This window comes from Methylobacterium sp. JK268, assembly GCF_054052225.1.
Genome location: NZ_JBSVZN010000030.1, coordinates 1 through 54589, shown reverse-complemented (window position 1 = coordinate 54589; position 54589 = coordinate 1). Strand labels below are relative to the sequence as shown.

Genomic DNA, 54589 nt, shown 5'->3' with positions numbered 1-54589 from the left:
GCCGAGCTGCGCGAGTCCAACGAGGAGATCCAGCGCTACGCCTACATCGTCTCCCACGACCTGCGGGCGCCCCTCGTGAACGTGATGGGGTTCACGAGCGAGCTCGAGGCCGTCCAGGAGGAGATCCGCGCCGCCCTCGGAGACCATCCCAGGGCCGCGCCGATCGACGCGGACATGCGCGAGGCGCTCGGCTTCATCAGGGCGGCGATCACCAAGATGGAGGCGCTGATCGCCGCGATCCTGAAGCTGTCGCGGGAGGGACGGCGCAGCTTCCGGCCCGAGCCCCTGGCCATGACCGCCCTCGTGCAGGGCCTCGCGGACGCGCAGCGCCACCAGGCCGACGCGGCCGGGGCCGTGGTGAGCGTCGCCCCCGATCTCCCGACCATCACCGCCGACCGCCTCGCGGTGGAGCAGATCTTCGCCAATCTCCTCGACAACGCCCTGAAGTACCTGTCCCCGGACCGGCCCGGCCGCATCGACGTCACCGCCGAAGCCGCGCCTGGCCGCCGCGTCCGCTTCGCGGTGCGGGACAACGGCCGCGGCATCGCCCCGCAGGATCACGCCCGGATCTTCGACCTGTTCCGCCGCGCCGGCCCCCAGGACCGGCCCGGGGAGGGGATCGGCCTCGCCCACGTCAAGGCCCTGGTGCGCTCCCTCGGCGGGCGGATCGCCGTGGCCTCGCGCCTCGGCGAGGGCACGACCTTCACGATCACCCTGCCGTCGCGGCCGGTCGAGGGCGCGGAGGATCGGGGCGCCCGCGGCCTCGCCGCCGAGTGACGGTCCGGGGCGGGGCGCGGGCTCCGGACCGGTCGCGGCGGCGTCGTCGCGCCGGGAAGACTGGTGGATCGAGGCTTCTGGCCGCGCGAAACTTGCGGTACGCAACGGACTGCCAAGTCCCGCGGACTCCGGCGACGACCCGGGAGGAGGGCGAATGCACCCCGTCTGCATCGTGATGATCGAGGATGACGAGGGTCACGCCCGGCTCATCGAGCGCAACATTCGCCGGGCCGGCGTGAACAACGAGATCGTTCCGTTCCGGGACGGCACCGCCGCGCTCGCCTACCTGTTCGGGGCCGACGGGTCCGGCGAGGTCAGCGCCGGCCGCCACCTCCTGATCCTTCTCGACCTGAACCTGCCGGACATGACCGGCATCGATATCCTGGAGAAGGTGAAGGCGAACCCGCACACCCGCCGCTCGCCGGTCGTCGTCCTCACCACCACGGACGACAGCCGGGAGGTCCAGCGCTGCTACGACCTCGGCGCCAACGTCTACATCACCAAGCCCGTGAATTACGACGGCTTCGCCAACGCCATCCGGCAGCTCGGCCTGTTCTTCTCGGTGATGCAGGTGCCCGAGAACCCGTGAGCGACGAGACTCCATGAGCGACGACCCGGTGCCGGGGCAGGCCCGCATCCTCTACATCGACGACGACCCCGGTCTCGCGCGGCTGGTGCAGCGGGCGCTCCTGGCGCGGGGCTACGGCGTGGACCTGGCGGCGGATGGCGAGGCGGGCCTCGCGCGGCTGCGCGCGGGCGGCGTCGACGTGGTCGCCCTCGACCACCACATGCCCGGCCGCAGCGGCCTCGACGTGCTGGCCGAGATCCGCGCCCTGCCGGAGGCGCCGCCCGTCATCTACGTGACCGGGTCCGAGGACAGCCGGGTCGCCGTGGCGGCGCTCAAGGCGGGCGCCGTCGACTACGTCTGGAAGGACGTGCAGGGGCATTTCCGCGAACTCCTGGGCGAGGCGGTCGGCACCGCCCTGCGTCAGGAGGCGCTGCGGCGCGACAAGGAGCGGGCCGAGGCCGAGGTGCGGGCCGCCCGCGACCGGGCCGAGATCCTGCTGCGCGAGGTCAACCACCGGGTCGCGAATTCGCTCGCCCTGGTGGCGGCGCTCGCCCGGATGCAGACGAGCGCCGTGGCCGACCCGGCCGCCAAGAGTGCGCTGGAGGAGATGCAGGCGCGCATCTCGGCCATCGCCGGCATCCACCGGCGCCTCTACACCTCGCAGGACGTCGAAGCGGTGGAGGTCGACGCCTACCTCGCGAGCCTCGTGGAGGAGCTGGAGGCGTCCATGAAGGCGTCCGGCCGCGACCACGCCATCCGCCTCGACGCCGCGCCGATCCGGCTCGCCACCGACAAGGCGGTGTCCCTCGGTGTTGTCGTCACGGAACTCGTCACCAACGCCTACAAGTACGCCTACCCGCCGGAGGTCGCCGGCGAGATTCGGGTGGCGATCGTCCGCCGGGGCGACGACGAAGTGACCCTCGTGGTCGAGGATGACGGCGTCGGCTGGTCGGGCGAGGGGACGCCGCTCGGCTCCGGGCTCGGCTCGCGCATCCTGCGGGCGATGGGCACGAACCTGCGCGCGCGGGTCGAGTACGACCCGGCGCATCGCGGCACCCGCGCGACGCTCTCCTTCCAGGGGTGATGCCATCTGCGCTCGATGATGGACGCGCCTCTTCCGGATCTCCGTCCGCTGACGCTGCAACCGTCCGGAAAAGGGAGGAGTGTTCGATGTGAGTCCACGGACGATCGGACCGCCCCGCGAGCCGGTTTCTCTCGAAACCCGAATTGAACCTCCCACGCCCGGTCCCGCGTTGCCCGCCCGTGTTCCACGCGCCCGAGGCAACGACCATGGCCCGCTCCGCTCCCCTGCGCCTGACCCTCCTCCTGACGGCCTGCGCCCTGCCCGTCGCCGCGCTCGCCCAGAGCCCCGGCGCATCTCCGACGGGCGAACTCACCCAGGTGGCCCGCTTTCCCCACCAGGTCACCGGCGTCACCGTGTCGAAGGACGGCCGGATCTTCGTGAATTTCCCGCGCTGGACCGAGGACGCCCCGGTCTCCGTGGCCGAGCTGAAGGACGGGCAGGCGGTGCCCTATCCGGACGCGGAGTGGAACAGCTGGCGCAACGCCCGCAAGGACGAGGTCGCGGCGAAGGACCACTTCGTCTGCGTGCAGAGCGTGGTGGCGGACGGGCAGGACCGGCTCTGGGTGGTGGACGCGGCGGCGCCCGCCATGGCGCAGGTGGTCAAGGACGGGCCGAAGCTCGTCGCCATCGATCTCAAGACCAACCGCGTCGCGCGCACGATCGCCTTCGACCCGAGCATCGCCCCGCAGGGCTCCTACCTCAACGACGTGCGCATCTCGCCCGACGGCAGGACCGCCTACCTGACCGATTCGGGCGCCGAGGGCGCGCTCATCGTCGTGGACATCGAGAGCGGCAGCGCGCGGCGCCTGCTCGCCGGCGACCCCTCCACCATGCCCGACCCGGCCGTGCAGGTGACCTATGACGGCAAGCCCCTGCGCCGGCCCGACGGACGCGGGGTGGAGTTCTCCGCCGACGGCATCGCCCTCGCGCCGGACGGCAAGACGCTCTACTGGCAGGCCATCAAGGGCAGGACGCTCTACAGCCTGCCGACCGACGCGCTCACCGGCTGGATGACCTCGGCGATCGTCCCGGAGGCGCTGACCGACAAGAGCCTGTCGGGCAAGGTCCGGGCGGTCGGCGAGAACGGTCCGGCCGACGGGCTCTGGATCTCCCGCCACGACGGGCGGATGTACGTGACCTCGCCGCAGGACAACGCGGTCAAGGTGCGCGACCTCTCGGGCCGCAGCGGCCTCACGGTCCTGGTGCAGGATCCCCGCCTGCGCTGGCCCGACACCTTCGCGGAGGGGCCGGACGGGACGATCTACGTCACGTCCTCGCACATCCAGGACTCGGCCTTCTTCAAGCCGGACGCGCCGAGCGCGCTGCCGACGGAGCTGTGGGCGATCAAGCCGACCACGGAGGCGACCGGGTCGACGGCGCCCAAGCCGGCCCGCTGAGGGTCCGTCGTCTCAGCGCCGCGCGATCACCGCCACGGGGCCGCCGCCGTCCGGCCCCTGGAACTCCGCCCCGCCGGACACGAACAGGTCGGTGAACCCGACGAGACCGGCCAGGGCCCCGGCCACGAAGGCGCGGGCGTGCCGGGTGGCGCCGATGTCGGAATCGGTCAGCATCGTGTGGCGGCGCCCCCGGATGGTGCCGTCCTGCGACGCCTCCGCCTTGGCGAGCACGGCCACGAGGCGCGACCGGCCCGCCTCGTCCACGAACCCGTCCGGTCCGGTGAGCCCGAGCCGGCGCAGGCAGGCGGCGACCGGGGCGACGTCGATGGCGTCCCTCATCACCGCGTGGTCGATGGCGAGGGCGCCGGTCCAGTCCGGCGACATGCCCATCACCACGATCTCGTGGTCGAGGAGTTCGACCCCCGCCGAGGCGCCGCAGCGGCGGGCGTGGACGACCGGGTCCGTCTCGGCGACGTTCGCGGCGATCGCCGCCTCCGGCACCTCGCCGAGGGCGAGGGCGGCGCCGAGCGCCGCGGCGGCCCGCGACAGGCCCATGGACCGGAGCGTGTCCCGCGTGGCCGGAACCGCGCCGCGGTCGAGCGCCGCGCCGATCCGCTCGAAGGTCAGGAGCGGGCACTTCACCTGGACGTAATGGACCTCGTCCGGCCTCAGGCCCGCCTCGCGCAGGGCGGCGCGCACGCCCTCGGCCACCATCGCGGCCTGAGCGCGCCGGCCCAGATCCTCCGGGGGAAGCGCGGGCGTGCGCGCCTGCCCGACCGCGAGCGCCGGTCCGGGCCCGGCGGCCTCGCCCACCGTGACCACGAGCCAGTGCGGCGAGAGGCCGCCCTCGGTGCCGCCCGACATCACCATGGCGATCCGCCGGAGGCCCGCCTCGCCGACGAGCGGCGCGAACAGCCCTCGCAGGGCCCGGACCGCCAGGGGCCGCGTGAAGTCGTTGACGCAGCCGTTGCCCTCCGTCTTGCCGAAGACCGCCACCACCTCGTGCGGGTTCAGGCGCCCGGTGCCGAATGCCGCGGCCAGGGGCGAGACGTCGTCGGGGGCGCTCATCGGCAGGCGCAGGACGTCGGCGCGGCGGGGCATGGAAACTCTCCTCGGGCGCCCGCCCGGCAGCAACGCCCGTGCCACCGCCGGACCACGGGACCCGGCCGGCCCGGCCACCGGCACCGGGACCGCGCGCCGCAGCCGCGCGCGGCTGTGTCGGCGACCCCTTTGTGCCATAGGCAGAGGGTCAAGTCCCAGCCGCTGCGTGAGGGTGCGGTGCGAGGTGGTGTTCCGACGGGCGGCCGCGGCGGGCCGGGCCGGCGCGCGGAGGCGGGGCGGTGAACCGCCGGCCGATCTCGCTGGCGGTCGGGGCCGCCGCGCTCGGGGCCTGCGCCCTCGCCGGGGCGGCGGGCACCGCCGTGATGCCCTCCTACCTCGCCGCGTGGCTGGTCCTGGTCTCGCTGCCGGCCGGGGCGCTGCCCCTCCTGATGGGCCTCGAACTCGCCGGCTTCGCCGCCGAGCCCATGGCGGCCTCGCTGCGCCGCCTCCTCGGCCTCCTGCCCGTCGCCGCGATCCTCCTGGTGCCGATCCTGCTCAATCTCGGCGGCCTCTACGGCGGCGGGAGGGGGCCGGCGCCCCGCACGGCGCTCGCCGCGATCTGGTTCACCCCGGCCTTCTTCACCCTGCGCAGCCTGCTCTACCTCGCGGTCTGGCTCTGGCTCGCCGAGACCTTCCGGCGCGCGCCGATCGACCTCGGCCTCGAACAGGCGGCCGCGCGGCGGCGGCGGGCCGCCCTCGGGATGGTGCTGCACGCGGTGCTCGGCACCCTGGCGGCGGAGGACTGGGTGCAATCCGTCGATCCGGGCCTCGCCTCGACGGCCTTCGGACTCCTGGTGATGACGATCCAGGCCGGGCTCGCCCTCTCGGCGGCGGCCCTCGTCGCCGCCCGGGCGAGTTCCGGGCGGCCGCTGCGCGACAACCGCATGGCGGCGGCCTTCGCCGACCCGATGCTGGTGCTGCTGGCCTGCTGGGGCTTCGTCCACGTGGTGCAGTACCTCGTGGTCTGGTCCGGGAACCTGCCCGAGGAGGCGCGGTGGTACATCGACCGGGGCGGCGCCCTGGCGCGGGTCGGCGCCGTCGCGGCGCTCGCCACCGTGCTCCTGGCGCTCCTCGTGCTGCTGCCCCGCCGCGTGGTCGGGCGCCCCGCCGCGCTGGTCGGCGTGGCGGTGCTGGTCCTTGCCGTCCACGGGGCCGAGATCTTCTGGCTCGTCACGCCGGGCTTTCGCGGCGCCTTCCGGGTCACCCTGTCCGACATCCTGGCCCTGGTGGGCGTCGTCGGCGTGGCCGTCGGCCTGTCGAGCCGGATCGAGCGGAGCCTGTGGCGGCCCCAGCCCTGACGGGCGCGGGACGAGGGAGCCTCGCCCGCGCGGTGCGTCATCGCGGCGGGTCCGCCGGCTCCGATCCGTGCAGGTCGACCAGCCGGGTGAGCATCCGCATCATCCGGTCCCGGTCCTCCGGCGCGAGCGGCTCCAGCAGCCGCTCCTGAACCCGGCGCACCGCCGGCTCCACCTCCCCGAGCACCCGGGCGCCGGCCGGCGAGAGGCGCACGAGCTTGACCCGCTTGTCGGTCGGGCTCGGGCTGCGGAGGATCCAGCCCTTCGCCTCCATGCGCTCCAGCACGTCGCCGAGCGTCGAGCGGTCGAACGCGATCAGCGTGGACAGCCGCGTGGCGTCGACCTCGGGATTCTCGCGGATCGCCGTCAGCGCGGCGTACTGCACCGAGGTCAGGCCCGCGGCGGCGCATTCCTCGGCGAAGATCGCCGTCGAGATCTGGTGGAGGCGGCGGACCAAGTGGCCGGGCATGGCGTAGATGGCGCTCATGGGGGGCTGTCGTGCGTCTCCGGCCGCGACGGGACGGCCGGCAGCCGGTCGCGCGCGGCGGGTCATATCGCACGTTCGATCGGTGGCGGTCACCCGGGTCGCGCGCGCCGCCCTGACCCGTCGCCGCGGGTACGCACTCCCGGGGACGGCCCGGCGGGGCGGTCGGCGCCGCTGATTGACAGTACACTTATCATCAGTGTACGTTCTTTATTGGAGCGGGAACGCCGCCCGAACCCTCCGCAGGTCCCGCATCGCCCGGGCCGCCGCGCCACTTCGCCGGCCGGCCGCGATGAGAGATGTGATCCGCGGAATTCAAGAATTCGCGTCGTTCAGCGACGAATGCGGGAGGAACATCATGCAGTACTACCTGGACGGATACGTGCCGGGCGATCCCGAGATCCTGCCCGCCGCGCCCGGTGCCGAGGAGCGGCCGGCGGGTCTGCCCGAGACCGTCGACGTCCTGATCGTCGGTGCGGGTCCGGCCGGGATGGTGCTGGCCGCCCAGCTCTCGACCCGCCCGGGCCTCACCACGCGGATCGTCGACCGCCGCGAGGGCCCGCTGCGGATCGGGCAGGCCGACGGCGTGGCCTGCCGCACGGTCGAGATGTTCGAGGCCTTCGGCCTCGGCGAGCGCCTCGTCCGGGAGGCCTACTGGGTCAACGAGACCGTGTTCTGGCGCCCGTCGCCGGAGGACAGGTCGCGGATCGTGCGGACCGGCCGCGTCCAGGACACCGAGGACGGCCTCTCGGAATTCCCGCACCTCATCGTCAACCAGGCCCGCCTGATGCAGCACCTGGCGGATTACATGGCGAGGTCGCCGACGCGGCTGACGCCGGATTACGGCATCGCGTTCGTCGGCCTGACCGTCGCGCCCGAGGGCGACCACCCGGTCACCGTCACCCTGCGCGAGGTCGCCACCGGGGCCGAGCGGGTGATCCGCGCCCGCTACGTCGTCGGCTGCGACGGGGCCCGCAGCGGCGTGCGCGCCGCGATCGGGGCCGAACTGCGCGGCGACTTCGCCAACCACGCCTGGGGCGTGGTCGACATGCTCGCCGTCACCGACTTTCCGGACATCCGCCTCAAGACCGCGATCCAGTCGGCCGAGGCGGGCAACATCCTGCTCATCCCGCGGGAGGGCGGCTACCTCGTCCGCCTCTACGTCGATCTCGGCGAGATCGACCCGAACGACCGCGACGGGTTCCGGCGGCACACGCAGGACTCGGTGATCGCGACCGCGCGGCGCGTGCTGCACCCCTACACGCTCGACGTGCGGGACGTCGCGTGGTTCGCCGTCTACCAGGTCGGGCAGCGCGTCACCGACCGCTTCGACGACGTACCGCCCGAGGAGGCCGGGCGCCGCGACCCGCGGGTCTTCATCGCGGGCGACGCCTGCCACACGCACAGCGCCAAGGCCGGGCAGGGCATGAACGTGTCCATGCAGGACGCGTTCAACCTCGGCTGGAAGCTCGCCGCCGTCCTGGAGGGGCGGTCCGGGCCCGACCTGCTGCGCACCTACTCGGTCGAGCGGCACGCGGTCGCGCGGGCCCTGATCGACTTCGACAAGGAGTGGTCGCGGATCATGGCCTCGCCGCCGCGGGACCCGGCGCGTCCGGACCTCGGCGGGCTCGATCCGGCGGAGCTCCAGGCCGCCTTCGTCCGGTCCGGGCGCTACACCGCGGGCGTGGCGACGCACTACCCGCCCGCCACGGTCCTGACCGCCGAGGCGACCCACCAGGCCCTCGCCCGCGGCTTTCCGATCGGCATGCGGTTCCACTCGGCCCCCGTGGTGCGGGTCGCGGACGCCAAGCCGGTGCAGCTCGGCCACGCCGCCCGGGCCGACGGGGCCTGGCGCCTCTACGCCTTCGCCGACCCGAGCGGGAGGTGGCTCGCCGCCCTCGCGGACTTCCTGGCGGAGCACGAGGCCTCGCCCCTGCGCCGCTTCACCCCGGCCGGGGCCGACATCGACAGCGTGATCGACGTCCGGGCGATCTTCCAGCAGGGGCACCGCGACCTGAGGCTCGACGCGCTGCCGGCGCTGCTGTTTCCGCGCAAGGGGCGGTTCGGCCTGATCGACTACGAGAAGGCCTTCGCGCCGGACCTCCGGGGCGGCCCGGACATCTTCGATGCGCGCGGCATCGACCGCGAGGGCGGGGCGGTCGTGATCGTGCGGCCCGACCAGTACGTGGCCCACGTGCTCCCGCTCGACGCGCACGAGGACCTCGCCGCCTTCTTCGGGCGGTTCATGCGCGCCCCGCGCTGAGGCCGCGCCTCCGGCCGGCGCCCGCGCGACCGGCCGAACCCCAACGAACGAGTGAGGACACGCCCCATGACACGTCCCGCGCCCGCCCCCGGCCCATCGGCGTCCGACCGGGAGGCCAGGCAGATCCGGACCGTCGTCTGGGTCATGAGCCTCGCCCTCGTCGGGCTGGTCTTCGACGGCTACGACCTCGTCGTCTACGGCGCCTGCGTGTCGACCTTCCTGCGCGACCCGGGGCAGCTCGGCGTGGTGACGCCCGCGACCGCCGGTCAGCTGGGAAGCTGCGCGCTCGCCGGGGTCCTGGTCGGCGCGCTGCTCGCCGGCTCGATCGCCGACCTCGTCGGCCGCCGCCGGGTGATGCTGGTCGCCTACGCGTGGTTCTCGGTCGGCATGGGGCTCACGGCGCTCGCCGGAACGGTCGCGGCCTTCGGCGCCCTGCGCTTCGTGACCGGGCTCGGCGTCGGCGCCCTGGTGGCGACCACGGCCGCGCTGGTCGCCGAGTTCGCGCCCGCGGGCCGGAAGAACCTGTGCAACGCCATCGTCTACTCGGGGGTCCCGCTCGGGAGCCTGGTGGCCGCGGCCCTGGCGATCCTCCTCCTCGGCGCGATCGGCTGGCGCGGCCTATTCGTGATCGGCGGCCTGCCGCTCGTCACGCTGCTGCCGCTCGCCTCCTTCCGGATGCCGGAATCGCCGGCCTGGCTCGCCGCCCGGGGGCGCCTGGCGGAGGCGCGGGCCGTCGCGGAGGCGACCGGCATCGCCCTGCCGAGGGACGGCGCGCGGCCGGTCGAGGCGGCGCGGGACCTTGCCGTCGGGAAGGCCGGCTGGGCGGGCCTGTTCACATCCTACCCGATCGCGACCCTGCTGCTCGGGCTGATGAGCGCCACGGGCCTGACGCTGGTCTACGCGCTCAACACCTGGCTGCCCGAGCTGATGCTTCGGGCCGGCTTCGACGCGCGCGGCTCGCTGTCCTTCCTGATGGTGCTCAACGGGGGCGCCGTGCTCGGTGCCGTGCTGGTCTCCGGCGTCGCCGACCGGCTCGGCGCCAAGCGGGTGGTCGCCGCCTGCTTCGGCCTCGGGGCGCTCGCCATCGTGCTGCTGACCACGGGTTTCCCGCTCGGCCTGCTGCTGGCGACCGTCGCCGTCGTCGGCTTGGGGACGAGCGGCACCCAGACGCTGGTCTACGGCCTCGTCGCCAACCACTACCGGACCAACGTCCGCGGCGCGGGCGTCGCGTGGTGCGCCGGGTTCGGCCGCCTCGGCGGCATCGGCGGCCCGCTCCTCGGCGGCTACCTGGCGGGCGGCGGCTTCGCGCTCGACACGATCCTCTACGTCCTGGCCGGCCTCGCAATCCTCGGGGGCGCCCTCACGCTCCTGGTGCCGCCGGCCGGGGAGGGGAGCGCAGATGCGCCCGCTCCGGTCGAGGCCGGTGCCCTCGCCGACCGGGCGTGACCCCGGCGGCGGCGCCGGGACGGCGCGAGCGGGCGGATCAGTGCGCGCCCGCCGCCGGGGCGTAGCGGTCCCCCGGCTCCCGCCCGGCCGCCACGTCGTCGATCAGCCGCAGGTGCCGCGGCAGGCAGATCCGGGCGAGGTCGTAGGCCTCGGCGCTGCGCCGGGCCGCCGCCCGCATCGCCTGGAACGCCGCGGGCTCCGCCAGCCCCCGCACCACCGCCTCGGCGATCGCCTCCGGCGAGAAGAAGTCGACGAGCACGCCGTTCTCCCCGTCCCGGATCACCTCCTCGACGGGCGGCGTGCGCGAGCCGATCACCAGGCATCCCGCCGCCATCGCCTCCAGCATCGACCAGGACAGGACGAACGGGTAGGTCAGGTAGACGTGCGCCGCCGAGACCTGGAGCAGGTTCAGGTAGGTCCCGTAGGGGATCTGCCCGACGAAATGCACCCGCGACAGGTCGAGATCCGCCCTGACCTCGTCGAGGAAGATGTCCTTCCAGGTCCGCCCCTCGGGCGGGCGGGCGCCGTAGCTGACACCGCTGCCGCCCACCAGCACCGCCCGGGCCCGCGGCCGGCGGCGCAGGATCGTCGGCAGGGCGCGCAGGAAGCTGTGGTAGCCGCGATAGGGTTCGAGGTTGCGGTTGACGAAGGTCACCACCTCGTCGCCCGGCGCGCAGGTCAGGCTCCCGCCGAGGGTGATCCGCGCCCCGGGATCCGGGCGGACGCGATGCGTGTCGATCCCGTCGTGGATGACGCTGAGCCGGTCGCCGAAGGCGGCCGGGACCCGGCTCGCCTGCCAGCGCGTCGGCGAGACCATCCAGTCCGAGGCCTCGAAGGCGAGGAACGCGGCGGCGTTGCGCACCCGCACCCCGAACGCGGCCTCGTCTCCGCCCCGGCTCGGGAATTCCGGATCGAAGCCGACATCGGCGCCCCGCGCCGCGTAGGCGAACTCGACGAAGCTGAGGAGCTTGGCCTTCGGCCAGACGTCCTTCAGGAACAGGGTCTCGCCCCAGCCGGGATGGCCGCAGATCACGTCCGGGGCGAAGCCCTCGGCCTTCAGGCGCAGGGCCGCCCGCGCCGCGGCCTCGCCGCGCAGCACCTTGGTCTCGAAATCCCGCGCCAGGGGGTGGAGGCCGGGAGCCGGACGGCCCTCGACCGCGTAGCGCAGGTGCCGCACCCCCGGGAGGGGCGGCGCGGCGCCGATCCCGAGGGCGACCACCCTGTGCCCCGGCCGGGCCGCCAGCGCCGGGGCGACGTGGCGGTACTGGCCGGGGAAGTTCTGGTGGACGAAGAGGACGCGCATCGCGATGCGCGGCCCCTCAGCGCTCGTGGCCGGCGCTCGACGTCGTCTCCCGCACGGGCGACAGCAGGTAGTCGATCACCCGCCGCGAGCCGGTGCGGATCTCCACCGTGGCGGTCATGCCCGGGGTGAGGGGGACGGTCTTGCCGTCCGCCTCGATCGTCGCGCGCTCGAGCTCGATCGTCACCGGGAAGACGAGGTTCTGCGTGCGCGGCGTGCCGCTCACCGGCGCCAGCGCTTGGCCGCGGCTCATCGACACCGCGTCCGTGGACCCGCTCGCGTCCTTGTCGTCGACGGCGTCGCGGGAGACCCGCAGCACCTTGCCGGCGATCGTGCCGTAGCGGGTGAACGGGAAGGCGTCGATTTTCACCACCGCCTCCTGGTCCGGGATGACGAAACCGATGTCCTTGTTCTGGACCAGGGCCTCGACCTCGATCGGGCCCTCGCTGGGCACCACCACCAGGAGCGGCTGGGCCGCCGTCACCACCTGGCCGAGGGTCGTCACGGCGAGCTGCTGCACGGTCCCGTCGATCGGCGCGGTGAGCCGGGTGCGGTCCCGCTTGAGGGTCGCCTTGACCACCTCCTGCTGGGTGGCGTCGCGCTTCTGCGCCGCCTCGGTGAGCGACTGGTGCTGCTTGGCGATGGTCTCGCCCGCGAGCTGCTCGACCCGCCGCTGCAGCGAGAGGGCCGCCGCCTGCGCCTCGACGAGCTGGCCGCGGTCGTAGGCGAGGTCGGCCGCCACCTGCTCGACCTGCTGCACCGCGTCGATCACCGCCGCGCGGGTGCCGGCCGCCTTGGCGACCAGGATCTCGCGCATGTCCGCCCGCTCCTTGAGCACCGCCTGCAGGCGCTCGCGGGCCGCGATGCTGGCCGCGAAGCGCTTCTGGGTCGCGTCCTTCTCGGCGATCTGCGCCACGAGGGCGTCGCGGGAGGTCACGAACTGGCCCATCTCGGCCAGCATCGCGGCGCGCTCGCGGGCCTGGATGGCCGGCGGGATCCAGTCGGGGAACGTCACGTCGGCGGTGGTCTGGTTGGCCTCGACGGCCGCCACCGTGGCGCGCCGCCGCAGAACCTGCGCCTCCAGCGCCGCGAGGTCGCCGCGCCGCGCGGCGAGGTCGGCCTCGGTCTCGGTCGGGTCGATCTCGATCAGGACGTCGCCCGCCTTCACCCGGGCGCCGTTCTCCACGTGGACCGCCTGCACCTTCCCGGTGTCGAAGGGCTGCACGACCTTCGAGCGGCCGCTCGGCTGAATGCGCCCGCTCGCGACCGCGTGGATGTCGAGCTTGGCGAGGAAGCTCCAGGTCAGCGCCGCCGCGAACATCAGGCAGATCGTCCAGGTGAACACCACCGCCTTCGGCGAGGGCGGCGTGTCCAGGATCTCCAGGTGGGCGGGGAGGAATTCCTGGTTCTCGCGGCTGACCGCCATGGCGCGCACGCGGTCGGTCAGGCGCCGGGGCGACAGGCTCCGGGCGGTCGAGGCGGCGGGCAATTGCCCGCGGCCCGCCGGGACCGGCGCGGCCTCGGGGCGGGGTTCCGGGTTCGCGCTCATGCGGCGGCTCCCTGTTCGGAGGATCCGTGGTCGGACTGCATGCGCCACAGGCGACCATACAGGGAGGCCGGCCGCTCCACGAGGTCGCGGTGGGTCCCGTCCTCGACGACGCGGCCGTCCTGGAGGGCGATGATCCGGTCGCAGATCCGCACGGCCGCGAGGCGATGGGCGATGATCACGACGGTGCGGCCGCGCACGATGTGGCGCATGTTCTCCTGGATGATGCGCTCGCTCTCGTAGTCGAGGGCGGAGGTCGCCTCGTCGAGGATCAGGATGCGCGGGTTGGTGGCGAGCGCCCGCGCGATGGCGAGGCGCTGGCGCTGGCCGCCCGACAAGTTGGCGCCGCGCTCCTCGATCGGCGTGTCGTAGCCGAGCGGCAGCCGGTTGATGAACTCGTCGGCGCCGGCGAGCCGCGCCACCTGGATCACCTGCGCCCGGGACAGGCCCGGATTGGCGAGCGCGATGTTCTCGAACACCGTCTTGTTGAAGAGGAGGTTCTCCTGCAGCACGACGCCGATCTGCCGCCGCAGCCAGGAGGGATCGACCTGGGCGATGTCGACGCCGTCGATCAGCACCTGCCCCTTCTCCGGCACGTAGAGCCGCTGCAGGAGCTTGGTGAAGGTCGACTTGCCCGACCCCGAGGGGCCGACGATGCCGAGCACCTGCCCGGCCGGGATGTCGAGGGCGACGTCCCGCAGCACCTCGGGCAGGCCGGGCTGGTAGCGGAAGGTGACGTTGCGCACGGTGATCTGCCCCTTGGCCGGGGGCAGGTGGGCCTGGCCCATCGCGCGCGTCTCAGGCGGACAGTTCAGCACGTCGCCGAGCCGGTCGATCGACACCTTGACCTGTTGGAAGTCCTGCCAGAGCTGCGACAGCCGCAGGATCGGCGCGGTGACCTGCCCCATGATCATGTTGAAGGCGATGAGCGAGCCGACCGTGAGCTCGCCGTTCATGACCGCGTAGGCACCGAAGAACAGCACCAGCGCGGTCGTCACCTTGTTGATGTACTGGATCGCGTTCTGGCCGATGCTGGCGATGAGGCCGGCCACGAAGGAGGTCTTGACGTAGGCGGCGAGCCGCTCCTCCCACTGCGTGCGCAGGGTCGGCTCCACGGCCAGCGCCTTGACGGTGTGGATGCCCACCACCGACTCGATCAGGAACTGGCTCGACATCGCCGAGCGGTTGAAGCGCTCGATGGTCTGCTCGCGCAGCACCGGCCGCAGCAGCACCGCCACTAGCACGTAGCAGGGGATCGACAGCGTGACGATCAGCGCCAGCAGCGGCGAGTAGACGTAGAGGATCGCGACGAAGAGCAGCGTGAACGGGATGTCGATGGCCGAGGTCAGCGCCTGCCCGGTGAGGAAGCTGCGGATCGTCTCCAGTTCGCGGACGCGGGCCACGGTCTGGCCGGCGGGCCTTGTCTCGAAATAACCGAGCGGCAGCCGCATCAGGTGCTCGAACAGGCGGGCGCCGAGCTCCACGTCGATGCGGCTGGTGGTGTGGGTGAGGATGTAGCCGCGCAGGTACTGCAGGATGACGTGGAACAGGCCGAGCACCACGAGGCCGACCGCGACCAGGGTCAGGGTCGAGTAGCCGCGATGGGTGAGCACCTTGTCGATCGTGATCTGGAAGAAGATCGGCGTGATCAGCGCGCAGACCTGGATGAAGAACGAGGCGACCAGCACCGTGATCAGGGGCTGCCGGTAGCGCCAGATCGACGGCACGAACCAGGTCAGCCCGAAATCCTGGATGACCTTCTGCAGGCTGGCGCGCCGGGCGACCAGGATGATGGCGCCGGTCCAGCGCGCGACCACGTCGGCGGCCGGCACGTGCTGGGCGGTGCGCGCGGCGGCGTCGATGATGCGGTACTTGCCGTCGTCGAGCCGGCGGCCGAGCAGGACGAAGCGGCCGTCGTCGAGTTCGAGGATGGCCGGCAGCGGGATCGATTCGAGCCGCTCGGCCTTCTGCTTCGTCAGCAGGCGCGCCTTGAGCTTGAGCTGCCGGGCGCCGCGCACCACGTCCACGGCGGTGGCCGGCTGCACGCCCAGACCGAGTTCGTGGCGCACCTGCGCCGGCTCGCAGGCGACCTGGTGGAACGAGGCGACGAGCGCCAGGGCCGCGAGCCCGGAATCCGCGGCCCCGGTCGGCGGCACCCCTCCGGAACCGGCCTGCGGCGGCTCCCCGGCCGCCTGCGCGGCAGCTGCCGCGACCTGTCCGTCCATCACCCCAACCCCCCGCTCTGCGCCCCGCCGCTTCGAAGTCGGTCCGCGCGCGGCGGCACTGTCCGACCGAATGATGAAGGCCCGATCAACACGGCTACCCTTACCATCGCTGCCGGGCCGCGCGATGTCAGTGACCGCACATTCCGACCAAATGGCGGCGCCTTCATCCGCGCCGGGCCGAGCCCGACTTGGCTGTCCTTGGGGCAGGCTGCGGCGGCGGAGCCGGCGAAGGGTCCGCCGCCTTGCTCCGGGACGGAGGCGCGACTAGGGTCCCGCCCCTCGACGGGCCGGCGCCCCCGGCCGGGGAGCATCCGCGCGGCGCCCCGCCCCGTGACAGGACGATGGAGTTGACACATGGGCTTTTTGGCCGACGCCCTCTCGCGCGTGAAGCCGTCCGCGACGATCGTGATGACCCAGAAGGCGCGCGACCTGAAGGCCAAGGGCCGGGACGTCATCAGCCTCTCCGTCGGCGAGCCGGATTTCGATACGCCCGAGCACATCAAGCAGGCGGCGATCGAGGCGATCCGCCGCGGCGAGACCAAGTACCCGCCGGTCTCCGGCATCGCGCCCCTGCGCGAGGCGATCGCCCGCAAGTTCAAGCGTGAGAACGGCCTCGACTACAAGCCGTCGCAGACGATCGTCGGGACCGGCGGCAAGCACGTCATCTACAACGCGCTCCTGGCGACGCTCAATCCCGGCGACGAGGTGGTGATCCCGCGCCCCTACTGGGTCTCCTACCCGGAGATGGTGGGGTTGTGCGGCGGCACGCCGGTCTTCGCCGAGACCACGATGGAGACCGACTTCAAGCTCCAGCCGGCCGAGTTGGAGCGGGCGATCACGCCGCGGACCAAGTGGCTGATCCTGAATTCGCCCTCGAACCCGTCCGGCGCGGCCTACAGCCACGCGGAGATGAAGGCGCTCACCGACGTGCTGCTGCGCCATCCGCATGTCTGGGTGCTCACGGACGACATGTACGAGCACCTCGTCTACGGCGACTTCACCTTCGTGACCCCCGCCCAGGTCGAGCCGGCGCTCTACGAGCGCACGCTGACCATGAACGGCGTCTCCAAGTCCTACGCGATGACGGGCTGGCGCATCGGCTACGCGGCCGGCCCGGAGGCGCTCATCAAGGCGATGGACTTCGTGCAGGGCCAGCAGACGTCGGGCGCGACCTCGATCGCGCAATGGGCGGCGGTGGCGGCCCTCGACGGGCCGCAGGACCACCTCGCGCAGTTCCGCGCCGCGTTCCAGACCAGGCGGGATCTCGTCGTCTCGATGCTCAACCAGACGAAGGGTCTGCGCTGCCCGACGCCGGAGGGAGCCTTCTACGTCTACCCGTCCTGCGCCGAGCTGATCGGCCGCCGGACGCCGGAGGGCACGGTGATCGAGACGGATGAGGACTTCGTCACGGCGCTCCTGGAGAGCGAGGGTGTGGCGGCCGTGCACGGCTCGGCCTTCGGGCTCGGGCCGAACCTGCGCATCTCCTACGCCACCTCCAACGCGGTGCTGGAGGAGGCCTGCACGCGCATCCAGCGCTTCTGCGGCGCGCTGCGCTGAGGGCTGCTCCCGGAGCGCAGGAAAGCCTTGACCCGCTCCGGGAACCGTCCTATCTGCACCGCACCCGAGGCGAAGCCCGGCCGTCCCCAGGGCAGGCCGGGCTTGGCGTCCGACAGACGGACCCGACATCGCTTCGTTGGGGGATAGTTTAACGGTAGAACAGCGGACTCTGACTCCGTTAGTCGTGGTTCGAATCCACGTCCCCCAGCCATCAATCTTATCAAGCACTTAGACGGATTACCTTACCCTTCCTGGGAAGCGGTTAGACGCGTTCGTCCGCCCGGTTAGACAGCGCGCCGTCGCGTCCTGTTCTCCTGATCGAGCTTGACCACGACGCCGCGCAGCTTCGGCTCAAGGTCCGCCTCGCGCGAGTAGTGCGCCGCCATCCCCTCCGTCTCCTGGCCGAGCATGTCGGCGATCGTGCGCGTGTCGAAGCCGAGCCGGCGCATCTGCGTCGCCGCCGTGTGCCGCAGGCCGTGGAAGGTCAGCCCGTCCGCCACCTTCCCCTCCGCCTCGAGCGTCCGGATCAGCCGGAAGAAACTCCCCCGGAACCCGTCCTCCTTCCAGGGCTGCCCGCGGCTGTTCACCAGCAGCGTCGTGGCCCGGTGCGCCGGCAGCGCCGCGAGCGCGGCCGCCACGACCTCGGGCGCCTTCACCGTCACCACCTTGCCGCTCTTGGCCGAGATCCGCGTCAGCAGGCCGGTCGCGCGGTTCCAGGAGTCCGGCTTCGCCGCGAGCGCCTCGCCCTGGCGGTAGCCGAGCACGCCCCCGAGCATGATGGCCGCGCGCAGCTCGGGCGAGGCCCGCCCGACCACCGCGTCCCACTCCTCCGCGGCCCAGGGCCGGTTGGCGCGGGGCTGCGTCTTCGGCCGACGCACCTTCCGCACGTCCCGCACCGGGTTCGTCTCGGCGAGCTCGCGCTCGATCGCGTGCCCGAAGACGACCGAGATCACGGACAGCACGTAGTTCGCGAAGCGGCGGCCCTTCCGGCCCTGCGCCTTGTCGCGGATCCCCGCCACGAAGCCGCGCGTCCAAGTGGGAAGCGGCACGTCGTGGAGGGGACTCAGGTAGTCCAGGACCTTCAGGTAGTCGGCGCGCGTGCGCGGGGCGAGGTTCTGCGTGAAGGCGGCGCTCGCCCGGTACGAGACGACGATCGCGCCCCAGGTGCCCGGCTGCTCCGCCGCCGCGGGCCTGTGCTTCGCGCGGGCGGTCTCCAGCGCCCGCCACCATTCCGGGGTGCCGATCGTGTGCGGCGGCGTGATCCGCGCGCCGGTGAGGCGGTCGTAGGCGTAGAGGATGCCCTTCGAGGTGTAGATCTTAACGCCGGGAACGCGGACCTTGGTCATGGTCGAGCCTGTCGAGCAGGGACTCAGCGCTCTCAGCTTCCACGTCACGCTCCAGGTTGTCGAGGAAGACGTCGAGGTCGCGCAGGTCGTAGCGCAGGCCCTGCTTGCCGGGCCGGAGGCGCTTGGGCGCCACCGGGATCGGGCTCGTCGGGCCGAGGTTCAGGTAGGCGGCCGCCTGCGCGCGGGTCAGCATCCGGGTGATCGGCAGCGGCAGCACCCGGGCCCGCGGGCGCTTGGCGGGCCGACGATCGCGCTCGCCGGACGCCGCGGAGTCCACCGGCCGCGCGCTGCTCATGCGGCGCGCTCCCCGTCGCCCTCCGGCCGGGCAGAGGCCTCGCCCGCTTCACGCGCGTTCGAGAGAGCCCGAGCGATCGTGAGCAGCGGGCCGCGGCATCGCGCCGGCATCGCCTCGAAGAGTCGCAGCAGCTCGCCGGCGTGCGGCGTCTGAAACAGCGCGATCCCGTCGCCGCCATTCTCACCATCCGCCCCATAAAGGGTCGCGACCGGCACCTCGAGGAGCTCGGCGATGCGCTGCAGGCGGCCGGCCCCGACCCGATTGAGGCCCCTCTCGTACTTCTGCACCTGCTGGAAGGTGACGCCGATCGCCTTGCCCAGGGCGGTCTGGCTGAGGCCCTTCGCCTTGCGTAGCATTTGGATTCGCTCGCCGACCTCGCGGTCCGCGTCGATCAGGATCTTGGGCATCGGGGCTGGTCCGTGCAGCGGCAGGGGAGAGCGGCGACGGTGGGCGGCGCGAAGGCGAGGGCCGTCGGGTGGACGTTGCGGGCCAGGATCTCGCCCTCGAAGCGCACGCGCACGCACTCGCCCAGGCCGGCGATCGGCGGGACGATGCGGCCGAGCCGGCCGCTCGTGCTCTCGCGGACGCCTGCGCCGAGCTGGGCCGGGGCGCGGGGGTACTTCGCCTTGACGAGGTCGTAGGTCACGGCCGGCGCCCTCCCGGGTTGGCCCCGTCCGCGACGCCCTTATTGAGGTCGGAGAAGACGCGGATCAGCCGGACCACCGTCTCGGCGCGCGCGATGCTGTCCGCCGGCAGCGCGCAGCCCTCGGCCGCCAGCCCTTCCAGCAGGCGCAGGGCGGCGTCGAAGGCGACGGTCTCGTCCGTCTCCGGGTGGCGGGGCCGCCGGGCACGGATGATCAGGACGGCGGGCGCGTCGTCGGGCTTGGCTTCGAGGCCGCCGAAGGCGCGATGGAGTCGATCCAGCTCCCACCGCGGCAAGCGCACGCGCAGCAGCAGCGGCACGCCGCCCCCGACCTCAGGCGTGACGTCGTGGAACGCGCCGAGGAAGGCGTTCGACCATCCCGTGCCGCCGGTCATGCTGGGCGCCGCGCAGGATGGGAAGCTGAGGAGGTCTCGGCAGCAAGCGACATCAGGCTCGACCCTCGTGGGTGAGCCACAATCCCCCGTTATGGGGGAATTGGTCAACCCCTATTTGGGGGAGTCGGTCGGCCCCGGGGTGGGCGTCTCCTCGTTCTTTCCCCAGTTCCGAGCGAAGAAGCTCGAGGCGGCCTGCCACGCATCGTCCGCCTTCGCGGCAACCGTGCTGTAGGCCTCCTCGACGGACGTGCTCGCGGCCTGGGCGGCTTCCGCGGCGAGATTGCCCGTTGCCGAGATCACGGTGGTCGCAACGCCGAAGATGCCGGACTCGTCGGGAGTAGCCTCCAGTTGAACCGGCGCTCCGCCGGCTTGGTGGGTCTGGCTTGGCGCCGCGATGACGGGAGGCGTCCCGGGGGAGGGAAGGGCCTGAGGTGCCTGGATAGCGATCGGGCCCTTGCGCCACTTCTCGGGGATCTCGGCCAAGCGCTGCTTGGCCTGCGAGTCGGCGATCCGTCTGGCCACCTTCGCGTCGGCCGCGATCTGCTCCCCCACCGTCGAGTCGCAGACCGCGATGAAGCCGCGGCTGTCGTCGAAGATCACCTGAATGAGGACGCGCTCCGTTCCGGCCCCGAGAGCGCCGACGGCTGCCCCCACGGCGGCGGCCGTGAGCCCTATGGCGCCAACCATCGCCAGCGGTGCGACGAACAACCCGACGACCATGGCGGCGGGCGCGGCGTGGATGCCGCCGCCGATCATCCCCGAAAGAGTGCCTGTGAAACTCTTCTCGATGAACTTGGAGTTCACTTCAACGCTGATGACGCTTGTAAGCTACAAAACTTGCTTCTTCGGTAGTAGAAACTGAACGCCATCGTAAGTGGCTCGCCCTGTATTGAAATGTCCCCCTACGATCTCCATTATGGACATTGCCCCCCCTGGACTGCGCGATGGGTCAGCGTGGTTTCAGCCACGTCACCTTTGCTGCCCACTCAACGTCGATGCCGCGCACGATGTCGTGCCCGACCGTGAACAGGTCGTATGTTCCCGGCCGGCCCCCATGAAAAACGCGCCCGATGCGCATCATGCCGTCCCTGCCAGAGACCACACACAGCGAGCCGATCCATTCTTCGGGGACTTCGGCATGTTCTTCGTCATGATAGACGAGCCAGTTTTCCTCAGCTACAGCCGGCATCGCACCATCTTCCGTCACGATTAACGCAACGGTACCCTGGCTGGCATCTTCCGGTCGAGGCGCGTCTTCGAATAATTCTCTGCTTCCTGAAAAACGCTTTACGATGCCACCTTTTTTTATTTCGCCAATAATCTTGATTGGGTTACGATCTCCAATGATTTCTATTGCAGAAACTTGGAAAATTTCGGCAGCACGGGCGATTCGATCGGCGGTCAGTCTTCTCTCACCGCGTTCTATTTTTTCGTAGCCTTTAGTTGATAAACCCATTGCGTCGGCGGCGACTTCCATCGTCCACCCGCGCTTTCTACGAAGTTCTTTCAAATTATTCGCCATGGCGGCGGGACCTTGATGCAGAGGCGCCGCCACGTCTTCCCCCATTGCGTAGGAGGCAGGCTTGACATTTCACCCCATAACGGGGGAGTTTTGGTGCGGGTAGGTCACCATGAAGCTCGACAGCTGGATGAGGGCGAACGGCTGCAGCTCGCGCGAGCTGGCAGAGGCGATGGTGGCACATCTCCCGGAGGGTGAGCGCTGCTCTGCCAAGGCCGTGGAGAAGTGGCGCTACGGCCAACGGACGCCGCGCAAGTCCAAGATGCAGGCGATCGTCCGCGTGACGGCGGGCGAGGTGACGGCGAACGACTTCGCCGACCTTCCAGGGGAAGCGGTCCAGCTCCCCGTGCTTCGCCGATCGTCCTGACACGAGGCGCCGGTCGATGTCGTGGCCATCCTTGTCCGCTCTCCAGGTCACCGTGTCCCTCTACGCGGCGGCGCTGCTGCGCAGCGGCGAGGAGGGCGCCGCCGCCGTCACCGACCCGCTCAGCGAGGCCGGGTCGGCTGCCGCGGACGCCCTGTCCGAGGCGCTGACCCGGATCCAGGACTGGCCCGCCGAGGCATGGGCGGGCCTCGGCGACCTGCTCTCCGGGCTCACCGCCCTGTTCCCCGAAGAGGCACCCGCGGCCGAACCGCCGGCATCCTCGGCCGAGCGGGGCGGACAAGCCGGCGCGATCGCCAGGACAGCGCGGCCCGGCACCGGCGGCACCCGCTGGCGCGGGCCGGTCGACGCCGCCGGTCTCGCCCGCTTCCTGCGCGAGCGCCACCCGAGCAAGACCGCCATCCACGTGGCGGCGCTCTCCGGCGTGCCGGTCGACACCGTCGCCAAGCTGCTCGCCCGCGAGGCGCTGCCGTCGGGCCGCACGCTCTTGGCCCTGATCTGCGTCTACGGGCCCGAGTTGCTCGCCGCCGTGCTGCCCGGCGCGAATCCGCGCTGGCTGGAGGGCGCCCGCATCCTGGCCGATCAGGCGCGGCTCGAGGCCGAGCTCGCCCGAACCCGCGCCGAGATGGCGGCCAACACGGCGCGCTGGTCGTTCTGCGGCATCACCTTCGGGGGCGCGCCGTGACCGGCTGCCGGCCCTCGCCCGACCGCCTGCCGCTCCTGGCGCGCTGCTATTGCGGCGAGCTCGCCACCCTGCGGTCCGCGTCCGGCCGCTGGTTCTGCGCCGACCACCTGCCACGGCGCGATGCTGCGGCCGTTCCCGCGCCCGAGACGCCCGTCCGGCGCCGGACGGAATCGCCGCCCCAACTCGAACTGCCCCTGCGATGACGGCGCGGCGCGGTCCCACCCGCGCCCGCCGGACTCGGACTCCGATTCTTGTCCTAAGGGTTCCCCGCGTGCCTTCGCGTGCCGCTCGCCTGTCCCCGGCCGAGATCGAAACCCTGCGCCGGTCCCTCGAACCCGAGGAGCGGGAGGCCGCGCTCGCCCGCATGCGCGCCGGCCTCCCTGGGGAAATTGCCCGAGGGTCGCGCGGCCGGACCGGGCGGGTGCGGGACCGGATCGGCCGCCTCGCCGGCGTCTCCGGCCGCACGGTCGAGAAGATCGCCGAGGTCTTCGCCGCGGCCGAGGCGGACCCGGCGCGCTACGGCGCGATCGCTGCCGAGATGGAGCGCACCGGCAAGGTCGACGGCGCCTGGCTCAAGGTGCAGCGGCTGCGCGACGAGGAACGGGTGCTGCAGCTCGCGCCCGCGCCCGGGCGGTTCCGCACCCTGGTGCTCGACCCGCCCTGGGACGTCGACGGCCTCTCCGATGCCTGCGGGCCGGCCTATGCGCGCATGGACCTGCCGGCGATCGCCGCGCTCCCCGTGCCGGGCTGGGCCGAGGCGGAGTGCCACCTCTACCTCTGGGTGACCAACAACGCGCTCGGCCTGGCGCTGCCGCTCCTGGCGGGGTGGGGCTTCGCCTACAAGACCACCCACACCTGGACCAAGCCGGCGCTCGGGCGCGGGCGCTACTTCCGCAACACTACCGAGCACGTGCTGTTCGGGATCCGCGGCCGCCGCGGCACCCGGCCGGCTGGGACCGCGACGCCGACTCATCACGCTTGGCCGGTGGGGGCGCATAGCGAGAAGCCGGAGGGCTTCTACGAGCTGGTGCGGCGCTGCTCCTACCCGCCCTACGGCGAGGCCTTCCAGCGCCGCGCCCGGCCGGACTTCGCGGACCTGTTCCGCCGCGCGGCGGAGGCGGCCTGACATGCCCCGCCGCTTCGCCCGCCCGTCCATCCGGGGGCCGCCCGCAGCGGCCAGCTCTGCCGACCCGATCCCCGTGACCGCGCGCCGGCGCGGCGCCTCCGCCCGAGGCCCGCCGCCCCCCGCGTCGTCACGGCCTGAGCAATGCCGCGGCCGACCCGATTCGGCGCAGGGCGGAGCTTTGTCCGGGATCGGCGCCACCCCCATCCGCCGCCCGTCCGTCGCGCGCTCCTCCTCGCGCGGCATCGGGCCTTCGCGCGCCCGGAGCTAGACCGGCTCCGCGGCGCAACGGCACCCTTTTGTCCGCGAGCATCCCCATGCGCCTCACCCGCGCGCACCTTCCCTGCTTCATCCCGATCGAGTTCGCCGCCCTCGAGCATCCCGGGATCTCCGCCGCGGCTTTGGGCCTCTACGCCTGGTTCGTCCGGGCCCGCCACCGCGGGCCGATCGACCGCGCCCGCGAGCGCTTCGGCCTCGACGCGGCGCAACTCGCCGCGCTCGTCGCCGAGCTGCGCGCGGCCGGCCTGGTCGAGGAGCGTGCGCCGTGAGCGTCCAGGCCATCACCTTCGTCGTCGGCCAGCACATCCCCGACGCCGGCGCCAAGCTCCTGGCGATGGTGCTGGCGAACTACGTCGACCACCGCACCGGGCTCGCTTGGCCGACGGTCGAGGCGCTCGCTGACGACACCTCGCAATCGGTGCGCACGGTGCAGCGGAAGCTGCGGGAGCTGGAGCAGCTCGGGCTGATCACCATCCTCAAGGGCGCCTGCCCGAAGACCGGCCGGCAGAGGGCGAACCGCTACCGGATGCACCTGCCGGGCCTGCCGCCGCTGAGGGGTGACAGGACCGGCGGTGCGGGTGCGGCGGAGCCCGCGAGGGGTGACAGGCTGACACCCCACACTGCGGTTGAGGGGTGTCATTCTGACGGGGGGGAGGGTGACAGCGTTGTCACCCCCGGGGGTGACACTGCTGTCACCCCTCTAAAGGAATCCGTCAGAGGAACCGTCAGAAGGGAGTCCCCCCAACCCCCCGTGACCGGGGGGCCGGCTCACGGGGCTTGCGAGGGGGAGGGGAATGGGGCCACGGCGCCGGCAGTGGGCTTCGAGCAGCTGCTCGCGGCCTACCCGGAATCGGGCCGGGCCTGGGCCAACCTGCAGGCGGCGCGGGGGGTGTTCGGGGCGCTCGGCGCGGCGGAGCGGCGGCAGGCGATCGCCGCGGCCGCGGCCTACGCGGCGCATTGTGGGAGGGATCCGACGATCAAGCCGAAGCACCTGCAGAACTGGCTGCGGAATGGGCTGTTTCGGAACCATCCGGGGCCGGGTGGGGCTGGGGAGGCCGCGGCTGGCGGGCGGCCGGAGGAGGCGCGGGTGGCTGCCGCGGCCGCCATGGTGGCGCGGGGGGAGTGGCCAATCGGCGGGACCGTGTTCGTGGCGGCCGACTCGGTCGAGGCGGCGGCGTGGGAGCGGTACTTCGCTCAGTTCGGGACGCGGCCGCGATGGACTGATCTCGGCCGGGGACGGGGCTGGAAGATGCCTACCGCCCTGCCGCCGTGCCAATCAGCGGTGCGCCGGATTGCTGAAGCAGCGTCATGAGACGATTGTTCGTTTAGACAGCGGCCTATATCTCTTTATAAACCATAAACCGTACAAATTGATCGGGTGCGTGATCGCTTTCGATTTGTAAGTCATCATTCTCGGGATATTTCGAGATTGTATACTGACAAAAAAATTTCCACTTTCTGACTCGTGCATATCGGATCTAGCGACTTTAATTCGGCACCGAACTTCGTCAGCCGCGCTCGGTTTTCCGAGAGCGGCTGGCAAGACACTGGATTTTTGCACTTAGGGTCTGGCTCAGCCGGCTTTGAGGAACCGATCGACGCTCTGGCCAAGTCCGCTCGATTGGCCAGCCAAATTCGCCGAGACGTCCCGTATGGCGGCGGCGAGGCGACCAGTCTCCCGGGCCACGTCAGACACCGCGACGATGTTGCTCGCGACCTCCTGCGTCGAGGCCGTCTGCTCCTCAACCGCGCTCGCCATAGCGAGCGTGAGCTTCGACAACTCCGCTACCTCGGCGCTGATCGCCTCCATGGCGGTTGCCGCGTGACCGATCGCCCCCTGGATCTCGCCGATCCTCTCCGTGATCTCGCCGGTGGCTTTGGACGTCTGATTGGCCAACTCTTTCACTTCGGCGGCCACGACGGCGAACCCACGGCCTGCTTGGCCGGCGCGGGCGGCCTCAATCGTCGCATTCAAGGCCAGCAGGTTCGTCTGACCGGCGATGTTGGCGATAAGAGATCCGACCGAGTCGACTCCGCGCGCCCTCTCCGACAGGTCCTTCACCGTAGCATCGGTCTCCTGGGCACGTTCGGCGATCTGTTGCGTGCGCTCGGAGACACGGGTCACCTGCTGCGAGATCTCGCGGATTGAGGCCGCCATCTCCTCGGAGCCTGCCGCGACAGTCGCGGCGCGCTGGCTCGTCTCGTTCGCGGTTCGGGTTAGACCCTCGGCCGAAGACTGCATTTCGCCGACGACAAGCGACACTGAATCGACCACGCTGGAGACCTCGTCGGCCATGCGCACTTTCGCGGTCGCGAGAGACCACGTCAGCATTGGACCGAGATAAGTCCCATCGGTCCCCCGAATTGCTGTTACGAGCAGATCGAGCGTCTCCGGGCCGACCTTGATCTTGGCTCTGTGAGGCAAGTTGTTCGGATCGGCGAGCATCCGGCGCTGATGCGTCGGGGTTTTGTGGAACACGTCAATCGACGAACCCAGCATCTGGTCCGCCCGGATCGGCAGATGCATCTCGATTGAGCGCAGGGTTTCAAGGGATGAGTGGTTGAGATACTTGATCCGAAAATCATCGTTGGGATCAGCCGTCATCACCGCGACCGGCATGGTATCGACCATGCTCTGCAGGCGGCTGACGTCGTTCTTTCGAGCTGTGATGTCGAAGGCTAATTTGATGATCTTCTTGATCCCGCCGTCGGCACCTCTGACTGGGCTGTAGGCGGCTTCTAGCCAGATGCGCGCACCGGATCTCGCGCGGCGGTCGAACTCGCCCCGATGACGCTCGCCCGAGGCAAGCTTCTGCCAGAACTGCCGATACTCCGGGTGATCGCGTGTCTCCTCGTCGAGAAACATCTTATGATGCTGTCCGACGATCTCGTGGCGTGAATAGCCGATCACGTGCAGGAAGTTGTCGTTTGCGGTGAGGATCCGTCCAGTGGGATCGAACTCGATGACGGCGACGGAGTCGCTGAATGCGTCCAAAGTCGCACGCTCCTCACTATACCCCCGCTTCCACAGCATCTGAAGCTCCCTCTCCGTCACGGGATGTCTGATAATAGGAGCGCTATCGATGTTGAAGTTTCCTTAACGTGGTATTATAACCTAATGCAATTTCGGCGTAGTCTCGCTTGAACTTGTTATACCCCATGGCTTAAGCCGCCTCTGAAGGTGAACGATTGATTTGAGCCCTAACTATCCTAGTGACAACTGAAAGTAGCAGGTCGTGTCCCTCTGCGCGGGGATGGGGCGCCTTTCTTTGGTCCGGCAGTGAATTGTGCAATTCGCATCGACCACAAGTTAAAATTGACTTTTCCATCGTCGGATCGCTCGACTCGCTCGTCGGCGCTCGCTGAGCTTGTGCGTCGACAGTCCGATGCCAGGCCTACTTTGCAAACCTAGGCGTGACTGTCCTCATGCAATGCAATATGAAGAGGCCGCTCATCGAGCAGGCGTCGGCTGATGCGCTGGTCGCTGCTTCGGGCCAAGGTTTGGCGATCACGCGGGCTCCTGCGATGCTCCTTGACCATATTGGCACCCTGATCTCAGAGGCAGCCCCGATCCGACGCGCCGTTCCCATGACGGTCGCAGAGGTCAAGGCGCACCTCATCGGAACCGAGTCACGCATTGCCAATGACATCGCCCGGCGCAGCGCCGGTCGCAGCCGGCACCCCGCGTCGCGCTGGCCGGACCGCTACGTGAGCGACGACGACACCCGGCAGTACCTCAAGGCGTGGATTTGGTGCGAGGCGCACGGCGAGTCCTTCGCACGCCTCTGCCGGGAGCGGGCCGGCTGGAGCCAGCGCACCGGGAGCCGGCGCGTGGCAGACGGGTTGAACAGCATTGTCACCAGGCTGTCCGCCGAGGCGGAAGCGTTGGGTGTCACCGTCGCGGCACCGGCACAGCGTTCCACGGGTAGATGACCCTGCGTCATCTTGGCCGCTTGCCCCTGGCGGTGATGGGGCCCGACCGCTGGATGGTGCTGCGGACGAGCCTCGCGGCCGGGGAGGGACCAGGCGATGACGGCGGAGCATCGGTACCGGCAGGCTCTTCGCACGCCCCTCTTCAGCACCCGCTCGCGGTACGACCGCGGCCCGGCGGTCGTGCCAGGCCAGCGCGATCTGCCTCCCCCCTCGCAGGCGGTGCGCACGGCCGTCGGCTCCGTCGTGGATCCGTGGCCCAACCCGGACCGCGACCCCTTCGCCGAGCCGGAGCGGGTTCAGGTCACCATCAACCGCAACACCGACCTGCTGGAGCGGGAATTCGCGCACGGGCGGATCTCGGAGCAGGCCTACCTCGTCGGCCGCGTGCTGCAGGAGGCCTTCGAGCGGCGCGCCGGCCCGCGGGGCGGCGGCTCGCCGGAGGGGAGGGACCGCGTCGACCAGACGGTCGCGCACGAGCTGGCGATCGCGCTCGCCATCGATGACGCAATGTTCGTGGAGCGGCTGATGGGGCGGCTGCAGCAGGCGGTGGGCAGCTACGGGGCGCGGTTCCTGCACCAGGTGCTGGCGAACGGCCGGGAGTTTGCGGAGATCTCGCGCGGGCTCGGCCGGGGTGACGGCCGGCAGGCGGTGGCCTTCGTGGCGGCGCGCTTCCGCGACCTGCTCGAGGCGATTGCCGCGGACTGGTTGGCTGAGCAGACCGCCGTTGGGCCTGAGCCGGAGAAGGCGCGGATCCGGGGAGAGGCGCCGGGGCCAGCGCGGCCGGGAGAGTTCTACGACGCAGAGGGGCGGGCGACGACGCCGACGCGGGCTTTCCGGGTGGCGGAGGATCACGACGGGTCGCGCCGGTACTGCCGACGAGTGCGAACGCGTCAGACCTCCTCAGCGCTCGCAGTGAAGCAGCTAGGATAAACAAAGTTACACGTAATTCTATATTCTGCGCATATTCCGAGGAGGGAGTATTCATCTGCAATGCAAAGAAACTCAATCCGGATCTTTCATCGGGGCGCTCCAAGTCTATTATTCAGAAATTCTACTACCGATTGTGGCTTTGAAACTCTGGCGCTTAGCAATTCAAACATGGAATTGTTGGCCAGCGCCTGGGGCAACTTAATCTTTCGCCCATGTGGCGTCTTTTTCATCATTAAGCCCGTAATCAGGCTTCGCATTTCGAAACGGAAAAACCACAACTCGTATTTTCCCCTCATCCACAACTTGTCGTCGCAGCAATCCATAGCATACCACACTGCTTTGTAGAGTCCGCTCCTCGGACGGTAATGCTCCGCACCTACTTGTTTTCTGAAATAAGCAAAACCGTTGCCCTTCCGAATGTACTTGCCAGCTGAACTACGATTTAGAACTTTTGAGAGATCTGCATTGTTTAAATTTATTTTTAACTCGTCGATGCGGGCACATATCACCCAGGCAACAATAGGACGTAAGGCGGAAAAAAATGCTCTGCGGCTCTCTACAAGAGATCGCATGACTGCTTGGAAGTCCGGCTGGCTTCTAGGCATTCCTGCAATATCAGAGAGAAGGATGTCTGCGGCCTCTGTAGTTGCCAAATGATTTTCGATTGAATAAAAATCCGTTATATAAGTTTGTTCGTCGTCAGAAATCTGTGTATCCGTAAAATCATCATAATCACGATCCGCAAAGAACAAGCAACGCCCTAATTCGTCCGCAATTCTATATGTATCCAGGCGTATGTTCTTCAGATTTTGCTTTCCATCGCAGTTGTAAAAATAGACTATCTCTGTCGAGCGACTCCGAATTTCAGGCATAAAATACATTCTGTCCTCATCTCCTTCAAAAAAAACGTGCAATGATTTATCGTCACTGAAATACGATATCCTGAAATCGTGTATAATCGCTGTTTCAGACCTAGCTGCAGAGCTGAGAAGTTCTTTGTAATCATCCTCGGCGTCGGTCATATTTTTCTTACTCTCTTTCGGTGAGTCTTCTAAGATCCACGGTATTTGCTTTCAAAGCATTCTCATAGACAAATGGACTATGAGTAACAGCCAGCAGAAAGTCGCAGCGATTACTTCGAATTATATCGAGAAGGAACCGTCTCTGCCAGGGAACGGATAATGATAGTTCTGGCTCGTCGATGATAATTATCTTGCTCGTCTCTTCCTCCAAAAACAGATGTGAAAAAAGGGAGACAATCTGCTTTTCACCTGAGGAGAGAACGCTTAGATCTAAGTCACTTGCTTTGTCATCTTTTATAGTGAGTGAAGATGAAATCTCATCGTAGTCAAAAAACTTCGCCGGCCTAAGATATCCATTACACACTCTGATGAAAGATCTTATGTTATTCTCGTGCTCCTCGATGTCCTGATTAGTTGCAACAAGCAAAGAAAAGTAATGCGCGAGATATCTGTCTTGATGTTCGGTGTCGAGTTTTCTCTGGGTTTGTATTTGTTTTATGCGTTTCCTGAGTAGATTTTTATCATCCCTAGATAAGACCTCTTCATTGACTCGTTCTAAGATTGCATTGATTGCGTCGTCGTCTAGAGATTTTATGTCACTAATATTGTATTTGTCGGCCTTGCCGCGAATGACATTCTTCAGATAACTCGCTGAAAGATTATTGTATTGGGACAGAGAATATTTCTGTAGACCATCAGTGACTTTTTTGATGTTGCGCTTCACGTCTTCCATTCCGAAATTAACTAGTTCGACGTATGAATTTCCAGTCCTTCCGCCTTCCAGAGGTTCGTTCACATTTGAAATACGCCTATATCTTTCTTCTAGACTAGGAAAGACTTCGCGCATGTCTCTTTCGATTCTCCTATACGTGGGCAAATATAAGACGCGCGATGTAACGGCATCTGAAAGTATTTTGTCAATTTCTGTGCGTGGTGTGGCGCCAAGACCAACATCAGAGTCCATAAACCTAAGCAAGTGTCGCTGAAACATCGGGATCTCTGCGAGAGGTATACTTAGCAAATCGGAATATTTTTTTCTTTCAGCCGAATTCAAAAATGGAGCACGTACAAAACGTTCAAAATTTTGCGTTCTCAAAAGTGTATCGATTGCATCACTGGTCCGAGTAGGCTCACCTAGCCGGCTATTGCTAGCTCTAAGCAATTTGTTGTAGCCAATTAAGCTGTGAATATCCTCACGATTGATAACAAAATCTTGATTTTCCACCGTGAACGAAATGCTTTTGAAATTGTAATCCAAAAGTCGGCTCCATTGGCGAGATAGAGAATAGTAAAAAATATTTGCAACAGAGCTTTTCCCAAGACCATTCGGTCCGACAAGAATTAGTGCTTTATCGTTGACAGGAAGAGTTACTCGCCTGTCGCCAAATAATCCATCAATTTGGAATTTAGAAATTTTCATCGACGCTGCCAGTTTGGACGTGTGCCGCAATTCATAGTTGTGACAGAAAGCTGCATGCTGTCAAGCCGTCAAGCTGTGACCATCGTACGTTATACGGTGTTTACAAGAGTCTAAGAGTCATTTTTTAGAAACTACTGTAATAAAACAGAATTTATTGCGATGTATAATCAGGCTCAGCAAGGCAAATCAATAAAATTGGGACGATAATTGCGGCGTCGGCGATGAAATGGCGATGCTTTCCTTTCATGGGAACGGCGAGCTTAGATGCAGCCATATTCTGGCGCCTTGGCTCAAAGACAGTTGGCACCAGCCATCGCGGCGATCCAGTTCGAATGCCCCAAGTGCGCGCTGACGGTAGGCGCCGTACGTGTTCACCTCTCAGGTCCGATGTCGGCGCTCGTCGAACCGATGGCGCTTGACACCGTGTCAGTGAACATGCAAAGAACCTTATGTTAGACGCGTTGCGCCCGCAGCCTCACCGGCTCGCGGGCGCTTCGCGTTTCAGCCCCCACGCGAGACCCGGCCGTGATCGACCCGCTCGTCCAGGCGACGCAGTTGCGGACCTTCGCGTCCCGGCTCCGCCGCCTCGCCCCCACCCGCGACCCCGAGATCTTCGTCGCCGACAAGGACCAGCTCGTCGCCGACCTCGAGCGCGCCGCCGGCGAGCTGGAGTTCTCCGGCGCCCTGGCGGCCGCCGTCGCGGTCGCGCGGCCCGGGCCGATGCAACTCGGCCTCGTCGCCGTCGATGGCCGGATCGTCCCGGTGGTGCCCCGCCACCCCGGCCGCGCCGGGCGCTGATCCGGGCCCTTTCCCGAATTTCCTCGAATATTCGGGATGCGGGGCGGCCGTAGCGCAATAAGCGCAACAATATCAATAGCTTGAACGCCGTTTCGGGCTCCCGCCGGATCGCCCGCCTGCGGGCCCGCAACCGGGACCGCAGCGAGGCCAAGGCCGCCATCGCAACCCAGGCGATCGGCTACCTGCGCGTGTCCACGGAGGAGCAGGCCTCCAGCGGCTACGGGCTCGAGGCGCAGGAGCGCTCGGTCCGCGCCTTCGCGCTCAGCCAGGGCTACGACCTGGTGGCGATGCTCGCCGATCCGGGCGTCTCGGGCGCGACTCGCCCCGCCGACCGCGCCGGCTTTCGCCAGGTGCTCGACCTTGCCGCCGCCGGCGGCATCGCCGTGCTGCTGGTCCACAAGTTCGACCGGCTCGCCCGCCACATCGCCTACGCGGTGACCACCGCCAACGACCTCGGCGCGACGCATGGCGTCTCGATCCGCTCCGTCACCGAGCCGATCGACACCGTCACCCCGGCCGGGCGGATGATGTTCGCGGTGCTCGCCGCCATGGCCGAGGCCGAGCGGGACATCATCACCGAGCGCACCACGGGCGGGCGGATCACCAAGGCGGGGAGGGGCGGGATCGCCTGCGGGCGGCCGCCCTACGGCTACGCGATCGACCGCGAGGGCGGGTTGCGCGTGGTGCCGGACCAGGCCGAGGTGGTGCGCCGGATCTTCGCCGAGCGCGAGGCCGGCCGGATCCTGCAGCAGATCGCCGACGGGCTGAACGCGGACCGCGTCCCGTCCCCGCGCGGGCGCGTCTGGCGCACCGGGCAGATCAGCTACATCGTCAACAACCCGAAGTATCGGGGCGTTGTCGAATATCTCTTCATCAATGGATCGGGCGAGACCTACGTGAAGACCGATGGTCTGCACGCCGCGATCGTCGATCCACCCCGCATATCCAGACGCAAGAGACCGCGATGACCTGTGACGCCGATGCGTGAGGTGCGCGAGAGCTGCGCCGTCGTGGCGGAGATCCTCGATCACAAGCGCGTCCCCTGCCTCTGCCCGGCGCAGGCCGACGCGCTCGATGCGCGCGGCCGGCCGATCGCCGGCACGGGCGCCGTCGCGCGGACGACCTCGTTCAGCACCGTGCGCGGCCGGCTGCACGAGCGGGCCGAGTGCGAGCGCTGCGGCCGGTGCTGGACCCGCATCAATGCCTGACGCCGGCGAACTCGCCGCGATCGAGGCGCGCCTCGCCGTGCTGCGGCAGGAGCGGGCGGCCTTGGAATACGCCGACGACTTCGCGTTCTGGGGCGTCCGGAGTCGGGCGATCGACGCGGAGGTTCTGCGGCTCGACGGGCAGCGCAGGGAACTCCTGACCCGCGGCGACGGCGATCCGCTGCCCTCGTTCAGGCCTGCGCCCGGCGCGGCCGCCCCGCCTTGCGCGGGCGCAGGTGAGCCTGGAACAGCACCGGGTCGCGCAGGGCCGCCCGGCACAGCATCCGGATCTGCGGTGGGACGTTGCCCGTCGCCTTGTAGGCGTTCCAGGTGCTGAGCGAGACGCCGAGAAAGTCCGCGGCCTCCTGGTTCGACACCTCGGCCGTCTCCTGCCAGGCGGCGAGGTCCTCGCTCCGGAACGGCCGCTGCTCGGCCGCGATCTGGTGCAGGTGGTAGGCGTCGATCGCGAGATCGCCGTCCTCCTCGCCCCAGGCGAGCGAGGCGCCGTACTCGCCGAGTCGCACGGTGGCGAACGTCTCCGGATCGCGCAGCGGCCGCAGGATCTCGCCGCCCGTCGCGATCCAGCCGACGAGCTCGACCTCGTCGGTTCGGCCGTCCGTCCAGGTCACCCGCACGGCGCTGCCGGTCAGGGCGGTCACGCTGGCGAGGCGGGGCAGGGTGCTCATGCGGGTCTCCCTCAGGCGATCGGGAAGCGGGGGTTGATGCGGTTCCACTCGGCCGCGATCACGGCGCGGTTCTCTGCGGCCCAAGTCAGAGCCTCGCGCGCGACTCGGCCGGGCAGGCTGCCGGCGAGGATGCGCAGCGTGGCGATCTCGATCAGCGCCTCGGCATCCGGGGACACCACGTGGAAGTGGGGCGGCAGGTGGTCGTTCGGGTAGACGCGGATGAAGGCCTTGCCGAACTGGTAGAGCTTGCCCATCGCGCCCGCCGCTGCAGACGCAGAAACATAGTCCGAAAACCGGACTATGTAAATGGGAATGCGGTATGAAGGGGAGCGACCCTGCCACCCGCGCCCGCCTGGAGGCCCATGCCGCGTCGACCCCCGCAGCACCGCGCAGCGGGCTGGCGACCGTCGGCTGAGGCCCGCCGCGAGCGCAACCGGGCCCACGATGCCGAGCGCCGCCGTGCGAGCCCCTGGCGGGCTTGGTACGGCCTCGCCGCGTGGGCAGCGGCCCGTGAGGCCCAACTCGCCCGCGAGCCGCTCTGCGAGCGCCACAAGGCCCGTGGCGCGATCGTGCCGGCGACGGTGGTGAACCACCGCCGGCCGCATCGCGGGGAGTGGTCCCTGTTCATCGACCCACTCAACCACGAGAGCGTCTGCAAGTCCTGCCACGACCGCGAGATCCAGCGCGAAGAGCGCGCCGGATCATCAGTCGAGGCACCCCCGGGGCCCCTCGAAAGTCCCCGCCCACCCCCCGCCTGACCGGTGGTTTGGTCAGGAAAATTCGCGTGCGGTTTGGAGGTGGTTTCTATGGCCGGGCGCAAGAGGGTGCCGGACGCGATCAAGCAGCTCGCCGGCACCGCCCAGCCCTGCCGCATGAACCCGGATGCGCCCACGCCCGCGGAGGGCGTCCCGCAGCCGCCGGACTGGCTCAGCGACCGGGCGGCGGCGATCTTCCGGGATCTCGCGGCGATCACCGACCGAATGCGCGTCGCCTCGCCCGACGATGTCGCCATGATGGCGCTGCTCGCCTCGAGGCTGGAGGAGATCGAGGTCTGCACCGCGGTGATCGAGGACCTCGGCCGCGTCTACCAGACGGTGTCCAATACCGGCGCCACCCTACACCGGGCCCGGCCCGAGGTCGGGATGCGCAACGAGGCGATGCGGCACGCCCAGACGCTGCTCTCGGAGTTCGGCCTGTCGCCGGCGGCGCGCTCGAAGGTCTCGGCCACCACCCCGGCCGCGGAGAACCCGTTCAAGGACCTCTGACCGCATGGACGACCCGCACGTGCAGGCGGCGCACGCCTACGCGCGCGACGTGGTCGAGGGCCGCATCTCGGCCTGCCGCTGGATCCGGCTGGCCTGCGCGCGCCACCTCGGCGACCTCGCCCGGCAGGGCGAGGAGGCCTTCCCGTACCGCTTCGACGCGCGCCGGGCGGCGAAGGTCTGCAAGTTCGTCCAGCTCCTGCCCCACACCAAGGGCAAGTGGGCGCGGAAGGCCGAGCGCATCCGCCTCGAGCCCTGGCAGCTGTTCAAGACGGCGGCCCTGTTCGGCTGGGTGCGCAAGGCCGACGGGCTGCGCCGCTACCGCAAGGCCTTCCTGCTGATCCCGCGCAAGAACGCCAAGTCGACCTGGGCGGCGGGGATCGGCCTCTACCTGTTCGCGGCCGACGGCGAGTACGGCGCCGAGGTCTATTCGGGCGCCACCTCCGAGAAGCAGGCCTGGGAGGTCTTTCGCCCCGCCAAGCTGATGGCGCAGAAGACGCCGGCGCTGCTGCAGGCCTTCGGCATCCACGTGGGCGCCAAGAACCTGCACATCCTCGCCAACGGCTCGCGCTTCGAGCCGATGATCGGCACCCCGGGCGACGGCGCCTCGCCCTCGGCCTCGATCCACGACGAGTACCACGAGCACCCCACCGACGAGCAGGTCGACACGATGGAGACCGGCATGGGCGCCCGCGAGCAGCCGCTCCTGGTGATCATCACCACGGCCGGCGACAACCTGGCGGGCCCGTGCTTCGCCCTGCAGCAGGAGGCGCAGAAGGTGCTGGAGGGCGCGCTCGAGGATCCGGAGCTGTTCGCGCTGATCTACACGGTCGACCCGGAGGACGACTGGACCTCGGAGCTGGCCCTGCGGAAGGCCAACCCGAACTTCGACGTCTCGGTGTCGGGCGAGTACCTGGTCACGCGCCAGCGGGCGGCCCGGGCCAACGCCCGCAAGGCGGGGGTGTTCAAGACCAAACACCTCAACATCTGGGTGCAGGCGCGGGACGCGTTCTTCAACGTGCAGCGCTGGATCGAGAGCGCGGTCCCGGACCTCGCGCTCGACGATTTCCGCGGCGAGCCCTGCCGGCTCGGCCTCGACCTCGCCTCGAAGGTCGACATCGCGGCGGGCGAGCTGGTGTTCGACCTCGCCCGCTGCACCGGCGCGCGGGCGGAGGCGTTGCGGGCGGCCGGCTACCTCTACGCGCGCTTCGGCGTCTACTGGCTGCCCGAGGCGACGATCGAGGAGGGCGAGAACGAGCATTACCGCGGCTGGCGCGACGCGGACCCGCCCTGGCTGACCCAGACCGACGGGGACATGATCGACCACTTCGCGATCCTCGACACGATCGTCGGCCCCGAGGGCGAGGACGGCGAGCGCGCCGGCGGCCTCGTCGGCGCGTTCCAGCTCGAGGAGGTCGCCTACGATCCGCACCAGGCCACGATGCTGGTGACGGCCCTGCAGGAGGCGGGCGTGCCCTGCGTCGAGGTGCGGCCGCTGGTGCTGAACTTCAGCGAGCCGATGAAGCAGATGGAGGCGCTGATCCGCTCGCGGGCGATCGCGCATTCCGGCGACCCGGTCTTCACCTGGATGCTGTCGAACGTGGTCGCCAAGCCCGACCGAAAGGACAACGTCTACCCGAACAAGCTGCGGCCCGAGAACAAGATCGACGGACCGGTGGCGCACATGATGGCGCTCGCCCGCCTGATGAGCGGCGACGAGGCCGGGATCGCGAAGGGGTTCGTGGAGCTGTGAGGATCTGGCCCTGGGGCCGCCGGGCCGACGCGGCCCGGGCCGACAAGGCCCGGCCCGCGCCCGCCGCGAAGGCCGGTTCATCGTTCCTGTCCTCGGACGCCGAGGCCTGGGACCGGCTCCTGCCGGGCGGCCTGGGCAGCGTCTCGCCCGAGTCGGCGATGCGGCACGCGGCGGTCTACCGCTGCGTGTCGATCATCGCCTTCGCGGCCGCGATGCTGCCGCTCAAGACCTACCGCGAGCTCGACAACGGCGACCGCGAGGCCACCGGCGCCCATCCGGCGGCGGATCTGCTGCGGCTGCGCCCCAACCCGCGCCTCTCCCGCACGATGTGGCTGCGCGCGACGCTGGCGCAGATGCTGCTGGAGGGGAACGCGGTGTCGTGGATCGAGCGGCGCGGCTCGGGCGATCCGGTCGCCCTGTGGCCGATCCCGTTCGGGCGGGTCGGGATCGAGCTCTACGGGACGGGCCGCCTGCGCTACCGCCTGCAGCTCGACGACGGCACGGCGGTCGTCGCCGATCAGGACGACGTGCTCCACATCCCGGGCTCGTCGGAATGGACCGGTCTGCGGGCGCGCACGCCGATCCAGGCCATGGCCGCGGCGGTGGGCTTAGGGATCGAGGCGGACCGCTTCGCGCGCGAGTACTTCGCCAACGACGCCACGCCCTCGGGCTACATCAAGTACCCGCAGAAGTACGGCGGGGACAAGGAGGAGCTGCGGGGCTTCTGGCGGCGCACCTTCGGGCAGGGTGGGCGGCACAGCGGCCCCGCGGTGCTCGACCAGGGCGGCGAGTACGTGCGCATCCCGATCTCGGCCCACGACGCGCAGCTGCTCGACACGCGCCGGTTCCAGATCGAGGACATCGCGCGGATCTTCGGGGTGCCGCGCTTCCTGCTCGGGATGGACGAGACGAGCTGGGGCTCGGGCATCGAGGCGCTCGGGATCGGCTTCGTCACCTACACGCTCGACCCGCATCTCTGCGCGATCGAGGACGAGGTGAACCACAAGCTGTTCGGCCGCGGCCGGCCCGGGCGGCCGGGCCCGGCGCCGCCGCGCTTCCTCGGCGAGTTCGACCGGGACGTGCTGGTGCGCGGGGACATCGAGAGCCGCTTCAAGGCCTACCGGCTGGCGCTGGGCGGCTCCTCCGGCCCGGGCTGGATGACGCCGAACGAGGTGCGCCGGAAGCAGAACGACCCGGCCCGGCCGGACGGGGACGACCTCACCAAGTGGGTGCAGCCGGCGCAACCCACGCCGGCCTCAGCCGGACAGGAACCCGATGGACACGATCCTGCAGCGCCTCGCGATGAACCGCGCCCGTGAGGCGGGCCCCCGCATCGTGCGGGCGGCCGACACCACCGACGCGGCGACCGTCTACGTCTACGAGGCGATCGGCGCCTACGCGGGCATCGACCCGCAGGCCTTCGTGCGGGACCTCGCCGCGGTGGAGGCCGCGACGATTCACCTGCGCCTCAACTCACCGGGCGGGGACGTGTTCGCGGCGCGCGCCATGAAGACGGCGCTGGAGCAGCACCCGGCCCGGGTGGTGGCCCACGTCGACGGCTTGGCCGCCTCCGCGGCCTCGTTCCTGATGCTGGCGGCCGACGAGATCGCGATCGCGGAGGGCGCCTTCGTGATGATCCACGAGCCGTGGTCGCTGGCGCTGGGCACGGCCGCGGAGATGCGCGCCTCGGCCGACCTGCTCGACAAGGTCGGGGCGGCGATCGCGGCCGATTACCAGCGCCGCACGGGCCGGAGCGGCGAGGAGGTGGCCGCCTGGATGCGGGCCGAGACGTGGTTCTCGGCCGACGAGGCGGTGGCGGCGGGCTTCGCCGACCGCAAGGCGCAGCGGACGGCGGTGGCGAACGGCTTCGATCTCACCGGCTTCCGCAACGCCCCGCAGGCGCTCACGCAGCCCGCCCCCTTCGACGCGCTGGCGGCGGAACACGCCCGCTACGTGGCCCGCCTGAGACTGATCGAACACGCGACTTGGCCATCGGAGCGCCGAACGCATTGATGATTCACGACTATCCGACACGACTCCTTGCAATACAACCCACTCGAGCGGCCGCTGACTCGGTGAGCGAGGTAATGACATCTGGAAATTGCATCTTATGACGGGAGTTTCGCTTGTTCGACGATGGAAATAGCGTAGGTTAATGAGTTTTTGCGGGCAAACGCTCATTTTGCGCCAATCGGTGGTGTTTGCTTGGCGCGCCCTCGAGTGCGAGCCCTGTGCTCCCGCCTTCACCGAGCGGGAGTGGGATTTGCCTCGCTATTTCTTTCACGTCTACGATGGTTACAAGCGTCCCGATACCGAGGGCGTCGAGTTGCCTAACGTCGTGCGAGCCCGCAGCCACGCCATCGCGTTTGCGGGCAGACTCATCGCCGAGGAGGCTGATCGATTGGCGCTGGACGAGAACTGGCACATCGACGTTGTGGACACCACCGGGCTGGTTCTATTCCGCCTCGACTTTGTCATCACGGCAGCGCCGGTCGTTGCCGCGCAACAACGCGCCATGAGGTCGCCGTGACGGGTGGGTGCAACCATCCCGGCTTCGGCAAGACCCCGGGGTGCTGCGCGCGTCTGCCCCTTCGACGTGCCTGCCGCCAGTCACGCGCACGAGTGCACTTCTCGCGCCTGAAATCTAGTAAAAGCACCAGGTGGGACAGATTAATTTGATCTCGAATAGTCCTTGTGAATGGATCAAATCCTTTCATAAAACATTCTGATCGTCATGAGTCATGATTTTCACGAAAGAGTAGACATGGCTGCTCAGATCCTGCTTGAATGCTACGCTGCTCTCCATCGCAGCCGGCATTCACTCTGGCGAACTCAGGCTTGTCTGAGCCGATCCCGGGAGGCTCTGGCGATCTCGCGCGACTTGCTGAGCATGCCACGCTACAGGCCCGGCACCGGGCTCCCAAAAACGCGACCGGGCGACACACTTGGCGCGTGAGAGCGCGGGGCGGAGCTAGTCCACCATACGATCACTTCGACGGTGAACTGACTGTCATGCGCCGCCGCGTGCGACCTGATGCAGTCTCAGGCGCAGATCATCCTTGAGCATTCGCGATCTCTGTACATTTATTCGTCGACGAAGTTCACCGCCAAGTAGAACGCATTCCGGCAGACCTATCAACCCCCAGCGGCCGCCTTGGGCGGCCGTTCTCATTTGGAGTCCCCCATGACGCAGTCCATCCAATCCCTGCGCGAGCAGCGCGCCGCCAAGGCCCGCGAGGCCCGCAACATCCTCGACACCAAGACCGGCAAGGACTGGACCGACCAGGTCCGCACCGAGGTCGACGGCATCTACGCCGAGATCGATCGCCTCGACGAGCAGCTCGCCCGCTTCGACCGCGTCCTCCAGATCGAGGATTCCCTCGAGCGCCGCGCCGGCCCCGTCGCCGACCGGCAGGGCCGCTCCGTCGACGAGGCCACCGCGATCCTCGCCCGCGAGAAGGCGATCTTCAACGCCTGGGCCCGCGGCGGCGTCGAGGCGCTCACCGACGAGCAGCGCGCCCACGTGCGGGCCCGCCGCGACGAGGCGCTGCGGATCTATGGCGCCCAGTCGGTCGGCACCGGCTCCCAGGGCGGCTACCTGGTGCCCCGCGACTTCGCCGAGACGCTGCTCGAGCGCATGCAGGCCTTCGGCGGCATGCGCGAGCTCGCCACCGTGATCCAGACCGACGGCGGCAACCCGATCGACTACCCCACCGTCGACGAGACCAGCCAGGAGGGCGAGATCGTCGGCGAGAGCACCCAGGCCGGCGCCCAGGACATCAGCTTCGGCACCACCAACATCGCCGCCTACAAGTACTCCTCGAAGATCGTGGTGGTGCCGATCGAGCTGCTGCAGGACAGCCGCATCGACGTCGAGGCCTACGTCAACGTGGCCCTGGCCACCCGCATCGCCCGGGTCACCAACCGCCACTTCACGGTCGGCACCGGCGTGAACCAGCCCCGCGGCGCCGTGGTCGCGGCGGCGCAGGGCAAGGTCGGGGCCGCGGGCCAGACCGCCGCGCTCACCTACGACGACCTGGTCGACCTGGAGCATTCCGTCGACCCGGCCTACCGCCGCAACGGCCGCTGGCAGTTCCACGACCAGACCCTGAAGGTGATCAAGAAGCTCAAGGACGCGCAGGGAAGGCCGCTCTGGCGCCCGGGGGTGAGCGGCGGCGACCCGGCCGACATCCTCAACTACGGCTACACGATCAACCAGCACATGCCGGCGATGGCGGCGAGCGCCAAGGCGATCCTGTTCGGGGACCACGCCAAGTACCTGATCCGCGACGTGATGGCGGTGACGCTCTTCCGCTTCGCGGACAGCCGCTACATGGAGAAGGGGCAGGTGGGCTTCCTGGCCTGGTCGCGCCACGACGGCAACCTGATCGACGCCTCCAACGACGCGCTCAAGTACTACCAGAACGCGGACAAGTGAGCCGCCCGTGACCGTCGCCGGGCGGCCGCGCGCCGCCCGATGCCCCGCCGAGACCGAGGCCCGCCCCCGAGGACACCGCGCCGATGTATGTCCGCCTGCTCACCGCCATGGCCGGTGACGCCTTCTCGTACCTGCCCGGCGACGTGATCGACGTGCCGGACGCTACCGCCGCTGCCTGGATCGCGGCCGACCTCGCCGAGGAGCCGCCCAAGGCGGCAGCGAGCGAGAAGGCGGCCAAGGACCTGCGCGCCCGCGTGGCCGAGCTGGAGGCGCAGCTCGCCGACGCCACCGCCGACTGCGACGCCCTGCGCGAACAGGTGGAGGCGCTGGCGACCGCCAACGCCGCCCTGACCACGACGCACGCCCCGGCCGCCTGACCGTGCTGCGCTACCGCCGCGAGACCGCCCCGGCCGGCGCCGTGGTGGGCCTGGAACGCGCCCGGGCGCATCTGCGCCTCGAGGAGGCGGACAGGCAGGACGCCCTGATCGCGGCGGCGCTCGCGGCGGCCGTGGAGCAGCTCGACGGCACCCACGCCCCGCTGCGCCATGCGCTGCTGACGCAGGTCTGGGAGGCCACCGGAGACGCGCCGGGCCCGTGCGGCATCCCGGGCGCGACCGGCTTCCTTCTCGACCTCGCGCCGGTCCAGGCGGTGCTCTCGGTCGAAATCCTGGTGCGCGGCGCCCTCACGGCGCTGCCGCCGGACTCCTGGCGGCTGCTCTTCCCGCTGCGCCGGCGCTGCGCCGCCCTGGTGCCGGCGCCGGGCGCCACCTGGCCGGAGGGGGATCCCGACCCGGCCGCCTGGCGCATCCGCTTCCGGGCCGGCTACGGCGAGACCGGCGAGGCGGTGCCGGAGGCGATCAAGGCGGCGATCCTGCTGCTGGCCACCGACCTGTTCGAGACCCGCGATGCGAAGCAGTTCGCCAACGTGGTCGAGAACCCGACGGTGGCACGCCTGCTCGCGCCCTACGGCCCGTCGGAGGCCTGAGATGGATCCGGGCCGGGCCGACAAGCGCGTCACCTTCCGCCGCCGCGCCGCGGTGCCGAAGCCCGGCGGCGGCACGGCGCGCGAGTTCCGCGACCTGTTCGCCTGCTGGGCGGAGTGGCGCCCGCTCAGCGGGCATCGCCTCGCCGAGGCGGGCGGCGTCACCGACGGGATCGAGGGGACGATCGTGGTGCGCGACACGCCCCGCACCCGCGCCCTCACCGTGGCCGACCGGGTCATCCTCGACGGGCGCGACTTGGCGCTGGAGTCGGTGCCGATCGGCGAGCGCACCGGCTGGCTCTCAGTGCGGGTCTCGCGCCGGGTGGCGGGCTCGACGTGATCGGCGGCCTCCTCAACGCGGGCAAGCTGGCGTGGTCGGCGGTCAAGGGCGTCGACCCGTTCGTGGACGCGATCGCCCGCATGGGCGTGAAGATGGCCCTGCGCGCCAAGGCGATCGACCGGGCCACGGCCGAGGACATCGTGGAGCGCGCCCGCGGGCGCGTACCCCGCGACACCGGCCGGCTCTATTCCGGGATCGCGGTCACGGACCGCGACGGGGTGTTCGGGGTGATCGCCTCGGCGGTGCACCCGAACGACCCGCGCGAGATGGACTACGCCTTCCTGGTCGAGAACGGCACCCGTCCGGGTGTGCGCGGCCAGCGCGTGGCGGATCCGGACTTCTACCGCACGGCCGCCGGCGGCCGCGGCGGCATCAACCCGGCGACAGGGCGGCGCTACCGGGCCGCCGAGGCCGGCCGGCGCGCGCAGCGCACGCATCCGGGGACGAAGCCGCAGCCCTACTTCTGGCCGTCGGTGGAAGAGGGGCTGGCGAAGCGCGGCCTCGCCCTGGAGGACGTGATCGGGGGCGTGGCCGGGGAGGAGGGGTTCTGACATGGCCGCATCGCCCGAGCTGACCTTCCTGACCACGGTGCTGGCGCTGCTGCGGGCGGTGCCGGCGGTGAGTGGCGCCGTGGCGGAGCGGATCTACGACGACGTGCCGGAGGAGGGGGAACGCGCGCCGCCCTGGATCCATGCCGGCCCGATGAACGCGCAACGCGTCGAGCTGGGCTGCGCGGCGGCCTGGGACCTGCGGCTGCGGCTCTACGTGGAGTCGGCGTCCTACGACCGGGACGAGGTCTGGACGATCGCCCGGGCGGCGATGCGGGCGCTGGACGGGCAGGAGCCGGCCGAGGCGGCGGGGTTCGTGGACCGCCTCAGCGTGCGGCAGTCGGGCGACGTGATCGACCCGCTCACGGTGAAGTCGGTGTTCTTCGACATCGCCACGCGGATGATTGCGCCGTAGGCGCGGGGTTCTGGAACAGTGGCTTGCCGGAGAGGGGGGCAGCGCGGACAGAGTGTGGGTCGAAGTGGCCGATCCGCGCGAGATCTTCAAATCTGCTGATGGTCAGCGTCCTGCCGTCCAGCTGGACGAGATTTCGTGAGCGCAACTCCCGGAGGATGCGGTTCGCGTGAATGACCGTAAACCCAAGGATATCAGCGAGCTCGGACTGCCTGATCGGGAGCTCGAAGGTGGGCCCATGGGTGAGGCCAACGCACCCCAAGCGGATGTACAGCTCGCAGAAGAGGCGGGCCATGCGCGCCACAGCGGTGAGCTGGCCAAGGCTCAGCAGCCATTGACGCTGAATGCTTTCCTGCGCCCGCCACTCGCCCCAGAGCACCTCGCGCAGCCACGAGTGCTCCAGAACCGCCGCGCTGAGGCGGACCGGAGCGATCTCGACGAGAGTCACTGCGGTGAGCGCCACGAGAGAGTGATCGATCGTCGGGAGAAGCAGACCGCTCAGGCCACAGAAGTCGCCGGGCAGCGCCAACCCGAAAATCGCCCGTCGAGCGTCACTCACCTGCCTTGAGCGGCCGACCCAGCCATTTAGGATCAGCCGCGTGACGTTGTCGTCTCCACCGTCTCGGGCGATTTCTTCGAACTGATTGTGAGTGCGATGCGAGGGCGAAAGAATTTCTTCGAAAACTACTTCCATTTCTTCGGGAATGGAAACATATTGCCCCCACTTTCTGATCAGAAGGTTCATGAAGCTGCTTCTTCTGAAGGCCGACATTGTCCAGAACATATTTGATACGCTCTAGTGAATTACAAATCAATGCTCAAATAATAGCCATCTATCCTGGGTGATGTGCTCCATGCCTCACCACGGCAGTCCCACGATCGGAGAACCCCGATGACGCAAGGTGTCCCCTTCAGCGGCAAGGACCTGCGCCTGATGCGCAAGTCCGGCCCCACCGACGACACTCCCTCGTTCCTGTGCACGGTCACGACCAAGGACCTCACCCGGACCTGGGAATACGAGGACGCCACGATGCCGGATTGCGACAATCCCAGCGCCGTCCCGCCCCGCCGCTCGCTCAAGAAGTCGAGCGCCTGGAGCGTGAACGCCTCCGGCATCGCGGACGCCCGCTCCTACCGTGACCTCGACGCCGCCGCCGCCGACCCGGACACCCCGATGTACGTCCGCATCCTGGTCGCCAAGCCGGCCGCTTCCGGCGGAGGGCACTGGGACGGGGCGGTGTGGTTCGAGAACCTGAAGATCGAGAGCCAGGACATGGGCGTGGTGAAGTTCTCCGCCCAGATGCGCGGCGAGGGTCCGCTCACCTGGACCAATGCCGCGGCCGCGCAGGGGCAGTGAGGCAGGCCCCATGAGAACGGACACCTCCCGCACCGCGCACTACGCCGACTTCGCCGGCCGGCGCCGCAAGTTCGAGCTGCGGCTCGGCGAGATCGGCGAGCTGGAGCGCCGCGCCGGCGCCGGCATCGGCGAGATCATGGTGCGCCTCGCCGCCCACCGCTTCTACGCGGCCGACATCCGCGAGACGGTGCGGCTCGGCCTCGTCGGCGGCGGCGAGGACCTGGCCGGCGCCGAGGCGCTGATGCGCTACAGCGTCGATGGCTTCCCGCTGAGCGAGCACCTGCAACTCGCCGCTGACATCCTGGCGGCGGCGGTGACCGGCGTGGAGCCGGAGGGAAACGGAGGGACGGAGGGGAGGAGCGACGCCCCGGCGACCTCTCCGTCTGGTATCGGGCCGGGGGCATGATGGGGCTCACGCCCCGGCAGGTCGACGCGCTGTCGATCGCCGAGATGGTGGCGATGGGGGAGGGGTTCCGCGCCTTCCACGGCGCCGAGGACAAGCCGGAGGAGCCGGACCTGGGCGAGTTCTACCGGGCGCTGGCCGAAGCACGCCAGGGAGGCTGACGTGAACGCGCCCCTCACCATCAAGTTCGCCTCCGACGTGAGCGCGGCGCAGGCCGGGATGCAGAACCTCGCGGCCTCGGTCGTGGCCTCCATGATCAAGGTCTCGGGGGCCCTGAACACGGGTGTCCAGGCCAATGGCGGCTACCTCGCCAGCGCGCGCCTGCTCGCCACCACCGCCGCGCAGGACCTCGCCGCGGTTGGCGCGGCCGGCCTGCGCACGGCGCTCGACACCAACGGCTCCATGGTCGCCACCGGCGCCGCCATCACCCGCACGGCGGCCGAGACGCGCACCGGCGCTGCGGTGATGAAGGGCTCGATGGCTGTTGCCGGCGAGGCTGTGTCTACGAACTTCGCCATGATCCGCAACGAGGCCGCCGCCACGGTGCGGGTGCTCGCCACTTCCCCGCTCGCCATCACCGTCGTGGGCGGACTCGCCACCTTCGCGATGCTCAAGGGCGCCTATGACCTCAGCGTCGCCCTCGCGAAGGCCGGCGCGGAGGCCGTCGAGGAGATGATCGCGCTGGGCAAGGACGCCGAGCGGATCGGAGTTTCGACCACCTTCCTGCAGACCTGGCGCAAGCAGGCGCTGGACCTGCGCGTCGAGATCTCGGACCTCACCAAGACCCTGGAGATGGCCGGGCGGGCCTTCGCGCCGCGGCTCGGCTCCGGCGAGGACGGGCACAACGACAGCCCCTTCGTGGCACGGCTGCGCCAGCAGGTGGCGAACGGCAATGCCACGCAGGCGCAGCTCGACCGCTTCCTGCGCGCGAGCGGCACCGAGGAGCAGCTGCGGGCCGCCCTCGCAATCCTGCAGGAGATGCAGGGCGCGGCCCGCGAGCTGGCGGCGATCGACCTCGCCGAGACGCTGTTTCCGCCGGAGATCATCGACCGCCTGCGCCAGGGCCGGCTCGACTTCGAGAAGCTGCGCGACGCGGCCGAGCAGGTGAAGAACCCGACGCTGCCCCTGTTCAAGCCGGAGGACATCGCCCGCTCGCAGGAGATGCAGCGACGGCTCGACGAGGCCTCGGCCAAGCTGGAGGAGGCGGGCAAGATCTTCCGCAACGAGCTCTACGAGGCAGGCCTGTCCCTCAAGGAGGACGCCGCCGACTGGAAGCTGCTGATGGCCTCCGGCGCGCTGGGCGCGGCGCGGATCCTGCGCGATGCCAAGACCTGGTACTGGCAGTCCCAGGAAGGGCTGCCGGCCGCCGGCGGCCCCGGCCTGGTGGTGCGTGGCGGCCGGATCGTGTCGGAGACCTCACCCGCTGGCGCGCCGATCCCGGCCTCGGGCCGCGGCCAGGACTTCGACGATGCCCTCAACCGCCTGCGCGGCAACCTCGGCAACCGCACGCTGGTGGACCAGGCGGAGGCGGCGTCCCGGCAGATGGTCCGGACCGTGCGGCCCGATCGGAGCGAGCCGGACAAGGCGAAGCCGAAGGCGGCTCGGAGCGGCGGCAGCGAGACCGACCCGCTCGAGGCGATGATCGGCCAGATCGAGAAATCCGCCGCCGCGATCAAGGCGGAGGTGGAGGCCTACGGCAAGTCCAACGCCGAGAAGCAGATCGCCATCAACCTCGCCCGGGCCGAGGAGCAGGCGAAGCAGAAGGGCGTGGCGCTCTCGGGTGAGCAGGTGGAGCGGATCCGGCAGGCCTCGGTGGCGACGGCGGAGTACAGGGACAAGCTCGCCGATCTGGAACAGGCCGAGCGCCAGGCGGCCGAGACCGCCCGGTATTTCGGGGACGCGCTGTCCAACGGCTTGGCGGACGCGGTGCTGGAGGGGCGGAGCCTCGGCGACGTGCTGATGAGCCTGGAGAAGCAGCTCGCCCGCTCGGCGCTGCAGGCTTTGTTCACCGGCCAGGGGCCGCTCGCCGGCATCCTCGGCACCGCGCCGGCCGCGAGCGCGGGGGCGAACGCCGTCGGCGGGCTGTTCGGCGAGGTCACGCACCTGTTCCGGGCCAATGGCGGCCCCGTCCGGGCCGGGCAGGCCTACACGGTGGGCGAGCTCGGGCGCGAGCTGTTCGTGCCGAACCAGGATGGCCGGGTGGTGCCGATCGGCCGGGCCGCGAGCCAAGCGGCCGAGTCGGATCGCGCCGGTCGGGCGCGGCCGATCCAGGTGAGCATGGTGGTGCAGACGCCGGACGCGCCGAGCTTCGCCCGCGCCGAGGCGCAGGTCACCGCCGCCCTTGCCCGCGCCGTCCAGCGCGGCCTGCGGGGAGCATGACGTGGCCGCCCCCTTCCACGAGGTGCGTTTTCCCCTCTCCCTCTCCTATGGCTCCCGCGGCGGGCCCGAACGGCGCACCGAGATCGTCACCCTCGGCTCCGGCGACGAGGAGAGGAACAGCCTCTGGCGCCACTCCCGCCGCGCCTACAATGCCGGCCCGGCGCTCCGCCGCGCCGAGGACATCGCGACGCTCATCGCCTTCTTCGAGGAGCGCCGCGGCCCCCTCTACGGCTTCCGCTGGCGCGACACCTTCGACCATTCCTCCGGCCCGTTCGGCCGCGATCCCGCCGCCACCGATCAGCCGCTCGGCCTCGGCGACGGCACCACCACGGTCTTCCCGCTCGCCAAGACCTACGGGGCCGCCTTCGCGCCCTACACGCGCCCGATCGTCAAGCCGGTCGCCGGCTCGGTGCGGGTCGCGGTGGCGGGCGTGGCGCTGCCGGCATCCGCCTTCGCCGTCGACGCCACCACCGGCCGCGTCGCGCTCGCCCGAGCGCCGGCTTCGGGCGCGGCGGTGACGGCGGGCTTCCTGTTCGACGTGCCGGTGCGCTTCGCCACCGACCGGCTGGAGATCGACCACCAGGCGGTGCTCGCCGGTATCGTCGCCGACATCCCGATCCTGGAGCTGCGCCGGTGAGACCGCTTCCCCCCGCCCTCGCCACGCGCCTCGCCTCGGGCGTCACGACCCTGTGCCGCTGCTGGATCCTCACCCGCACTGACGGGGTGCGGCTCGGCTTCACCGACCACGACGAGGACATCCCATGCGACGGCGTGCTCTGCGCCGCCGGGACCGGGGCGACCGGCTCGGCCCTGGAGCAGAGTGCCGGCCTCGCGGTGGACTCGGGCGAGATCATGGGGGCGCTGACCTCCGGACGGCTGGCGGAGGGCGAGATGGCGCGGGGCCTGTACGACGGGGCGGCGGTGGCGGTGTGGTGGGTGGATTGGTCGGCACCGGCGGACGCGGTCCTGGTGCTGTCGGGCCATCTCGGCGAGGTCTCGCGCGGTTCGTCGGGCTTCACCGCGGAGGTGCGCGGGCTCGCCGACCGGCTGGGGCAGGCGACGGGGCGGCTCTACCAGCGCTCCTGCGACGCGCTGTTCGGGGATGCGCGCTGCGGGATTGACGCCACGACGGCGACGTATCGGGGCAGCGGCACGGTGGCGGCCGTGCGCTCCGCCCGCACGGTCCTCGCCATCGGGCTCGACGCCTACGCGCCCGGCTGGTTCACCGCCGGGCTGCTGGTCTGGTCGGGCGGGGCCAATGCGGGCGCTGCGGTGGAGGTGCGGGCGCATGGGCGAGTGGCGGGCGGCGCGCTCCTCGACCTGTGGGAGCCGGCGCCGGCCGCGATGGCAGTGGGCTACGCATTCACGGTGACGGCGGGCTGCGACCGGGCGCTGCCGACCTGCCGGGAGAAGTTCGGCAACGTGGTGAACTTCCGCGGCTTCCCGGACCTGCCGGGGAACGACGCCGCGCTGTCATATGGCCGAACCGAGGCCGGCAGCGACGGCGGGCGGCGCGGCTAGGGACCACGTCCGATCTGCCCAGCCGCGAAAAGGTCTGCTTTGGGTGGTAAGCAGAGCTTGATCACCCAAGGTGACTACCTGCGGTGTCAGCCCAAAGCAATGGCATCAAGCTGTCTGGTGGCGGGATCATTAGGGTCAAAACCCAATCAGCTTGACCGTACGAGGGACCGCTTCCGACCCGTTGCGGACTCTGGGAAGGTCCGCTTCTATGCCTATGATGAGGCAGAAGTTGGCGACCGGGTTGGGTGGTTTTCTGCCGGTCGGCTCTGCGCGATCATGGGCGACGAAACGGACGTTCACTTCATCCGCTACGAGCAGCGGCCTTAAGGTCTCACTAGCCCGATACTATTCCGCTTTGTCATGCGTATGTCGGGGCGGCACGTGAGCGGCAGATCGGCGAGCTTCATAGTCGCGCAAACCCGGTCCCGTTCCCCTGATCTCAAGGTCTCCCGCATCTCCGAGGGCCTGGATACGGCCGAACAACACGATGTCGCTGACACCATGCTCCGGCGGATCGACCTCGCCGGAAAGGTGGCGCAAGGTGCGACCGATCACCTTCGCAGCGACTTCCCAGTCCGTCGCAACCTGGGAGATGAGCGCGGCGTCATAGTGTGTCAGCGGGGCCGAGACCAAACGGCCGTCGCGCACGATGCGCAGCGGTGCATCCTCGCACCTCAATCCCGCCCACGCGGCAGCGGCGGCGTCGCTCTCGGCGCGAGAGAAAACGCGTCGCTTGTCCCTCAGGCCGGACGCGACGATGTCCTCGCAGCGCATGATCCCGAGCGACCAGGGCCGTCGGACGCCGTCGCGCGTGACGAAGTCGAGGTCCGTGGCGTCGATGACATCGAAGGGGCGGCCATTCATCCGGAACGCGAATTCGAGAAAACTGGCGTGCTCGGCCGCGTCGCTCATGCAGACCCAGTAGACAGGATGCACGCTGGCCGACGTGGCTTCCACCCAAGGCTCCTCCGCCTCGCGTTGGTCGTCGTAGGGATCGGGCCGCAGGACGGCTCTGATCCACGCGTGGCGAACATCTGGGTCCGGCGGATTGATCGGGCCGAAGTTCAAGGAACCCGGAAGCGCAATGACGCGCGCTTCGTCGCCCTGCGACCGGAGGGCGTCACCGATGGTGTCCGCGCTGCTCACACCCCACGTCACGTGGACGACTTCGGCCTCACTGGACATCTGTGATCCTCCATCCGCACGGTGGCCTGGGGGGCGGATGTAAGCATTGTCGCCACTCGACGTGGCTGTGATGTGATCGTCCGGGCTGCTGTGTAACGTTCTGTGACAGCACTTCGAGGATCGTGATCGCTACACGCCGAGCGTCCATCACGCGGGCGCGTGCTGTTACCGATCCCTTGCGACTCCACGTCCGGTTTCAGGCGAGGCAGAGACGAGCATGAGCGACCAGCTTGGGTCGAAGGCGGAACGTCCGCTCATGGGCCCGGCGTCAAAGCCCGCTTCCCACCCTCAGCGGCCCTTCACACGGTCAAGCTGATTGGGTTTGACCCTAGCGTTGCGATCACTCGGATATTGGCGGCCCGCTGCCGGGTGTTCGCGGTTGAAGCAGCGACTTTCGCGGATCGACCCAAACCTGATGGCTTCCTCGATCCGGCCACCCTCGCGATATGGGGAGCCACCGCTGGCTGGCATCCACCCATTTTGTACACAGGCCGTCACCGGAACCAACGCCAATGTCGGCAGGCCGCCGACCATTAATCTCCTACCTGCTCCGTTTCCCTGGTATCTGCTGCGGGTGGTAAACAGACGTCGCTTCAGCGCTGGAGGAAACGATGCCAGAACTCGTGATCCGCCACGATCCTCCGCGTTCCTTTCTCTGCTTGGCCGGGGTGATCCATCGCCACGATATTGCCGAAAGGATCGAGACCTTGGTGGCACGCTTCTCCGAACGCGCTGCCGACGTGCCGCACCTGGGATTGCAAGTTGCCCTCTATCATCCGCAGGGTCGCGACCCTTTCGGTCCGGACGGCGAGCCTTTCTGGCTCGGTCGCGAAGTGCTAGCGTCGCTCGACGCCCCTGCGGGCTTGCAGATGAACTGGACGCCGGGTGGCGACGTGGCAGTTCTCGTTCACGAGGGCGCTTACGAACACCTACTGACGACCCACTTCGCCCTGCATCGGGCCGTCGCGGAGCGTGGGCGCAAGCTCGTCGGGCCGAATTGGGAGCGGTACGTCACCGCGAGCGGCGAGCGTGCCAAGTTCAGCACCGAGGTCTGCTACCTGCTGGAGGCTGCACACTGACCTGCGGCAGCGCGTTGGCATCCAGAGATGATGGCGGGCAGCGCTTGACTGGCTCCGCGAGCGTCCGCTGAGAGTCGAAAGCAGCCCCCCGCGAAAGGGCATGCTGATTGGAATGCAATCCTGGCGTGATCCGCGCCCGCGCCGTCGCGCTCGCGCGCGGCTGGCTCGGCACGCCCTACCATCACCAAGCGTCCCTGAAGGGCGTCGGCTGCGACTGCCTCGGCCTCGTGCGCGGCGTCTACGCCGAACTCACGGGCCGCACGCCCGAGGCGCCGCCCCCGTATCGCCCGGGATGGGCCGAGGAGAGGGGCGGCGAGGCGCTGCGCGACGCCGCCCGCCGCCACCTCGCCGAGATCCCGCCCCGCGAGGCGCTGGCCGGCGACGTCCTGCTCTTCCGCTGGCGCGACGGCCTGCCCGCCAAGCACTGTGCCATCCTCACCGCGCCGCTGGCGGGGCCGCAGCCCCGCATGATCCACGCCTATGACGGCCACGCCGTCCTGGAATGCGCCGTCCCGCCCGCCTGGGCACGGCGCGTCGCCCACGCCTTCCGCTTCCCCGATCCCTCGCCGGACCCGCCAGCGCACTTCGCCCCATGAGCACCCTCGTCCTCTCCTATGCCGGCAAGGCCGCCGGCGCCGCTTTGGGCGGCCCCGTCGGCGGGCTCCTCGGCGGCGTGGTCGGCGCGGGCCTGGGTAGCGTCCTCGACCGCGCCCTGTTCGGCGCCCGCCCCAAGCCGCAGGTCAACACCGGGCCGCGCCTCGCCGACCTCTACGTCACCGCCTCCACCGAGGGCGCCGCCATCGCGCGCGTCTACGGCCGCGTCCGCGTCGCCGGGCAGATCATCTGGGCCACCCGGCTCAAGGAGGAGCAGCACGTCGAGAAGGTGAGGACCAAGGGCGGCAAGGGTGCGCCCACGCAGAAGACCTACAATGTCACCTACACCTACTCGGTCAGCCTCGCCGTCGCCCTCTGCGAGGGGCCGATCACGGCGCTCGGCACCGTCTACGCCGACGGCAAGCCCATCCGCCTCTCCGACCACAATGTCCGCGTCTATCTCGGCGACGAGGCGCAGGGGCCCGACCCGAAGATCGAGGCGATCGAGGGCACCGGCAACGCCCCGGCCTACCGCGGGCTCGCCTACCTCGTCTTCGAGGACCTGGCCCTCACCGCCTTCGGCAACCGCGTGCCGGTCATCACCGCCGAGGTCACCCGCCGCCCGCCCCGCGCCGACGCCCGCCCGGCGCTCGAAGACCTCGTCACCGCCGTCACCCTGATCCCGGGCATGGGCGAGTTCGTCTACGCCACCGCCCCGGTCAAGGCCAACGACCGCGGCAGCCTCACCGGCCAGAACACCGTCTCGGGCGGGGTCGACCTGCTCAGGGCCCTCGACCAGCTCCAGGAGCAGGCGCCCGCCTGCCGGCACGTCTCGCTGGTGGTGGCCTGGCACGGCACCGACCTGCGCCTCGGCTCCTGCCGCATCCTCCCCAAGGTCGAGACCCGGGCCAAGACCACCGACGTCCCCTGGAGCGCGGGCGGCCTCACCCGCGCACAGGCGCAGGTGGTCAGTCTCGACGCGCGAGGCAGCCCGCTGGTCGGCGGCGCGCCCTCCGACCTCTCGGTGGTGCAGGCGATCGGCGAGCTCAAGCGGCGGGGGTTCGAGGTCACCCTCTACCCGTTCCTGATGATGGATGTGCCGGCCGGCAACGGCCTGCCCGACCCCTACGGCGGGGCGGAGCAGGCCGCCTTTCCCTGGCGGGGACGGATGACCTGCTTCCCGGCGATCGGCCGCCCGGGCAGCCCGGACAAGACCCCGGCCGCCGCCGACCAGGTCGCCGCCTTCTTCGGCAGCGTCACCCCGGCCGATCTCGCCTGGACCGGCAGCTCGGTCACCTGCGCCAAGCCGGAATGGAGCTTCCGCCGCTTCATCCTGCACTGCGCCCGGCTCGCGGCGGCGGCGGGCGGGGTGGACGCCTTCCTGATCGGCTCGGAGCTGGTCGGGCTGACCACGCTGCGCTCCGGCCCCGCCAGCTTCCCGGCCGTGGCGCAGCTGCGGGCGCTCGCGGCCGACGCCCGGGCGATCCTCGGGCCCGGCCCGGCGATCGGCTACGGGGCGGACTGGACCGAGTACGCCAACTACCGCCCGGCGGACGGCACCGGCGACGTGTTCTTCCCCCTCGACCCGCTCTGGGCGGATGCGAACATCGGCTTCGTCGGCATCGACAACTACATGCCGCTCGCCGACTGGCGCGACGGGCTCAATCACGCGGACGCGCAGCGTTACGCGAGCCCCTACGACCCGGCCTACCTCGCCGGGAACGTGGCGGGGGGCGAGCTCTACGACTGGTTCTACCCCACGCAGGCCGACCGCGACGCGCAGAACCGGGTGCCGATCCGCGACACCGCCCACGGCGAGGACTGGATCTTCCGCCTCAAGGACCTGCGCGGCTGGTGGGCGAACCCCCACCACGACCGGCCGGGAGGCGTGCGCCAGGCCGCCGCCACGGCCTGGGTGCCGCAGTCGAAGCCGATCCGCTTCACCGAGCTCGGCTGCCCGGCCGTCGACAAGGGCGCCAACCAGCCCAACGTCTTCGTCGACCCCAAGTCGTCGGAGTCCTTCCTGCCCTACTCCTCCACCGGCCGGCAGGACCTCGCCATGCAGCGCGCCTTCCTGGAGGCGGCGCTCGCCTATTGGAGGGCGTCGGACGGCAACCCGGTCTCGGCTGTGTACGGCACCCGCATGGTCGATCCGGAGCGGATCTTCCTCTGGACCTGGGACGCGCGGCCCTATCCGGAGTTCCCGCGCCAGTCGGGCGTGTGGAGCGACGCGCCCAACTACGCCCTCGGCCACTGGCTCAACGGCCGGCTCGGCCTCGCCAGCCTGCCCGACGTGGTGGCGGAGATCTGCCGCGAGGCCGGCGCGCCGGTGGACGTCTCGGAGCTGCGCGGCGTGGTCTCGGGCTACGCGCTGACCGAGGTCCAGGCGCCCCGCGACAGCCTCGCGCCCCTGCGCACCGCCTTCTTCTTCGACGGGGTCGAGAGCGGCGGGGCGCTCCGCTTCCTCCCGCTCGCCCGCGCGCCGGTGGCCCGCTTCACGGAGGCCGACCTCGTGGCGGCCGGGCAGGGGGCGGATTTCCGGCGCACGCGCAGCGAGGAGACCGCGCTGCCGGGCAGCGTGGCGCTCACCTACCTCGACCCGGCCCGCGCCTACCAGGGCGCCGCGGTCGAG

Annotated in this window: 59 protein-coding genes and 1 tRNA gene (1 of these 60 cut by a window edge); 41 read left to right on the top strand and 19 right to left on the bottom strand. The window is 69.6% G+C overall.

Features of this window, described 5'->3' with window-relative positions; all coding sequences use genetic code 11:
• The 4 genes from ACW9J6_RS26410 to ACW9J6_RS26395 all read left to right on the top strand — a co-directional run.
• Window positions 1-777, top strand: partial view of a CHASE domain-containing protein gene (locus ACW9J6_RS26410; protein WP_457119326.1) — the 3' portion only. It extends 1890 nt beyond the left edge of the window; the window shows 777 of its 2667 coding nt (coding positions 1891-2667); its start codon lies off the left edge, out of view; its stop codon occupies window positions 775-777.
• Window positions 778-931: 154 nt separating this feature from the next.
• Window positions 932-1366 carry a response regulator gene (locus tag ACW9J6_RS26405; RefSeq protein WP_457119325.1) on the top strand — a complete coding sequence of 145 codons (435 nt, stop codon included), beginning with the start codon at window positions 932-934 and terminating at the stop codon, window positions 1364-1366.
• A gap of 13 nt (window positions 1367-1379) precedes the next feature.
• Window positions 1380-2429, top strand: coding sequence for a sensor histidine kinase (locus ACW9J6_RS26400; RefSeq protein ID WP_457119324.1), 1050 nt, complete (start codon window positions 1380-1382; stop codon window positions 2427-2429).
• 206 nt (window positions 2430-2635) lie between these two features.
• A complete protein-coding gene (locus tag ACW9J6_RS26395; RefSeq protein WP_457119323.1) occupies window positions 2636-3826 on the top strand; it encodes an L-dopachrome tautomerase-related protein in 1191 nt (396 codons plus the stop codon).
• Window positions 3827-3838: 12 nt separating this feature from the next.
• On the opposite strand, the gene atzD is transcribed toward ACW9J6_RS26395, so the two are convergent.
• Window positions 3839-4927 carry a cyanuric acid amidohydrolase gene (gene atzD, locus ACW9J6_RS26390; RefSeq protein ID WP_457119322.1) on the bottom strand — a complete coding sequence of 363 codons (1089 nt, stop codon included), beginning with the start codon at window positions 4925-4927 and terminating at the stop codon, window positions 3839-3841.
• Between the two features lie 239 nt (window positions 4928-5166).
• On the opposite strand from atzD, the gene ACW9J6_RS26385 reads away from it, so the two are divergent.
• Window positions 5167-6225 (top strand): hypothetical protein, encoded by a 1059-nt coding sequence (locus ACW9J6_RS26385; protein ID WP_457119321.1) that lies wholly within the window; start codon window positions 5167-5169, stop codon window positions 6223-6225.
• Between the two features lie 37 nt (window positions 6226-6262).
• On the opposite strand, the gene ACW9J6_RS26380 is transcribed toward ACW9J6_RS26385, so the two are convergent.
• Window positions 6263-6709: a MarR family winged helix-turn-helix transcriptional regulator gene (locus tag ACW9J6_RS26380; RefSeq protein WP_457119320.1), complete on the bottom strand. Its 447-nt coding sequence runs from the start codon at window positions 6707-6709 to the stop codon at window positions 6263-6265.
• 355 nt (window positions 6710-7064) lie between these two features.
• Between ACW9J6_RS26380 and ACW9J6_RS26375 the strand changes: the two genes are divergently transcribed.
• Together ACW9J6_RS26375 and ACW9J6_RS26370 are read left to right on the top strand one after the other, a co-directional pair.
• Entirely contained in the window at window positions 7065-8969 is a 1905-nt protein-coding gene (locus ACW9J6_RS26375) for an FAD-binding monooxygenase (RefSeq protein WP_457119319.1), read from the top strand.
• Between the two features lie 66 nt (window positions 8970-9035).
• Window positions 9036-10415, top strand: coding sequence for an MFS transporter (locus ACW9J6_RS26370; protein WP_457119318.1), 1380 nt, complete (start codon window positions 9036-9038; stop codon window positions 10413-10415).
• A gap of 37 nt (window positions 10416-10452) precedes the next feature.
• Here the strand turns inward: ACW9J6_RS26370 and ACW9J6_RS26365 are convergent, their stop codons facing one another.
• The 3 genes from ACW9J6_RS26365 to ACW9J6_RS26355 are packed head-to-tail and all read right to left on the bottom strand — an operon-like array spanning window position 10453 to window position 15486.
• Entirely contained in the window at window positions 10453-11718 is a 1266-nt protein-coding gene (locus tag ACW9J6_RS26365) for a glycosyltransferase (protein ID WP_457119317.1), read from the bottom strand.
• A gap of 16 nt (window positions 11719-11734) precedes the next feature.
• On the bottom strand, window positions 11735-13264 hold the full coding sequence (locus ACW9J6_RS26360) for an HlyD family type I secretion periplasmic adaptor subunit (RefSeq protein WP_457119316.1): 1530 nt from the start codon (window positions 13262-13264) through the stop codon (window positions 11735-11737).
• On the bottom strand, window positions 13261-15486 hold the full coding sequence (locus ACW9J6_RS26355; RefSeq protein WP_457119315.1) for a type I secretion system permease/ATPase: 2226 nt from the start codon (window positions 15484-15486) through the stop codon (window positions 13261-13263). The genes ACW9J6_RS26360 and ACW9J6_RS26355 overlap by 4 nt, the downstream gene beginning before the upstream one ends.
• A gap of 354 nt (window positions 15487-15840) precedes the next feature.
• Here ACW9J6_RS26355 and ACW9J6_RS26350 point away from each other — a divergent pair, with 354 nt between their 5' ends.
• Together ACW9J6_RS26350 and ACW9J6_RS26345 are read left to right on the top strand one after the other, a co-directional pair.
• The gene (locus ACW9J6_RS26350) at window positions 15841-17043 is read left to right on the top strand and encodes a pyridoxal phosphate-dependent aminotransferase (RefSeq protein ID WP_457119314.1); all 1203 of its coding nucleotides are present in this window, start codon (window positions 15841-15843) and stop codon (window positions 17041-17043) included.
• Window positions 17044-17180: 137 nt separating this feature from the next.
• Window positions 17181-17254: transfer RNA gene (locus ACW9J6_RS26345), tRNA-Gln, on the top strand.
• A 73-nt stretch (window positions 17255-17327) separates the two neighbouring features.
• Here ACW9J6_RS26345 and ACW9J6_RS26340 read toward each other — a convergent pair.
• From ACW9J6_RS26340 to ACW9J6_RS26310, 7 genes are all read right to left on the bottom strand, one after another.
• Window positions 17328-18389 carry a tyrosine-type recombinase/integrase gene (locus ACW9J6_RS26340; RefSeq protein ID WP_457119313.1) on the bottom strand — a complete coding sequence of 354 codons (1062 nt, stop codon included), beginning with the start codon at window positions 18387-18389 and terminating at the stop codon, window positions 17328-17330.
• Entirely contained in the window at window positions 18361-18684 is a 324-nt protein-coding gene (locus tag ACW9J6_RS26335) for a hypothetical protein (RefSeq protein WP_457119312.1), read from the bottom strand. Before ACW9J6_RS26335 ends, ACW9J6_RS26340 begins: the two co-directional genes overlap by 29 nt.
• Window positions 18681-19091, bottom strand: coding sequence for a helix-turn-helix domain-containing protein (locus ACW9J6_RS26330; RefSeq protein ID WP_457119311.1), 411 nt, complete (start codon window positions 19089-19091; stop codon window positions 18681-18683). Before ACW9J6_RS26330 ends, ACW9J6_RS26335 begins: the two co-directional genes overlap by 4 nt.
• Window positions 19076-19330: a hypothetical protein gene (locus tag ACW9J6_RS26325; protein ID WP_457119310.1), complete on the bottom strand. Its 255-nt coding sequence runs from the start codon at window positions 19328-19330 to the stop codon at window positions 19076-19078. The genes ACW9J6_RS26330 and ACW9J6_RS26325 overlap by 16 nt, the downstream gene beginning before the upstream one ends.
• Window positions 19327-19722, bottom strand: a complete 396-nt coding sequence (locus tag ACW9J6_RS26320; RefSeq protein ID WP_457119309.1) for a hypothetical protein — start codon at window positions 19720-19722, stop codon at window positions 19327-19329. Before ACW9J6_RS26320 ends, ACW9J6_RS26325 begins: the two co-directional genes overlap by 4 nt.
• Before the next feature lie 111 nt (window positions 19723-19833).
• A complete protein-coding gene (locus ACW9J6_RS26315; protein WP_457119308.1) occupies window positions 19834-20526 on the bottom strand; it encodes a hypothetical protein in 693 nt (230 codons plus the stop codon).
• A gap of 145 nt (window positions 20527-20671) precedes the next feature.
• Complete coding sequence (locus tag ACW9J6_RS26310) at window positions 20672-21277, bottom strand: helix-turn-helix domain-containing protein (RefSeq protein WP_457119307.1); 606 nt, start codon at window positions 21275-21277, stop codon at window positions 20672-20674.
• 76 nt (window positions 21278-21353) lie between these two features.
• Between ACW9J6_RS26310 and ACW9J6_RS26305 the strand changes: the two genes are divergently transcribed.
• From ACW9J6_RS26305 to ACW9J6_RS26280, 6 genes are all read left to right on the top strand, one after another.
• Window positions 21354-21608, top strand: coding sequence for a hypothetical protein (locus ACW9J6_RS26305; protein WP_457119306.1), 255 nt, complete (start codon window positions 21354-21356; stop codon window positions 21606-21608).
• A 16-nt stretch (window positions 21609-21624) separates the two neighbouring features.
• Window positions 21625-22308: a hypothetical protein gene (locus ACW9J6_RS26300; RefSeq protein ID WP_457119305.1), complete on the top strand. Its 684-nt coding sequence runs from the start codon at window positions 21625-21627 to the stop codon at window positions 22306-22308.
• Window positions 22305-22511, top strand: coding sequence for a hypothetical protein (locus ACW9J6_RS26295; protein ID WP_457119304.1), 207 nt, complete (start codon window positions 22305-22307; stop codon window positions 22509-22511). Before ACW9J6_RS26300 ends, ACW9J6_RS26295 begins: the two co-directional genes overlap by 4 nt.
• Window positions 22512-22579: 68 nt before the next feature.
• On the top strand, window positions 22580-23434 hold the full coding sequence (locus ACW9J6_RS26290) for an MT-A70 family methyltransferase (RefSeq protein WP_457119303.1): 855 nt from the start codon (window positions 22580-22582) through the stop codon (window positions 23432-23434).
• A gap of 314 nt (window positions 23435-23748) precedes the next feature.
• A complete protein-coding gene (locus ACW9J6_RS26285; protein WP_457119302.1) occupies window positions 23749-23979 on the top strand; it encodes a hypothetical protein in 231 nt (76 codons plus the stop codon).
• Window positions 23976-25022 carry a helix-turn-helix domain-containing protein gene (locus ACW9J6_RS26280; protein WP_457119301.1) on the top strand — a complete coding sequence of 349 codons (1047 nt, stop codon included), beginning with the start codon at window positions 23976-23978 and terminating at the stop codon, window positions 25020-25022. Before ACW9J6_RS26285 ends, ACW9J6_RS26280 begins: the two co-directional genes overlap by 4 nt.
• Before the next feature lie 261 nt (window positions 25023-25283).
• Here ACW9J6_RS26280 and ACW9J6_RS26275 read toward each other — a convergent pair whose 3' ends face one another.
• Complete coding sequence (locus ACW9J6_RS26275) at window positions 25284-26744, bottom strand: methyl-accepting chemotaxis protein (RefSeq protein ID WP_457119300.1); 1461 nt, start codon at window positions 26742-26744, stop codon at window positions 25284-25286.
• A 404-nt stretch (window positions 26745-27148) separates the two neighbouring features.
• Between ACW9J6_RS26275 and ACW9J6_RS26270 the strand changes: the two genes are divergently transcribed.
• The gene (locus tag ACW9J6_RS26270) at window positions 27149-27643 is read left to right on the top strand and encodes a hypothetical protein (protein WP_457119299.1); all 495 of its coding nucleotides are present in this window, start codon (window positions 27149-27151) and stop codon (window positions 27641-27643) included.
• Window positions 27644-27739: 96 nt separating this feature from the next.
• The gene (locus ACW9J6_RS26265) at window positions 27740-28573 is read left to right on the top strand and encodes a hypothetical protein (protein ID WP_457119298.1); all 834 of its coding nucleotides are present in this window, start codon (window positions 27740-27742) and stop codon (window positions 28571-28573) included.
• Window positions 28574-28659: 86 nt separating this feature from the next.
• Here the strand turns inward: ACW9J6_RS26265 and ACW9J6_RS26260 are convergent, their stop codons facing one another.
• Together ACW9J6_RS26260 and ACW9J6_RS26255 are read right to left on the bottom strand one after the other, a co-directional pair.
• The gene (locus ACW9J6_RS26260; protein ID WP_457119297.1) at window positions 28660-29595 is read right to left on the bottom strand and encodes a DUF4435 domain-containing protein; all 936 of its coding nucleotides are present in this window, start codon (window positions 29593-29595) and stop codon (window positions 28660-28662) included.
• A gap of 7 nt (window positions 29596-29602) precedes the next feature.
• Window positions 29603-31015 carry an AAA family ATPase gene (locus ACW9J6_RS26255; protein WP_457119296.1) on the bottom strand — a complete coding sequence of 471 codons (1413 nt, stop codon included), beginning with the start codon at window positions 31013-31015 and terminating at the stop codon, window positions 29603-29605.
• Between the two features lie 525 nt (window positions 31016-31540).
• Here ACW9J6_RS26255 and ACW9J6_RS26250 point away from each other — a divergent pair.
• The 3 genes from ACW9J6_RS26250 to ACW9J6_RS26240 all read left to right on the top strand — a co-directional run bounded on the left by ACW9J6_RS26250 (window position 31541) and on the right by ACW9J6_RS26240 (window position 33021).
• Window positions 31541-31813 carry a hypothetical protein gene (locus ACW9J6_RS26250; RefSeq protein ID WP_457119295.1) on the top strand — a complete coding sequence of 91 codons (273 nt, stop codon included), beginning with the start codon at window positions 31541-31543 and terminating at the stop codon, window positions 31811-31813.
• An 80-nt stretch (window positions 31814-31893) separates the two neighbouring features.
• Window positions 31894-32781: a recombinase family protein gene (locus tag ACW9J6_RS26245; RefSeq protein WP_457119294.1), complete on the top strand. Its 888-nt coding sequence runs from the start codon at window positions 31894-31896 to the stop codon at window positions 32779-32781.
• 12 nt (window positions 32782-32793) lie between these two features.
• Entirely contained in the window at window positions 32794-33021 is a 228-nt protein-coding gene (locus ACW9J6_RS26240) for a hypothetical protein (protein WP_457119293.1), read from the top strand.
• 188 nt (window positions 33022-33209) lie between these two features.
• Here the strand turns inward: ACW9J6_RS26240 and ACW9J6_RS26235 are convergent, their stop codons facing one another.
• Both ACW9J6_RS26235 and ACW9J6_RS26230 read right to left on the bottom strand, forming a co-directional pair.
• Window positions 33210-33704: a hypothetical protein gene (locus ACW9J6_RS26235; RefSeq protein ID WP_457119292.1), complete on the bottom strand. Its 495-nt coding sequence runs from the start codon at window positions 33702-33704 to the stop codon at window positions 33210-33212.
• 11 nt (window positions 33705-33715) lie between these two features.
• A complete protein-coding gene (locus tag ACW9J6_RS26230) occupies window positions 33716-33958 on the bottom strand; it encodes a DUF4160 domain-containing protein (protein ID WP_457119291.1) in 243 nt (80 codons plus the stop codon).
• Window positions 33959-34066: 108 nt separating this feature from the next.
• On the opposite strand from ACW9J6_RS26230, the gene ACW9J6_RS26225 reads away from it, so the two are divergent.
• The 12 genes from ACW9J6_RS26225 to ACW9J6_RS26170 all read left to right on the top strand — a co-directional run bounded on the left by ACW9J6_RS26225 (window position 34067) and on the right by ACW9J6_RS26170 (window position 43442).
• Complete coding sequence (locus tag ACW9J6_RS26225; RefSeq protein WP_457119290.1) at window positions 34067-34462, top strand: HNH endonuclease; 396 nt, start codon at window positions 34067-34069, stop codon at window positions 34460-34462.
• A 48-nt stretch (window positions 34463-34510) separates the two neighbouring features.
• The gene (locus ACW9J6_RS26220) at window positions 34511-34969 is read left to right on the top strand and encodes a phage terminase small subunit P27 family (protein WP_457119289.1); all 459 of its coding nucleotides are present in this window, start codon (window positions 34511-34513) and stop codon (window positions 34967-34969) included.
• A gap of 4 nt (window positions 34970-34973) precedes the next feature.
• Window positions 34974-36719: a terminase large subunit gene (locus ACW9J6_RS26215; protein WP_457119288.1), complete on the top strand. Its 1746-nt coding sequence runs from the start codon at window positions 34974-34976 to the stop codon at window positions 36717-36719.
• Window positions 36716-38038 carry a phage portal protein gene (locus ACW9J6_RS26210; protein ID WP_457119287.1) on the top strand — a complete coding sequence of 441 codons (1323 nt, stop codon included), beginning with the start codon at window positions 36716-36718 and terminating at the stop codon, window positions 38036-38038. The genes ACW9J6_RS26215 and ACW9J6_RS26210 overlap by 4 nt, the downstream gene beginning before the upstream one ends.
• Window positions 37995-38732: a head maturation protease, ClpP-related gene (locus tag ACW9J6_RS26205; protein ID WP_457119286.1), complete on the top strand. Its 738-nt coding sequence runs from the start codon at window positions 37995-37997 to the stop codon at window positions 38730-38732. The genes ACW9J6_RS26210 and ACW9J6_RS26205 overlap by 44 nt, the downstream gene beginning before the upstream one ends.
• Window positions 38733-38874: 142 nt before the next feature.
• Window positions 38875-39249: a DUF6894 family protein gene (locus ACW9J6_RS26200; RefSeq protein ID WP_457119285.1), complete on the top strand. Its 375-nt coding sequence runs from the start codon at window positions 38875-38877 to the stop codon at window positions 39247-39249.
• Between the two features lie 654 nt (window positions 39250-39903).
• Entirely contained in the window at window positions 39904-41157 is a 1254-nt protein-coding gene (locus ACW9J6_RS26195) for a phage major capsid protein (RefSeq protein WP_457119284.1), read from the top strand.
• An 83-nt stretch (window positions 41158-41240) separates the two neighbouring features.
• Complete coding sequence (locus ACW9J6_RS26190) at window positions 41241-41534, top strand: hypothetical protein (protein ID WP_457119283.1); 294 nt, start codon at window positions 41241-41243, stop codon at window positions 41532-41534.
• A 2-nt stretch (window positions 41535-41536) separates the two neighbouring features.
• Window positions 41537-42142 carry a head-tail connector protein gene (locus ACW9J6_RS26185; RefSeq protein ID WP_457119282.1) on the top strand — a complete coding sequence of 202 codons (606 nt, stop codon included), beginning with the start codon at window positions 41537-41539 and terminating at the stop codon, window positions 42140-42142.
• Window position 42143: 1 nt separating this feature from the next.
• Complete coding sequence (locus ACW9J6_RS26180) at window positions 42144-42479, top strand: phage head closure protein (protein WP_457119281.1); 336 nt, start codon at window positions 42144-42146, stop codon at window positions 42477-42479.
• Entirely contained in the window at window positions 42476-43030 is a 555-nt protein-coding gene (locus ACW9J6_RS26175) for an HK97 gp10 family phage protein (RefSeq protein ID WP_457119280.1), read from the top strand. Before ACW9J6_RS26180 ends, ACW9J6_RS26175 begins: the two co-directional genes overlap by 4 nt.
• Before the next feature lies 1 nt (window position 43031).
• Entirely contained in the window at window positions 43032-43442 is a 411-nt protein-coding gene (locus ACW9J6_RS26170) for a DUF3168 domain-containing protein (protein ID WP_457119279.1), read from the top strand.
• Here the strand turns inward: ACW9J6_RS26170 and ACW9J6_RS26165 are convergent.
• Window positions 43390-44184, bottom strand: a complete 795-nt coding sequence (locus ACW9J6_RS26165) for a Crp/Fnr family transcriptional regulator (RefSeq protein ID WP_457119278.1) — start codon at window positions 44182-44184, stop codon at window positions 43390-43392. The two genes, ACW9J6_RS26170 and ACW9J6_RS26165, sit on opposite strands and share 53 nt — an antisense overlap.
• 147 nt (window positions 44185-44331) lie before the next feature.
• On the opposite strand from ACW9J6_RS26165, the gene ACW9J6_RS26160 reads away from it, so the two are divergent.
• The 6 genes from ACW9J6_RS26160 to ACW9J6_RS26135 are packed head-to-tail and all read left to right on the top strand — an operon-like array spanning window position 44332 to window position 49099.
• Entirely contained in the window at window positions 44332-44796 is a 465-nt protein-coding gene (locus ACW9J6_RS26160) for a phage tail tube protein (protein WP_457119277.1), read from the top strand.
• 10 nt (window positions 44797-44806) lie between these two features.
• The gene (locus ACW9J6_RS26155; RefSeq protein WP_457119276.1) at window positions 44807-45202 is read left to right on the top strand and encodes a gene transfer agent family protein; all 396 of its coding nucleotides are present in this window, start codon (window positions 44807-44809) and stop codon (window positions 45200-45202) included.
• A complete protein-coding gene (locus ACW9J6_RS26150; protein ID WP_457119275.1) occupies window positions 45199-45360 on the top strand; it encodes a hypothetical protein in 162 nt (53 codons plus the stop codon). The genes ACW9J6_RS26155 and ACW9J6_RS26150 overlap by 4 nt, the downstream gene beginning before the upstream one ends.
• A 1-nt stretch (window position 45361) precedes the next feature.
• The gene (locus ACW9J6_RS26145) at window positions 45362-47578 is read left to right on the top strand and encodes a hypothetical protein (protein WP_457119274.1); all 2217 of its coding nucleotides are present in this window, start codon (window positions 45362-45364) and stop codon (window positions 47576-47578) included.
• A 1-nt stretch (window position 47579) separates the two neighbouring features.
• Window positions 47580-48215, top strand: coding sequence for a phage distal tail protein, Rcc01695 family (locus ACW9J6_RS26140; protein ID WP_457119273.1), 636 nt, complete (start codon window positions 47580-47582; stop codon window positions 48213-48215).
• On the top strand, window positions 48212-49099 hold the full coding sequence (locus tag ACW9J6_RS26135; RefSeq protein ID WP_457119272.1) for a DUF2163 domain-containing protein: 888 nt from the start codon (window positions 48212-48214) through the stop codon (window positions 49097-49099). Before ACW9J6_RS26140 ends, ACW9J6_RS26135 begins: the two co-directional genes overlap by 4 nt.
• Before the next feature lie 345 nt (window positions 49100-49444).
• On the opposite strand, the gene ACW9J6_RS26130 is transcribed toward ACW9J6_RS26135, so the two are convergent.
• Entirely contained in the window at window positions 49445-50284 is an 840-nt protein-coding gene (locus ACW9J6_RS26130; protein WP_457119271.1) for a DUF3658 domain-containing protein, read from the bottom strand.
• A gap of 611 nt (window positions 50285-50895) precedes the next feature.
• Between ACW9J6_RS26130 and ACW9J6_RS26125 the strand changes: the two genes are divergently transcribed.
• The 3 genes from ACW9J6_RS26125 to ACW9J6_RS26115 form a co-directional block, all read left to right on the top strand.
• Entirely contained in the window at window positions 50896-51363 is a 468-nt protein-coding gene (locus tag ACW9J6_RS26125; protein WP_457119270.1) for a hypothetical protein, read from the top strand.
• A 125-nt stretch (window positions 51364-51488) separates the two neighbouring features.
• Window positions 51489-51959 carry an NlpC/P60 family protein gene (locus tag ACW9J6_RS26120; protein ID WP_457119269.1) on the top strand — a complete coding sequence of 157 codons (471 nt, stop codon included), beginning with the start codon at window positions 51489-51491 and terminating at the stop codon, window positions 51957-51959.
• The coding region (locus ACW9J6_RS26115; RefSeq protein WP_457119268.1) for a baseplate multidomain protein megatron at window positions 51956-54589 on the top strand (2634 nt) is incomplete at its 3' end. The genes ACW9J6_RS26120 and ACW9J6_RS26115, both read left to right, overlap by 4 nt.

What these genes read in the sequence shown, in the direction of transcription:
- ACW9J6_RS26405 (WP_457119325.1), top strand. Translation starts at nt 932, where the DNA reads ATGCACCCCGTCTGCATCGTGATGATCGAGGATGACGAGGGTCACGCC.
- ACW9J6_RS26400 (WP_457119324.1), top strand. Translation starts at nt 1,380, where the DNA reads ATGAGCGACGACCCGGTGCCGGGGCAGGCCCGCATCCTCTACATCGAC.
- ACW9J6_RS26395 (WP_457119323.1), top strand. Translation starts at nt 2,636, where the DNA reads ATGGCCCGCTCCGCTCCCCTGCGCCTGACCCTCCTCCTGACGGCCTGC.
- atzD (WP_457119322.1), bottom strand. Translation starts at nt 4,927, where the DNA reads ATGCCCCGCCGCGCCGACGTCCTGCGCCTGCCGATGAGCGCCCCCGAC.
- ACW9J6_RS26380 (WP_457119320.1), bottom strand. Translation starts at nt 6,709, where the DNA reads ATGAGCGCCATCTACGCCATGCCCGGCCACTTGGTCCGCCGCCTCCAC.
- ACW9J6_RS26375 (WP_457119319.1), top strand. Translation starts at nt 7,065, where the DNA reads ATGCAGTACTACCTGGACGGATACGTGCCGGGCGATCCCGAGATCCTG.
- ACW9J6_RS26370 (WP_457119318.1), top strand. Translation starts at nt 9,036, where the DNA reads ATGACACGTCCCGCGCCCGCCCCCGGCCCATCGGCGTCCGACCGGGAG.
- ACW9J6_RS26365 (WP_457119317.1), bottom strand. Translation starts at nt 11,718, where the DNA reads ATGCGCGTCCTCTTCGTCCACCAGAACTTCCCCGGCCAGTACCGCCAC.
- ACW9J6_RS26360 (WP_457119316.1), bottom strand. Translation starts at nt 13,264, where the DNA reads ATGAGCGCGAACCCGGAACCCCGCCCCGAGGCCGCGCCGGTCCCGGCG.
- ACW9J6_RS26355 (WP_457119315.1), bottom strand. Translation starts at nt 15,486, where the DNA reads ATGGACGGACAGGTCGCGGCAGCTGCCGCGCAGGCGGCCGGGGAGCCG.
- ACW9J6_RS26350 (WP_457119314.1), top strand. Translation starts at nt 15,841, where the DNA reads ATGGGCTTTTTGGCCGACGCCCTCTCGCGCGTGAAGCCGTCCGCGACG.
- ACW9J6_RS26340 (WP_457119313.1), bottom strand. Translation starts at nt 18,389, where the DNA reads ATGACCAAGGTCCGCGTTCCCGGCGTTAAGATCTACACCTCGAAGGGC.
- ACW9J6_RS26335 (WP_457119312.1), bottom strand. Translation starts at nt 18,684, where the DNA reads ATGAGCAGCGCGCGGCCGGTGGACTCCGCGGCGTCCGGCGAGCGCGAT.
- ACW9J6_RS26330 (WP_457119311.1), bottom strand. Translation starts at nt 19,091, where the DNA reads ATGCCCAAGATCCTGATCGACGCGGACCGCGAGGTCGGCGAGCGAATC.
- ACW9J6_RS26320 (WP_457119309.1), bottom strand. Translation starts at nt 19,722, where the DNA reads ATGACCGGCGGCACGGGATGGTCGAACGCCTTCCTCGGCGCGTTCCAC.
- ACW9J6_RS26305 (WP_457119306.1), top strand. Translation starts at nt 21,354, where the DNA reads ATGAAGCTCGACAGCTGGATGAGGGCGAACGGCTGCAGCTCGCGCGAG.
- ACW9J6_RS26300 (WP_457119305.1), top strand. Translation starts at nt 21,625, where the DNA reads ATGTCGTGGCCATCCTTGTCCGCTCTCCAGGTCACCGTGTCCCTCTAC.
- ACW9J6_RS26285 (WP_457119302.1), top strand. Translation starts at nt 23,749, where the DNA reads ATGCGCCTCACCCGCGCGCACCTTCCCTGCTTCATCCCGATCGAGTTC.
- ACW9J6_RS26275 (WP_457119300.1), bottom strand. Translation starts at nt 26,744, where the DNA reads ATGCTGTGGAAGCGGGGGTATAGTGAGGAGCGTGCGACTTTGGACGCA.
- ACW9J6_RS26270 (WP_457119299.1), top strand. Translation starts at nt 27,149, where the DNA reads ATGAAGAGGCCGCTCATCGAGCAGGCGTCGGCTGATGCGCTGGTCGCT.
- ACW9J6_RS26265 (WP_457119298.1), top strand. Translation starts at nt 27,740, where the DNA reads ATGACGGCGGAGCATCGGTACCGGCAGGCTCTTCGCACGCCCCTCTTC.
- ACW9J6_RS26260 (WP_457119297.1), bottom strand. Translation starts at nt 29,595, where the DNA reads ATGACCGACGCCGAGGATGATTACAAAGAACTTCTCAGCTCTGCAGCT.
- ACW9J6_RS26255 (WP_457119296.1), bottom strand. Translation starts at nt 31,015, where the DNA reads ATGAAAATTTCTAAATTCCAAATTGATGGATTATTTGGCGACAGGCGA.
- ACW9J6_RS26240 (WP_457119293.1), top strand. Translation starts at nt 32,794, where the DNA reads ATGCGTGAGGTGCGCGAGAGCTGCGCCGTCGTGGCGGAGATCCTCGAT.
- ACW9J6_RS26235 (WP_457119292.1), bottom strand. Translation starts at nt 33,704, where the DNA reads ATGAGCACCCTGCCCCGCCTCGCCAGCGTGACCGCCCTGACCGGCAGC.
- ACW9J6_RS26230 (WP_457119291.1), bottom strand. Translation starts at nt 33,958, where the DNA reads ATGGGCAAGCTCTACCAGTTCGGCAAGGCCTTCATCCGCGTCTACCCG.
- ACW9J6_RS26225 (WP_457119290.1), top strand. Translation starts at nt 34,067, where the DNA reads ATGCCGCGTCGACCCCCGCAGCACCGCGCAGCGGGCTGGCGACCGTCG.
- ACW9J6_RS26220 (WP_457119289.1), top strand. Translation starts at nt 34,511, where the DNA reads ATGGCCGGGCGCAAGAGGGTGCCGGACGCGATCAAGCAGCTCGCCGGC.
- ACW9J6_RS26215 (WP_457119288.1), top strand. Translation starts at nt 34,974, where the DNA reads ATGGACGACCCGCACGTGCAGGCGGCGCACGCCTACGCGCGCGACGTG.
- ACW9J6_RS26205 (WP_457119286.1), top strand. Translation starts at nt 37,995, where the DNA reads ATGGACACGATCCTGCAGCGCCTCGCGATGAACCGCGCCCGTGAGGCG.
- ACW9J6_RS26200 (WP_457119285.1), top strand. Translation starts at nt 38,875, where the DNA reads ATGAGTTTTTGCGGGCAAACGCTCATTTTGCGCCAATCGGTGGTGTTT.
- ACW9J6_RS26195 (WP_457119284.1), top strand. Translation starts at nt 39,904, where the DNA reads ATGACGCAGTCCATCCAATCCCTGCGCGAGCAGCGCGCCGCCAAGGCC.
- ACW9J6_RS26190 (WP_457119283.1), top strand. Translation starts at nt 41,241, where the DNA reads ATGTATGTCCGCCTGCTCACCGCCATGGCCGGTGACGCCTTCTCGTAC.
- ACW9J6_RS26180 (WP_457119281.1), top strand. Translation starts at nt 42,144, where the DNA reads ATGGATCCGGGCCGGGCCGACAAGCGCGTCACCTTCCGCCGCCGCGCC.
- ACW9J6_RS26170 (WP_457119279.1), top strand. Translation starts at nt 43,032, where the DNA reads ATGGCCGCATCGCCCGAGCTGACCTTCCTGACCACGGTGCTGGCGCTG.
- ACW9J6_RS26165 (WP_457119278.1), bottom strand. Translation starts at nt 44,184, where the DNA reads ATGAACCTTCTGATCAGAAAGTGGGGGCAATATGTTTCCATTCCCGAA.
- ACW9J6_RS26160 (WP_457119277.1), top strand. Translation starts at nt 44,332, where the DNA reads ATGACGCAAGGTGTCCCCTTCAGCGGCAAGGACCTGCGCCTGATGCGC.
- ACW9J6_RS26155 (WP_457119276.1), top strand. Translation starts at nt 44,807, where the DNA reads ATGAGAACGGACACCTCCCGCACCGCGCACTACGCCGACTTCGCCGGC.
- ACW9J6_RS26150 (WP_457119275.1), top strand. Translation starts at nt 45,199, where the DNA reads ATGATGGGGCTCACGCCCCGGCAGGTCGACGCGCTGTCGATCGCCGAG.
- ACW9J6_RS26130 (WP_457119271.1), bottom strand. Translation starts at nt 50,284, where the DNA reads ATGTCCAGTGAGGCCGAAGTCGTCCACGTGACGTGGGGTGTGAGCAGC.
- ACW9J6_RS26125 (WP_457119270.1), top strand. Translation starts at nt 50,896, where the DNA reads ATGCCAGAACTCGTGATCCGCCACGATCCTCCGCGTTCCTTTCTCTGC.